This window comes from Parahaliea maris (assembly GCF_008064665.1).
Lineage (GTDB): Bacteria > Pseudomonadota > Gammaproteobacteria > Pseudomonadales > Halieaceae > Parahaliea > Parahaliea maris.
In genome coordinates, this window is the sequence record NZ_VRZA01000002.1 from 690,401 (window position 1) to 748,071 (window position 57,671).

The following is a 57,671-nucleotide window of genomic DNA, read 5'->3' on the forward strand; positions in this document are numbered from 1 at the left end:
GGCCGGCGCTGCTACGGAGCCATTGTACGCAACCTGATGACCGGCGAGTTACTGGCCCATACTGCACGTGCCACCTGCATTGCCACCGGCGGCTTCGGGCGCATCTACCGGGTCAGTACCAATGCCGTGATCAATGAGGGCATGGGCGCGGCGATTGCACTGGAAACCGGTGTGGCGACCCTGTCCAACATGGAGGCGGTGCAATTTCATCCGACTGGCATTTTTCCAGCCGGCATCCTGGTGACCGAGGGCTGTCGCGGAGATGGTGGCTTGCTGCTGGATGGCCGGGGCCATCGTTTCATGCCCGACTACGAGCCTGAAAAAGCCGAGCTGGCTTCCCGCGATGTAGTGTCCCGCCACATGGAATACCATATCCGCAAGGGACATGGTGCCGAGACCCGTTTCGGCCAGCACCTGTGGCTGGATATCCGCCTGCTTGGTGAAGACCACATCAATCACAAGCTGCGGGAAGTGAAGGAAATCTGCCAGTACTTCCTCGGGATCGATCCGGTCCACGAGCTGATCCCGGTGCGGCCGGCGCAGCATTACTCCATGGGCGGCGTGCGTACTGACGCCCTGGGCCAGAGTCCGCAGCTCGCGGGTCTGTTTGCCTGCGGCGAGGCGGCGTGCTGGGATATCCACGGCTTCAACCGCCTGGGGGGTAATTCGGTGGCGGAAACCGTGGTGGCGGGCATGATTGTCGGCGAGGCGATCGCCGACTACTGCCAGAGTGAGGCGGGCCAGTGCGCCATTGACAGCGCCTTGGTGAATGACTGTTACCGGCGCCAGCGCGAGGAGATCGCAGGCCTGCTGGCCAGCAGTGGACCCGAGCGAGCCGGAGACCTCGTCCGGGCCATGCAGGACACCATGACCACGCACGTGGGCATCTACCGCGACGGGCCCGGACTCACCGAGGCGGTGCGCACCCTGGCCGAGCTGCTGGCGCGCAGCCGGGACCTGGGCCTGCATTGCCGGGCCCCCGGGGCCAACCCGGAACTTGTCCTGGCCTGGCGCTTGCCGAGAATGCTCAAACTCGCGTTGTGTGTGGCCCAGGGCGCACTGAACCGGGAGGAGAGCCGGGGTGCTCACAGCCGGGTGGATTTTCCCCGCCGCGACGACAGCCGCTGGCTCAAGCGTACCCTGGCCCGCTGGCCGACTGGCGCCCGTCAGCCGGAATTGAGCTATGAAGCGCTTGATGTCATGGCCATGGAACTGCCGCCAGGCTGGCGCGGATACGGTGAGCGCGACCATGTTCACCATCCCGACACGGCCCGGCGCGAGGCAGAGGTCGCCGCAGTGCGCCAGCGCTGCACCGACGCATCGGCGCGACAGGAAGCGCTGATGCCCTATGCACACCTGTTGCCCGAGCGCTATCGCAGGGAAAACGAGCGGTTCGAGCCACCGGGGGAGGGAGAGCAATGAGTGAAGACGGCGCCGGGGTGCCTTCTGCTGTGGCTGCGGGTTCACAGGACCAGGGCGGCACAGGACGTACGCTGTACCTGGAAATCTTTCGCTACAATCCCGCCGACCCCGACAGCGAGCCACAATTCAGGACTTACCCGCTCGAGGAAACGCCGGGCATGACCCTGTTCATTGCCCTCAACCTGATCCGCGAAGAGCAGGAGCCGGGGCTGCAGTTCGATTTCGTGTGCCGGGCGGGCATCTGCGGCAGCTGCGGTATGCTGATCAACGGCCGTCCGGGCCTGGCTTGCCGCACGCTTACCGCATCCATGGAGCCCCGCATCCGGCTGGCGCCGCTGCCGGTGTTCGAATTGATTGGCGACCTCTCGGTCAATACCGGCAAATGGATGCGGGGTATGAGCGAGCGCCTGCAGACCTGGGTGCCGGCGACCGTGGATGCCGATATCGACAGCATCGAGGCGCCGATGGAGCCGGAACTCGCCGAGCAGATCTACGAGTTGGAGCGCTGTATCGAATGCGGCTGCTGTATAGCGGGCTGCGGGACCGCCATCATGCACGAGCGCTTTGCCGGCGCGGTGGGCCTGAACAAGGTAGCCCGCTTCCGGCTGGACCCGCGCGATACGCGCAGCGATGGCAACTATTACGAACTGATCGGCGATGACGATGGCATCTTTGGCTGCATGTCACTGATGGGCTGCCAGGATGTCTGCCCCAAGTCACTGCCGCTGCAGACCCAGCTGGCATACCTGCGGCGCAAGATGCTGAGGGCGGGCCTGATCGCAACGGGCTAGGAGTTTCGACTTAGTCGAGTTCGGGAGGGCGGTCGGCGGCCACCACAACCACGGCCCGCAGTCGCTTGCTGCCAAACCGGCTCATGGCGGCAAAGTCCTCACGGGCTATGGGCAGGTGCTGGCAGTCCAGCGGGTTGCGGGCGGTATCAGGACCCTGGTGCGGGCTGGTGTTGCCCATATCGGGGTCGTGGACATAGAGGCAGTCATCGTCAAAGCCGCTCAGGGTGACCCAGTGCGGCGCTTTCATGCTGTCCATGCGGTAGGTGGAAATCAGGATCAGGATATTGGCGCCGGCGCTGAAGCGGTCGGTGAGTTGTTGCTGGTCGATATCGCTGTAATGTGTGGTGATGCCGCTGGCCGCGCACTCGTCGACGAAGCCCTGGTGAGCGATCCGCATCACCCGCTTCTTGTTTTCATCGCGCACCCCTTCCAGGAACAGCGGTCCCTCGTTATTGACCCACACTTCGGTGGCGAACCCCCGGCGGTGGGCCGCCAGGGCGAGCCCCAGCGGATGGCAGCCACCGTGTCCGGAGGTCATGAACACGGTGGTCGCTTCCCGCCACAGGGCAATCTCTTCCTCCGGGCTGGGCTGGTAGTGGCCGGGCAGGCCGGCCATGGCCATCATCAGGGACGCCGGGCCGCAGGTGAAGGCGGTTGTCTGGGGCAGCCAGGGCAGGCTGCGGCTGTCGCCGGACGGGGTGTAGGGGCGAATGCGCTTTTCCATCCGCAGGGCGCTGGCGTGATCCTCGTAGTAATCCTCGTACAGGCCGAAGCGCAGGTAGCCGAGCTTTTCGTACAGGGATATGGCGGCGACGTTGCCTTCGGCCACTTCCAGCCTGAGGTACAGGGCACCCGCTTCCCGGGCGCCCTGTTCCACCCTGCCCAGCAGGGCCTCGGCAATGCCGCGACCCCGGGCTGCCGCATCGACCGCCAGCGAATACAGGCGGGCCAGGCGGGTGCCGCGACGCAGGGTGACCAGGGCATAGCCGAGCAGTGTGTCACCGTCGACGGCCACCCGGAAAACGCAGTCGCGATGGCGCAGCCAGCGACGGAAACTGCGGCGGCTGATACGATCATTGCGAAAACTGGCCTGCTCCAGGGCCAGCAGGGCGGGCAGATCACTGTCGTGGGGTGAACGGATTTGCATTTCGCAGGTCGCAATGAAAACAAAGCGCAGACTATAGCGCGACGGGAGCGAAGCGCCAGTAGTGATGCTGTGCTAAAAATTTACAGGGTCGGGCCAATTTTCTGCTTGCGTTCCGGTGGTTCAGGCCTAGAATGCGGGCCGTCTTTTCCACCATCAGGATTTTATGTTTTTGGCCCTTCCGCACTGATGCCGGCTGGCAATCCCGCCGGTGCAGTGTGACAACTGAACAAGCGAGGAAACCTGCCAGTGCAGACAACTGCGGACCTTTTTATACTGGGCGCTTCACAGCCCGGTGAACTTTCCGACGCCATACCCGCCTCCTGCGGAAGCCGGAGCCTGTCGGCGTGACCGCCGGGACACCCGCGGGCTGGAGCCCGGCTGACAGCAGCGCCCTGTATGGAATCGACGCCTGGGGCGCCGGCTACTACTCCATCAACGAACGCGGTGAAGTCCAGGTCCAGGTGGACCAGGGCGAAAACGTCGTGCCGGTTTCCCTGCTGGATATCGTGCAGGGGATGCGGGCCCGCCATCTGGACATGCCGGCAGTGCTGCGCATTCGCAATGTCCTCGACCACCGTATCGCCGCACTCAATGAGTCCTTTGCCCGGGCAATCGCTGCCGGGGGCTACCGCAATGTGTATCGCGGTGTGTTCCCGATCAAGGTGAACCAGCAGTGTCACGTGATCGAGGAAATCGCCGACTACGGTCGTCGCTACCACCACGGCTTCGAGGCCGGTAGCAAGGCGGAGCTCATCATTGCCCTGAGCCAGCTGCGCGATACCGAATCCCTGGTGGTGTGCAACGGCTACAAGGACGCCGAGTTCATCGACCTGGGCCTGTACGCCCGGCGCATGGGTTACCCGGTATTTTTTGTGCTGGAGTCACTGCACGAGTTGCGGGTGATCATCGAGCGCAGCCAGGCGCTCGGTATCGCGCCGCTGATCGGCGTGCGCATGCGCAGCGCGGTGAAAGTGGATGGACACTGGAGCCAGGACAGTGGCGACCGCTCCATCTTCGGCCTGTCGACGACCGCACTGTTACAGGTGGCGGAGGAGTTGCGCGCGGCCGGCATGCTCGACTGCCTGCAAATGCTGCACTGCCACCTGGGTTCCCAGGTGCCCAATATCCGCAATGTGCGCAGCGGTGTGCTGGAAGCCTGCCAGTTTTACGCCGGCCTGGTGGAAGCGGGGGCCCCGATGGGCTACCTCGACCTCGGTGGCGGCCTGGCAGTGGACTACGAGGGCGCCAGTACCAACACCACCCACAGCATGAACTACCAGCTCGACGAGTACTGCGTGAACATCGTGGAGACGGTACAGGAAACGCTGGATCCACTGGCTATCGCCCACCCCGTGCTGGTGAGTGAGTCGGGTCGTGCGACCGTGGCCTATTCGTCAATGCTGCTGTTCAACGTGTTGGATGTGCGTGACTGCATGCCCGGCACCATTCCCGCCACCGCGCCGGAGGGCAGTACGGAATTTATCGCCCACTTGCTCGAAGTGCTTGAGCGGGTGGACGCCGATTCCTACCAGGAGTGTTACAACGACGCGCTGTTCTATCGCGATGAGACCCGGGAACTGTTCCATCGCGGCCAGGCCAGCCTGCGCGACCGCGCCCTGGCCGAGGATATCTGCCTGGCGGTGATGCAGCGTATCAACCGGCTGTTGCCGCAGCTGGAGCGGGTGCCGGCTGAACTGGAGAGCCTGTCCGAACAGCTGTCGGATATCTATTACGGTAACTTCAGCCTGTTCCAGTCACTGCCGGATATCTGGGCGATCGACCAGCTGTTCCCGATCATGCCGATCCACCGGCTGGGGGAGGAACCGCAGCGGGAGGGCATCCTCGCCGACCTGACCTGTGACTGCGACGGCCGTATCGACAAGTTCACCCTGCCGGCCGGATTGAGCAGCACACTGCCGATGCACGCTCTCAATGCGGGTGAGGACTACTACCTCGGCGTGTTCCTGGTGGGGGCCTACCAGGAGACACTCGGTGATCTGCACAACCTGTTTGGCGATACCAATGTGGTGAATGTGTCGATCAACCCCGATGGCAGTTACGATTTTGTCCGCGAGTTTCACGGCGACAGCATTGCCGATGTGCTCAGCTACGTGGAGTATGAGCCGAAGCACATGCAGGAACAGTTCCGGCGGGTGGCGGAGGGGGCCGTTCGCAGCGGCTGCATCAGCGTGGAAGAGCGGCAGCGCATTCTGCAGGCATTCCGTGACAGCCTGCAGGGCTACACCTATTTTGAACATCACTGATAACAGCGCAAGTAACCAGGGAGAGCACCTATGTCAAAAGTGATTATCATCGGCGCCGGTGGCGTCGGCGGGGTGGTGGCGCACAAGTGTGCCCAGTTGCCGGAGGTCTTCACCGACATCCTGCTGGCCAGCCGCACCGAGGCCAAGTGCAAGGCCATTGCCGCCCAGATCGATCGTCCCATCCGCACCGCCCAGGTGGATGCCGACAACGTGGCGGAGCTGACCGCCCTGCTGGAGGCGGAACGGCCGGAACTGGTGATCAACGTGGCCTTGCCCTACCAGGATCTGTCCATCATGGACGCCTGCCTCAATGCCGGTGTTAATTACCTCGACACCGCGAACTACGAGCCGCCGGATACCGCCAAGTTCGAGTACCACTGGCAGTGGGCTTACCAGGACCGCTTCGAACAGGCGGGCCTGACCGCGCTGCTGGGCAGCGGCTTCGATCCCGGTGCCACCAACATGTTCACCGCCTATCTCGCCAAACACTACTTCGACGAGATCGAGGAACTCGACATCATCGACGTCAACGGCGGCGATCACGGCTACCCCTTCGCCACCAACTTCAACCCGGAAATCAATATCCGCGAAGTGAGCGCCGAGTGCCGCCACTGGGAAGGCGGCGCCTTCGTCACCACGCCACCCATGTCAAAAATGGCGCGCTTCGAATGCCCCGACGGGGTGGGCAGCTACAACATCTATCGCATGTACCACGAGGAACTGGAGTCGCTGAGCAAGCACTTCCCGTCCCTCAGGCGGGCCCAGTTCTGGATGAGCTTTGGCGACAGTTACCTCAAGCACCTGGAGGTGTTGGGCAACGTCGGTATGACCGGTATCGAACCGGTGGAATACAACGGGGTGGAGATCGTGCCCATTCAGTTCCTCGCCAAACTGTTGCCGGATCCCTCCACCCTGGGGCCGCGCACCAAGGGCAAGACCTGTATCGGCTGCATCGTCCGCGGCAAGAAGGATGGGGCCGAGAAGCTGATGTACCTGTACAACATCTGCGATCACGAGGCCTGCTACGCCGAGGTGCAGTCCCAGGCGATTTCCTACACCACCGGGGTACCGGCCATGATTGGCGCCAAGATGATCCTGGACGGGCACTGGAAGCGTCCCGGTGTGTGGAACATGGAACAGTGTGACCCCGATCCGTTCATGAATGATATGAACCTCTACGGGCTGCCCTGGCAGGTGGTGGAACTCGACCCGTCCTTCCGCCTCGATGTACAGAAAGGTCAGGACCTGTAAGGCGTGGAGATCAACCAGTTCACGGACTTCTCCCGGCTCGACACCGCGCGCCTGCCGTCGCCCTGTTACGTGGTGGACGAAGTGGCAGTGGAGCGCAACCTGCGGATCCTCAGTGATGTGGCCGAGCGCAGCGGCGCGAAAGTGCTGTCGGCGCTCAAGGCCTTCAGCATGTGGCACTTTGCGCCGCTGGTGTCTCGTTATCTCAGTGGCACCTGTGCCTCGGGCTTGCACGAAGCGCAACTGGGGCGGCAGTACTACGACGGCGAGGTGCACGTATTCGGCGCGGCCTATCCCGCGGCGGACCTGGCCCCTATCCTCGAGCTTGCGGACCACGTGGTGTTCAACAGTTGCGGCCAGTGGCAGCGGGCGCAGCCCCAGGTACAGGCGGCGCTGGCACAGCGCCCGGGCCTGCGCTTTGGTCTGCGGATCAATCCCGAGCACTCCGAGGGCGAGGTGGCCATCTACGACCCCTGCGCCCCCGGCTCGCGGCTGGGGATACCGCTGTCGCAACTGGACGAGTCCACCCTGGAGGGCATCAGCGGCCTGCATTTTCACACCCTGTGCGAGCAGGATTTTCCGCCCTTACAGCGCACCCTCGCGGCGGTGGAGGCCCGTTTCGGGCACCTGCTGGCGCAGATGGACTGGGTCAATTTCGGCGGCGGCCACCACATTACCCGTCCCGGTTACCAGGTGGATGATCTGGTGGCCTGCATTCGCGAGTTCTCGGCACGCCACGGGGTGCAGGTCTACCTCGAACCCGGTGAGGCCGTGGCCATTGGCACCGGGGTGTTGGTGACCACCGTGCTGGATACGACCTGGAATGCCATGGACCAGGCGATCCTCGACACCTCGGCCACCTGCCACATGCCCGATGTGCTGGAGATGCCCTACCGCCCGGGCATCCTGGGGGCGGGGGAGCCCGGTGACAAGGGGCACGACTACCGCCTGGGCGGCCTGACCTGCCTGGCCGGGGACGTGATTGGCGACTACAGCTTTGACGCGCCATTGCAACCCGGTCAGCGGCTGGTGTTCCAGGACATGGCGCACTACACCATGGTCAAGACCACGACCTTCAACGGCTGCGGGCTGCCTGCCATTGCGGTGTGGAATTCCGCCACCGATGCCCTGGAGGTCCTGCACGAGTTTGGCTACGAGGACTTCCGTCAGCGCCTGAGCTGAGCGAGTGGGGCCGGGTACAGGCCGCCTGTTGCTCGGGTTCAGTGTTTGAAATACACCACCTGGTGGGTCGTTGCCAGCAGGTGGCCGTGTTCGCTCCACAGCTCGCCAGAATGATCGAAAAACCCACCGTGAAAACGGTTGCCCCGGGCTCGTGCCAGCAGGAAGTCGTGGCCGTGGCGAGCCAGTTCTTCGCCATCGGCGTGGAAGTAGGTGGTCAGACTGACTGTGCCGACTGGCACGAAGTCCGGGCGGCGCACAAACACCCGCGGGAAGAACACATCTGACAGCGCGGCAAGGCCGGGGAAGTCGAGGGGGCGAGGGGGCTTGTCCCTGACCCAGAGAATACTCTCCGAGTTGTCCTGCGGGCCGGGTTCCGGGCCGAGGAAACTCATGCCGCCGCTGACGATACGCATATCGTAATTCTTGACCCAGGTGGGTAGTCCCCCGGTATCCAGCGGGGTGCAATCCGCATACCCCCCGACCTCCGGCATCTGTAGTTCGGTATCGGCCCAGCTGTCCCGGCGCTCGGCGAACACCGCACTCGCCGTGAGCGGAATATCCTCCCCCTGGCGCAGTTCCATCACCCAGTGCTGGGACGAGCGGTTGGTTCGGGTAGGTTGGCAGTGGATGTCGAAGGGGCCGTCTGCCACCGGGCCGCCAAAGTTGACAGTGAGCGCAAGGGGGTCGCCCAGGCGCCGGTCATCGAGGCACACCGCCTGCAGCAGCTTGGCGGCCAGAATGCCGCCGAAGGGGCCGATGAAGTTGGCGTAGCTGGGCGCGACGTGGCCTCGATATTTCCCTTCCGCAATGGGCGCCAGGGCAATGGCGGCATCGAGGGGGTGCCCCGTAGCTGTGGCTGGGGTGTTGTCGAGAGCAGGCATCGCGGGTTCCTTGTCGTAAAAATCACTGTGTCCGGTTCGCCCGGTTTTATACCAGTCGCACTCGACCGCTAGCAACGCTGACCCCGCCCGAATTTCGACATGGACCTCACCGAATGTGGATAGGCCCTCGGTGATGGGAACGATAATTGCAGTGGAATTCAGGAGGGCGTTCGCGAAGACGCTCTGGCACAAATTCTGCGACATGGGTAGGAGGTTTAGCGAAAAGTGTCCAGCGAACGGCGGGGCAGTACGCGCTCGTCGCGGGAGCTGACGGCGGTGGGTTGGGAGCCCGCCGGCCCGACCGGCATTGCCAGTTAACCGGGCAAAGCACCTCAGCCCCGGTTTACCGGCAACAACCGGCGAGGCCGTCAGCAAGCGGGCACGAACACGAAAACAGCCTGCGCCAGGCGTTGTACAAAAAGTGCGCAGGCGATAACAAAGACAGACAGAGGAGTGAACGTATGGCGAGGTGTGCTTCACCGATCGGCCCTGGAAAGGCTCGCGCGGAATTCCCATTAAAAATCGTTTTATAGGGAAAATCACGCATTAAATTTTCAATCTTGATCTTCTTAGTGAGGGAATTTCCTGTATGCTGAAGTTAAGTCTCCAGTGGTTTTCTTTGTCCGTGGACAGGGGAGGAATAGAACGATGAGCCTATTCAATCACTACCAGGACCGCTACGAATCTACGCGCGAGGAAGAGTACAGTCTCCAGGAATACCTGGATCTCTGTAAGTCAGACCCCAGTGTCTACGCCTCCGCCGCAGAACGTATGCTTCTGGCTATCGGCGAGCCCGAGTTAGTGGATACTTCAAAGGATCCGCGGCTCAGCCGAATCTTTGCCAACAAGGTCATCAAGCGCTACAAGGCCTTCGATGAATTCTATGGCATGGAAGAGTGCGTACAGAAAATCGTCGCCTACTTCCGGCACGCTGCCCAGGGTCTGGAAGAACGCAAGCAGATCCTCTATCTGCTCGGCCCCGTCGGTGGCGGTAAATCCTCCCTGGCAGAACGCCTCAAGGAGTTGATGGAGAGACAGCCGATCTACTGCATCAAGGGGTCGCCGGTTTACGAATCGCCCCTGGGCCTGTTCAACGCCGATGAAGACGGTGCCATCCTCGAAGACGAATACAAGATTCCGCGCCGCTATCTCAAGTCCGTCATGTCACCCTGGGCGGTCAAGCGGCTGCACGAATTCAACGGCGACATCAGCCAGTTCAAGGTCGTCAAACTGTTCCCCTCCATCCTCGACCAGGTAGGTATCTCCAAGACCGAACCGGGCGACGAGAACAACCAGGATATTTCCTCCCTGGTGGGTAAGGTGGATATCCGCAAACTGGAGCACTTCGCCCAGTCAGATCCCGACGCCTATTCCTACTCCGGTGGCATGTGTCGCGCCAACCAGGGTTTGATGGAATTCGTCGAGATGTTCAAGGCGCCGATCAAGGTACTGCACCCCCTGCTGACCGCCACCCAGGAGGGCAACTACAACGGCACCGAGAGCATCGGCGGCATTCCCTTTGAAGGTATCGTGCTGGCTCACTCCAACGAGTCCGAGTGGTCATCCTTCAAGAACAACAAGAACAACGAGGCCTTTATCGACCGGGTCTCGATCGTCAAGGTACCGTACTGCCTGCGGGTGACCGAGGAAGTGAAAATCTACGAGAAACTGTTGCAGAACAGTTCTCTCTACGAGGCGCCCTGTGCCCCCGACACCCTGGATATTCTCGCCCAGTTCAGCGTCCTGTCGCGGCTGAAAGAACCGGAGAATTCCAGCATCTACTCCAAGATGCGAATTTACGACGGCGAATCCCTGAAAGATCGCGATCCGAAAGCCAAGTCCATTGCCGAGTATCGCGACAACGCCGGGGTCAACGAGGGCATGGATGGCCTGTCCACCCGCTTTGCCTTCAAGGTCCTGTCGCAGGTGTTCAACTTCGACCCGGTGGAGGTGGCCGCCAACCCCGTACACCTGCTGTACGTGCTGGAAATGGCCATCGAGCAGGAGCAGTTTCCCCAGGAAACCCACGACCGCTACCTGAACTTCATCAAGGAATGGCTGACCCCCAACTACGTCGACTTCATCGGCAAGGAAATCCAGACAGCCTACCTCGAAAGCTACGCCGAATACGGCCAGAACCTGTTCGACCGCTACGTTACCTACGCCGATTTCTGGGTGCAGGACCAGGAGTACCGGGACCCGGAAACCGGAGAGATCCTCAGCCGCTCGTCCCTCAACGACGAACTCGAGAAAATCGAGAAGCCCGCGGGCATCAGCAATCCCAAGGACTTCCGCAGCGAGATCGTCAACTTCACCCTGCGGGCACGGGCCAACAACGAGGGGCGCAACCCCAAGTGGACCAGCTACGAAAAACTGCGCACCGTCATCGAGAAGAAAATGTTCGCCAGCACCGAAGACCTGCTGCCGGTCATCTCCTTCAACGCCAAGGCCTCGGCCGAGGACCAGAAGAAGCACTCAGACTTCGTCGACCGAATGGTCGACCGCGGTTACACCGAGAAGCAGGTGCGCTTGCTCTCCGAGTGGTACCTGCGGGTGCGGAAGTCGCAGTAGGAGTACCGCCCTGGATAATGAGCGCCTGGCTGACAAGCGCTCAGCCTGGTAGACATGCCGAAGAGGCGTGTGCCGGGCCGACCGGGTGTAGCGACCCTATGAGGCAGGACGCCGATTAGGAGCGTACATGGACGTATTCACAGCGTGTCGCGGAACCCGGTCGGTCCGGGGCGCGCCGGGCGACAAGGTGCATCCGGTTGTTCAGGCGGGAATAGATCAATAAGCTCGGCTTGTTGTCCAAGCGAGTGTAGAAGGAAGATTTGCGACTGGAGGTACATCAGTGGGATTCCTGATAGATCGCCGCAACAACCCCAAGCAGAAAAGCGCGGTAAACCGCCAGCGCTTCCTGCGGCGTTACCGCGAGCAGATACAGCGCTCCGTCAGCGAGAACCTCAAGGGTCGGCATATCACCGACAACGACCGCGGCGAGCAGATCTCCATCCCCACCAAGGACATCGGCGAACCCCAGTTTCACCACGGTCGCGGCGGCCAGATCACCCACGTAGTCCCCGGCAACGAAGAGTACACCCGCGGTGATCGCATCGCCCGACCCCAGGGCGGTGGTGGAGGTGGCGGCGGCCGCGAGGGCAGCCCCGACGGGGAGGGCATGGATGACTTTGTCTTCCAGATCAACCAGCAGGAGTTCCTCGACGTCCTGTTCGATGACATGGAACTGCCCAACCTGACCAAACGGCAGCTTTCCGGTCTTGAAGAATTCAAGCGCAGGCGCGGTGGGTTTGCCTCCGACGGCGCTCCCTCAAACCTCAGTATTGTGCGCTCGATGCGTTCGGCAACTGCGAGGCGCATCGCCCTCGGCGCGGGTCGACGCAGGGAACTGCGGGAACTCGAGGCCGAGCTCGCGGCACTCCCGGACACCGCCGAATTCGAGGACCGTAAACAGGCACTCGCGCTGAAGATCGATGAGTTGCGCGAGGCGCTGGCGCGGATTCCCTTCCTCGATGATGTCGATATCCGCTATCACCGCCACTACAACGAACCCGTGCCGCACTCCAAGGCCGTCATGTTCTGCGTCATGGATGTGTCCGGTTCCATGGACCAGGCTACCAAGGACCTGGCGAAACGCTTCTATATCCTGCTGTACCTGTTTCTGTCGCGAAACTACGATCGCACGGAGCTGGTATTCATTCGCCACCACACCGTGGCCAAGGAAGTGGATGAGGATGAATTCTTCAATTCCAGGGAAACTGGCGGCACCGTCGTCTCCAGTGCCCTGGACCTGATGAAGAGCATCATCGAGGCCCGCTATTCGCCAACCGAGTGGAATATCTACGGGGCCCAGGCTTCCGACGGCGACAACTGGCCCGACGACGCCCCGCGCTGCACCACGCTGATCAAGCAGGTGCTGCCCCTGTGCCAGTACTACGCCTACGTTGAAATCACCGAGAGTGGTGACAAGCCCCTGTGGCAGACCTACGCCAGCCTGGAGAGCGAGTGGGGGGATGTGTTCGCCATGCAGCATATTACCGGGCCCGGCGATATCTATCCGGTGTTCCACGAACTGTTCCGCAAGCAGAGCGCATGAGATGGCAGAACGGATAAAACGCGAGCCCCTGTCCACGGAATCCGACTGGACCTTCGAACTGCTGGAGGACTACGAGCGGGAGATCTCGCGGATCGCCGGCGACTTCGGGCTGGATACCTACCCCAACCAGATCGAGATCATCAGTTCAGAGCAGATGATGGACGCCTACGCCTCCTCGGCGATGCCCATCAACTACCATCACTGGAGCTTCGGCAAGCACTTCCTGGGGGTTCAGAACAACTACAAGCGGGGCCGCATGGGGCTGGCCTACGAGATCGTGTTCAACTCCAACCCCTGCATCGCCTACCTGATGGAGGAGAATACCCTCACCATGCAGGCGCTGGTGATCGCCCACGCCAGCTATGGCCACAACTCCTTCTTCAAGAACAACTACCTGTTCCGCACCTGGACCGATGCCGAATCGATCATCGACTACATGCTGTTCGCCCGCAATTACATTGCCGAGTGCGAGCAGCGTCACGGTATCAGTGCGGTGGAAGACGTGCTGGACGCCTGTCACGCCCTCATGAACCACGGGGTCGACCGCTACAAGCGGCCCTATCCGATGTCGCTGGAAGAGGAGCGGCAACGTCGGGAGGAACGGGAGGCCATTCTGCAGCAGCAGGTAAACGAGCTGTGGAAAACCCTGCCGGTATCCGAGAGCGCCATCGAACAGCGGGAGCACCGCTTTCCCGAAGAACCCCAGGAAAACATCCTGTATTTCCTCGAGAAGAACGCGCCCTTGCTGGAGCCGTGGCAGCGCGAAGTGATCCGCATTGTGCGCAAGGTCTCCCAGTACCTCTATCCCCAGCGCCAGACCAAGGTCATGAACGAGGGCTGGGCCTGCTTCTGGCACTTCCATATTCTTCACGAGATGTACCGTGAAGGGCTGGTTACCGACGGCTTCATGATGGAGTTTTTGCAGTACCACACCGCGGTGGTCTACCAGCCGCCGTTTAACTCGCCGTACTACAACGGCATCAATCCCTACACCCTCGGCTACGGGATGATGCAGGAGTTGCGGCGGATCAGCGAGGCGCCGACCAAGGAAGATCGCGACTGGTTCCCGGATATCGCCGGTACGCCCTGGCTGGAGACCCTCAATTTCGCCATGCGCGACTTCAAGGACGAGAGCTTCATTCTCCAGTTCCTGTCCCCCAGGCTGATGCGCGAACTCAAACTGTTCTCGGTCGTGGATGACGAGAACCTGGACTACCTCGAAGTAAACGCCATACACGACGAGTGGGGCTACCAGAAAGTGCGGGAAGCTCTCTCCGCCAACTACGATCTCGGTAATCTCGAGCCCTATATCCAGGTCTATAACGTGAACGTGCGTGGCGACCGCACCCTGACCTTGCGCCACGAAATGCACCGCGGCCGCCCGTTGGAGCAGGGCAGTGCCGAGGAGGTCGTCAAGCACCTGCAACGCTTGTGGGGCTTCGACGTGGTACTGGAGTCGGTGTCAAACGGCGAGGTCAAATCCCGCATCGCCCACAGCGAACTCTCGGCGGCAGTCTGATTGGTTGGCGCAGCCGGCAGCGGTACAATCCCCGGAAAGTCTCGTCATCCATAACAACCGGGGTTTGTCCTTCGTGAAGCGTTCTGTTTGTCTGTATGGCCGCCGTGCCAGCGGTTTGATTTGCCTGCTGGGCATCGTATTCCTGAGCGCCTGTGCCAGTGTGCCTGAAGCCGGCAGCTACGACCGACCTGTCACCCATACGCTGACAGACACCGAAGACACGGCCCTCGCGCGAACCATCGGGCGCGCCTTTCCGGAGCAATTGGCCGCGGGGGAGGAGTCGGGTTTCTATCCCCTGGACGATGGCATGAAAGCCTTCGTTGCGCGTATGGCCCTGGTGGATGTGGCCGAGGTCAGTGTGGATGTGCAGTACTACATCTGGCATCCGGATACCAGCGGCACCCTGCTGGCCGGGAAGCTGCTGGACGCCGCAGACCGCGGCGTGCGGGTGAGGTTACTGCTGGATGACCTGGATACGGCGGGCAAGGATACCTTTCTGGTCCAGCTCGATGCCCATCCCAACATTGAAGTCCGGCTTTACAATCCTTTCGCCTATCGTGGCAGCCGGGGCGTGGGTTTTGCCGGCGATCTCAAACGCCTGAACCACCGCATGCATAACAAGTCGCTGACCGTGGACAACCAGGCCGCGATTGTTGGCGGTCGCAATATCGGCAACGAGTACTTTGACGCGGTTGCCCACACCGCTTTCGCCGACCTGGATGTGCTCGCGATCGGGCCCGTTGTTCCCAGGGTGTCCGGCATGTTCGACCAGTACTGGAACAGTGAAGTGGCGGTGCCGGTGGGTGTGGTTGTCACCGGGGTCGACATCAGTCCATCAAACCTTGCCGAGGCGCGCGGGAATTTCCAGGCGAGGATCGACAGCGCCTGGCAGTCGGACTACGTCAAGGCGGTGCAGGCATCCAAAGTCCTCGACGAACTGCGTTTTGCCAACCTGGGTATTGCCTGGGGCAGGGCGCAACTACTGTATGACGATCCCGAGAAGCTGCTGCATCCGGAGATTACCGGCGAGACTCACCTGGCGCCGCAGCTGCTGCCGGTGGTGGCGGGCGCGAGCCAGAGGGTAGCGGTAGTGTCACCGTACTTTGTACCGGGGGAGGCCACAGTCGAGCTGTTCCGGGAACTTGTGGCCCGCGGCGTGGAGGTCAGTATTCTCACCAACTCCCTGGCTGCCAATGATGTCGGGGTGGTACACGCGGGGTACATGCGTTATCGCAAAGCCCTGCTGGAGGGCGGGGTCCATCTCTATGAGTACAAGCCCGAGCCCACCCAGGTATCCCGCAACAAGAACTGGACGGGCTCATCATCCGCCAGCCTGCATGCCAAGACCCTGGGCGCCGACGGCCGCCATGTCTTCGTGGGGTCGTTTAACCTGGACCCGCGTTCGGTCGCCCTGAATACCGAAATGGGCGTGATGATCGAAAACCCGGTGCTGGCCTCAGGCCTCCACGAGGGGTTTCACCGACTGGCCCGAAACCAGGCCTACCGGGTGGAGCTGGTGGATGGCCAGTTGCGCTGGACGGAAATCCTGGCCGGTGGCGAACTCCGCACCTACGATGTGGAGCCCCAGACCACCCTGTGGCAGCGTTTCGTGGCCCGCACCCTCTCCATTATCGTCCCTGAAAGCATGCTCTGATCCATTTATTGCACCATGATGGTGCGCCTCCTGGGGTCGGGTAGCCCTGGAGCCATATCCCGCAAACCCCTGGACCTAACTGTGCCGAGGCCGCTCTCCCTAAGCTGTGGACTATTCCGCCAGCTACGCATCAGGACAGGCCACCGGTATGAACCAGCCCGCTTTCACCCAGGAACGCGAAGACATTATCCAGACCGACCGCGATACGGTCTGGCACCACCTGACCCAGCACCGCCAGTTCGACAAGGCCGACCCCATGGTCATCGTCAAGGGGGAGGGCATGCGGGTGACCGATGCCACCGGCCGCGAGTACCTGGACGCCACCTCCGGCGGGGTCTGGTCGGTCAATGTCGGTTACGGGCGTGCGGAGATCGCCGACGCGGTACGCGACCAGCTCGTCACCATGTGCTACTACGCCGGTACCGCGGGGAGTGAGCCCGGCGCGAGATTTGCCGCGCGACTGCTGGAGAAACTGCCGGGGCTCGGGCGTGTGTACTACTCGAATTCCGGGTCCGAAGCCAACGAGAAAGCCTACAAGATGGTGCGCCAGCTGGCGCACCTGGAAGGTGATGGCAGCAAACACAAGATCATCTTTCGCGACCGGGACTACCACGGCACCACTTTCGGTGCCCTGAGTTCTACCGGTCAGTTCGAGCGCAAGGCGCAATATGGCCCCTTCCTCGACGGGTTCGTGGAGATGGAGAATTGCTGTTGCTACCGCTGCCCCTTCGGCAAGACCTACGGCAGCTGCGACATCGAGTGCGCCACCCATCTGGAAACGATCATCCAGCGGGAGGGGCCGGAGACCGTCGGTGCCGTAGTGCTGGAACCCATTACCGCCGGGGGCGGTGTGATTCCCCCGGTGCCGGAGTACTTCCCGATCATCCAGGCCATCTGTCGCAAGTACGACGTACTGCTGCACATCGATGAAGTGGTCTGTGGTCTCGGTCGAACAGGTGAGTGGTTTGGCTACCAGCACTACGATGTGCAACCCGATATGGTCACCATGGCCAAAGGGGTGGCCAGCGGTTACGCCGCGATTTCCTGTACGGTCACCAGTGACGCCGTGTTCGAGCGCTTCAAGAACGCACCTGAGGGTCGGTTGGCATACTTCCGCGATATCAGCACCTTCGGCGGCTGTACCGCGGGGCCGGCAGCCGGGCTGGTCAATATCGACATCATCGAGCGGGAAGGCCTGCTGGAAAATGTTCGCCTGCGCGGCGAGCAGTTGATGGACGGGCTGCTGGAACTCAAGGACAAGCATGCCGTGGTTGGCGATGTTCGCGGTGTCGGTCTGTTTGCGGGACTTGAGCTGGTGGCCGATCGCGAGACCAAAGCGCCGGCCCCGGAGCAGACGGCGATGGCGGTGGCGAAGGACTGTGCCGACCAGGGGGTCCTGATTGGCAGGACCAATCGCAGCTTCCGCGAGTTCAACAATACGCTTTGCCTGAGCCCGGCGTTGATCGCCTCGCGCGGGGATATCGACGACATCCTCGAAGCACTTGACGGCGCCCTGCTGCGCAGTGCGTGAGGGGGTGAACCGGGTAGCTGGATGGATGGCTACCCAATCCCTGCCAAGGTTATTTCACAAGGGCGCCTGCATGCCGTGCCGTGCTGCGTTATAGTCAACCCGGACACAGGAACTCTTCATGAAACATCGCAATCTTCTCTCCGCCATAACCCTGGCGCTCCTGGCCCCGGTAACTGCCCAGGCGTCCACGATCGACGCGTGGATTGACGGTTTGATGGCCCCGGTTACCGAGGCCCTGGCGTCGGTAGTGTTCTTCAGCGTGCCGGTGTTTGGTGCCCAGCTGCCACTGGTGGTGTTGTGGCTGGTAGCGGCTGCGGTGTTCTTTACCCTTTACTTTGGATTTCTGAACCTGCGGGGCATCCGTCATGCCTGCCGAATCGTGCGCGGCGCCTATCACGACCCCAATCACCACGGTGAGGTCACCCACTTCCAGGCACTGGCCACCGCAGTATCGGGAACGGTAGGCATCGGTAACATCGGCGGCGTGGCGGTGGCTATCTCCGTCGGCGGTCCCGGCGCTGCCTTCTGGATGATCGTCGCCGGGATACTGGGCATGTCCACCAAGTTCGTGGAGTGTACCCTGGGGGTCCTGTATCGGCGCAAAAACCCAGACGGCTCGGTCTCGGGTGGCCCGATGTACTACCTCGAACGCGGTTTCGCCGAGAAGGGCAAGACCGGCCTGGGCAAGTTCCTGGGCCGTTTCTATGCCCTGGGTATCGTGATTGGCTGCATGGGCATCGGCAACATGTTCCAGGCCAACCAGGCCTACGTCCAGGTGGTTAACGTCACCGGCGGCTTCGGCGGCAGCTGGTTCGGCGACAAGGGCTGGCTGTTCGGACTGATTCTGGCGGCTCTCGTGGCACTGGTCATTCTCGGGGGTATCAAGAGTATCGCCCGGGTCACCGGGAAGGTTGTACCTTTCATGGCCCTGTTCTACTGCACCGGCGCCCTGCTTATCCTGTACATGAACCGCGAGGCATTGCCCTTTGCATTCGAGGCCATCCTCAGCGGCGCCTTCAGTGCATCCGGTGTGGCAGGCGGTGCGCTGGGCGTGATGGTCATCGGCTTTCAGCGGGCGGTGTTCTCCAACGAGGCGGGTATTGGTTCTGCGGCCATCGCCCACTCGGCGGTGCAAACCAACGATCCGGTCACCGAGGGCTTCGTGTCACTGCTCGAGCCCTTCATTGACACCGTGATCATCAGCACCATGACCGCGCTGGTCATCATCACCACCCTGTACTATGTGCCGAGCTTTACCGAAGGGCTGGGTGGCATCGAGATGACCTCACGCGCCTTCGAGCGCAACGTCGCCTGGTCGCCGTACTTTATCGCGGTCGCCGGTTTCCTGTTTGCTTTCTCGACCATGATCGCCTGGTCGTACTACGGCCTGAAAGGCTGGACCTATCTTGTCGGCGAAGGGCGTATGGCGGAAACCGGTTTCAAGTTTGTGTTCTGCCTGTTCGTAGTGATTGGTTCCAGCATCCAGCTGGGTTCCATCCTCGACTTCTCCGACGCCATGGTGTTCCTGATCTGTGTGCCCAATATTATCGGCCTTTACCTGCTGGCCCCGGTAGTGAAGCGGGAGCTTGCACGGCATAACGAGTGGGTTCGCAGTGGCGGCACCGAGCCCGAAACTTCCAACGCCCAGGTGTTGTCTGAATCCTGAGCGTTAACCCCTGTTGTCCCGTTTTCATCAGCTGCTCACGGCTGCATTGAGCTAATCAGGCTTGTCCGGCAGTGCAGCCGGTTGTTCTACCTGAAGCAGGAGTCCCTGAAGCAGCGCAGCATTATTTTATCAACCCGGCTATACGCAAACGGGCGAGCTTGACGGCTCGCCCGTTTGCGTTGCGCATCACCGGATGGCTCGCCCTTGCACTACATTGGTACGGATAGTGTGCTGGCCCGCCTTCAATGGTTCCGGTGCCCCCTCTTGCTCACCTTCTATCAAAGAGACATGGTTTTTCCGCCGCCTTTAGCGGTTTTTCCTTGTGCTGGAGAACGCTGTTGGCAAAGCCATTTATCAGGGCAGTGCGCGAAACTGGGGCGGCGCTTTTCGAAAAGGCCCTAATAATGGATCGTTAGGGTGCGCTTTGCCGTATCTGGTCCCATGTGGCCCTACGCTTCCAAAACCCTGGTTCTATAGCGATTGGAGAGCTTGCTCTAGGGTGGACTCATGGACGCCGTAGTGCATAAAAACGGTCCTTCGCGGACACACGTCGATCCCGAAACTCAAACCAAATGAAACAGGTGTCGCCACAGGTTTCCTGGCCTGCTGACGACAGTTCGTTATCTGATTTGTGAGGTCCACAAAGGACCGCAAACGGGGGGTAGCATGAGCAAGCAGTTTACATTCGAGAAACGCCCACTGGCCTATGTTTTGGGCAGTTGTATGGCCATCACCGCGGGACAGGCCAGTGCCCAGGGTGCTGGAGAAGAAAATGCCGGCATGGTGGAGGAGGTGATTGTCACCGGTTCGCGCCTGAGTCGCAGTGGTTACGACACGCCGACCCCGCTGACTTCACTGGGTTCCGAGGAACTGGCCACCCAGGCGCCGGAAAATATTGCCGACCTGGTCAATACCCTGCCATCCATTGCAGGTAGCCAGACAGGCACCACCAACTCCGGTTCTCTCGCCACCGGCAACGCCGGGATCAGCGCTCTTAACCTGCGCGCACTCGGAGCGGGGAGAACGCTGGTGTTGATGGACGGTCGCCGTTCTACCGTATCTTCGTCGTCGGGCCTGGTGGATACCAATACCATGCCCCAGGGATTGATTGAACGCGTTGAAGTCGTGACCGGTGGCGCATCGGCCGCCTACGGCTCAGGCGCGGTTGGCGGGGTAGTGAACTTCATCCTCGACACCGACTACGAGGGCGTGAAGTCCTACGCCGATTATGGCCAGACGACCTACGGCGACAATGAATCAAAGCGTGTCGGTTTTACCGCCGGTACGTCCTTTGCCGGCGGTCGCGGACACTTCCTGTTTGATTCACAGGCAGCTGATGTCGATGGCATTCATGAAACCCAGCGGGACTGGAACAGGGACGGTTTTCAGTCGATGTTGAACCCCGCGCTGTTCCGCGGCGAGCAGGGCGTTCCCACCTTCATCGTCGGCAAAAACATTGGCCTCGCGTCCCATACGCTGGGTGGCCTTGTGGTCAGCGGCCCGCTGATGGGTACGTATTTTGGCGAGGGTGGCTCCGTCAACCAGCTCAACTACGGTGCTGTTGGCGGCCAGTGGATGCAGGGCGGCGACTGGGAGTACACCAACCACCAGGCCGGCACCCAGTCACTGGCTGCAGCCGAAGAGCGCCAGAGTTTCTTCAGCCGCGTCAGCTATGACCTGACCGATTCGTTGAATGTTTATGCGGAGGGTTCCTACGCGGCCTTCGAAGGCTATGCAAACTACATCCGCGTACCCACGCTGCGCAATGTGATCCAGCGGGACAATGCATTCCTGCCACAGGAGGTGGCTGCCGCCATGGATGCACAGGGCCTGGATTCGATCCAGGTCTCCACCGCCAATGCCGATGCGGGCCTGGCGGGCCATAACAACGAGCGTGAGAGCATGCGCTTTGTGCTCGGCTACGATGGCTTCTTCAATTTTGCCGACCTGGACTGGGCCTACGACGGCTACTACGCCAAGTCCCGTACCATTGCCGACCAGCAGTACCTGCCTACGATCTACCACCTGGAACGCTACGCCAATGCGATCGATGCGGTGGTGGACCCAGCGTCCGGTGAAACCGTGTGTCGCTCCACACTCAGTGACCCGGATAACGGCTGTGTGCCTTTGAACATCATGGGTATCAACGTCTCCAGCCCCGAAGCCTGGGCCTACGCTGCGGGTGGACCCCAGCGGGAAGAAACCTATGATCTCGACGTGGCCGCCGCCAACTTCCGGGTGAATGGTATCGAGGGATGGGCCGGCCCCATTTCATTCGCCTTCGGCGGTGAATGGCGCGAGGAATCCATCAGTGGTGATGTCGAAGAGCAATACCAGAGCGGCTGGCGATTTGGTAACTACCAGGAAGACAAAGGTTCCTATGATGTTCTGGAAGGTTATGTTGAAACCCTGATCCCCATGGGCTTCGGTGTCGACTTCAACGGCGGCTATCGCTTTGCAGATTACAGCCTGAGCGGCGATGTAGAGGCCTGGAAGCTGGGATTCACCTGGCAGCCAATCGAGGACATCACCTTCCGCGCCACGCGCTCCCGTGATATTCGTGCGCCTAACCTGGGCGAGCTGTTTGCGTCCGGTACCGGCCGCGGTAACACCCTGGATATCGGCGGTGTGGTTGTTCCCTATCAGCAGGTCCTGCAGGGCAGCACAGAGCTCGATCCGGAGGTGGCCATGGGCTGGAGTGGCGGCGTGGTACTGCAGCCCCGCTTCCTGCCCGGGCTCGGTCTATCCATCGACTACTACGACATCGAGGTGAACGGCGTTATTTCCAGCGTCTCGGCGGAACAGGTAGCGAGCTTCTGTTTTGAACGCGGCATCCAGGCTTACTGTGACGACATGGTGTTCGGCGATCCTTCCGATCCCACCACCCTGAGCACGATCAACATCTACTACGAGAACCTCAACAGCCTGAAGTCCCGGGGGCTTGATGTAGAGCTCTCTTACAGCTTCGAGATGGCAGATCTCGTCTCCGATGTCCCGGGTTTTGTCAGCCTGCGCTTCATGGCAACCAATTTCCTGGAGAATGTGACCGATAACGGCACCACTGCGATCGACTATGCCGGATCCAATGCGCCCCTGACCGGCACCACACCGGACTGGAAATACCGGGCCACTGCCCTGTACAGCCTGGATCAGTGGACCTTCAACCTGACCATGCGCGGTGTCAGTGACGGCGTACTCAGCGACGCGTACATCGAGTGCTCGAGCAATTGCCCGGCCAGTGTCTATCCGGCGCTCACGGTCAACGACAACAGCGTCGACGGCCAGGTGGTGTTTGACGCCTATATTGCGCGCAGCTTCAACTTTGGTGACAGCAGTAACGGGGAAGTATTCCTGACCTGGAGCAATATCTTCGACGAGGACCCACCCCTCGCGAGCAACCCGCTCCTGCAGGGTACCGACATCAACGCGGCCTACCCGCAGACCAACCGCGATCTCTATGATTACCTGGGCAGCCGGTTCCGCGTGGGCCTGCGGTTGGAGTTCTGAGCATGGCGGGACCCTCGGTGGAATCGGCCGTCGGCATGAGCAGGCGGCTGACGTTGACGGGGCGGCTGCTGGCCGGCCTCGCCATCGCCGGGTGGCTCTGGGCCTGTGGTGAACATCGCGATGCGATAGCGGCCGTATCGCACCTGGAACTGCCTCTTGAAATGAACAGTCAGAAACCCTGAACAGCCGTTGCGGGCTGCAGTTTTACCCGGTGTCCTCGGACACCGGGTTTTTTTGCGTTTCAATCGCGGTAGATGGAGAGGGGGGAGAAGGACTGACGCACCGGCATCAGCTCCAGCAGGTTGACGTTGAGGTGGGCGGGCATGCTGGCCAGCCACCAGCAGGTCTCGGCAATGTCCTCGGGCTGGATCGGGTGGGCGCCGGCGTAGAGCGCATCGTGGGCCACCTGATTGCCGTCGGTGCGCACCAGGGTGAATTCACTTTCCGACAGGCCCGGGGCGAGGTTGGTCACCCGCACGCCGGTGCCCTGCAGGTCGGCCCGCAGGGCGAGGGAAAACTGTTCGACAAAGGCCTTGGTGGCGCAGTAGACATTGCCGCCGGGGTAGGGCCAGTGTCCCGCCACCGAACCGATATTGATAATGCTCGTGCCCGCGCCTTCCTCGACCATGCGTGGCAGGAGGGCATGGGTCACGGTGGTCAGGCCCTTGACGTTGGTGTCGATCATCCGGTGCCACTTTTCCAGGTCGCAGGCCTGGGCGGGTTCGGTGCCGAGGGCCAGTCCGGCGTTGTTGATCAGCAGCTGGACGCGGTCAAAGGGCGTTTTCAGCGCAGCTACCGCGCTCTGTACCGACGCCGTGTCCCGCACGTCGAGCGTCAGGGCCAGCACCTCGCACCGTTCCTGCAATTCCTGCTTGATCGACTCGAGGCGTTCCTCGCGTCTGCCGGTCAGCACCAGGTTCCAGCCCTCCCGGGCGAAACGACGGGCGCAGGCCAGTCCGAAGCCGGAGGTGGCGCCGGTAATGAAGGCGGTGTTAGGCATGTGATACTCCCTGGATGCTGTCATGCGAAAAGCACCGGGCCGGCGATGATCCGCTCCGGTGAGGGCGTCATGATACCGGCCTTTGGGTGGGAGTGCGCCCCCGGCTCCGGGGGCGCGGGTGATTAATCGGGAAAGCTCGCTGCGAGCGCCTGGATGCCGGGGGTAATCTTGTGGGCCGCAATGGCCGAGAAGCCCATGCGGAAATAGTTGGCAGGGGGATTGTCACTGGCAAAGTGAATGCCGCCGGGTTCGATCAGGACACTGTTCTTGGCCGCGCGCCAGGCCAGGGCCTGGGTGTCGATACCATCGGGTGCCCGCAACCACAGGGAGGTGGCACCCGAGCTGACGCTGCCTCCGAGCATTCCCGGCAGGTGTTGCTCGACGCCCTGCACCATGCGATCCAGCTTGGAGCGATACAGCTCGCGAATCTTGCGCAGGTAGGCGTCGTAGTAGCCCTGGGACAGGAACAGGGCCAGCTGGCGCTGGTTGTTGGCCGGTGGGTGGCGGTACATCAGCCGGCGCAGGGAGCGGGCCTCGTTGATCAGCTCCTCGTCGGCGACCATGAAACCGATGCGCAGGCCCGGGGATATCGACTTGGACATGCTGCCGATATAGACCACCCGGTTGTTGCGGTCCATGGCCTTCAGGGCCGGGGTAGGGTTGTCCTGCATGTTGATTTCGGCGTCGTAGTCATCCTCGATCAACACGGTATTTTTTTCGTCGGCCATCGCCAGCAGGGCCTTGCGGCGGGCGGAGGAGAGTACCGCGCCAGTCGGTACCTGGTGGCTCGGCGTCAGGTACAGGTAGTCGCAATCCTCCAGGGCTGGATTGACGACAATGCCCTCGTCATCCACGGGCTGGAGGTGCAGGTCCGCACCGAAGGTGGCAAAAATATTCCGGGCATCGCGGAAGCCGGGGTCCTCCAGGCCCACCTTGACCCCGGGTCCGCACAGCAGGTTGGCCAGCAAGTACAGGGAATTCTGGGTGCCGATGGTAATCAGGATCTCTCCCGCCTCGGCATAAATGCCACGCCGGGGCAGCAGGCGGGTGCGCAACTGCTCGATGAGCATGGGGTCATCGGTGTCGATACGGTCATCGATCCAGTGCCGGCTCCAGCGCTCGTGCAGGGTTTTGCGGGCACAGTCGCGCCACTGCTCGATGGGAAAGTATTCGTGTTGTACCTGGCCGTAGATAAAGGGGTACTCAAAGCTGGCCCAGTTGTTGGGTTTGACAATGTTGCGGTCGTTTCCAGGATGAATACGGAAGCGCTGGCGCCAGTTGACGCTTTCGCCTTCGGGATTGTCCTGTTCGCTGTAGAGCACCTCGGGGTTGGCAAAGGCGGGGGCGACAAAGTAGCCCCGCCGCGGTTTACTCACCAGGTAGCCGGTGTCCACCATCTGTTCGTAGATCAACACAATCGTGTTGCGGGACACTCCGAGCATGGTCGCCATCCGGCGGGAGGAGGGCAGGGGCTCTTCAGTGGGCAGGCGACCGTTCAGGATCAGTGCGACCAGGTGCTCCTTCACCTGGTCCTGCAGGGTGCGATCCGAGTCGAATTCGATGTGAATGTACGATTCCAGCATGGTTGCAGATTTTAAGCTGAGAGTTCAATTAGTTACAGGCAATATCCATACCACATCAGACTTGCGAAACAGCCGCATCCTTGCGCTTGCCGACCTGCCCGTGGCGTGTTTTTCGTGCAGGAGCTGCCTCATTATGGTGCATAATCGGTGGTTGCGCACCCCGATCCCCGGACCGGGCCCCATGCTGCGCTCAGGGCACCAGTACCGCGGCGCCATTGACCTGGCCGCTGCGCAGGGCGTCCAGTGCTTCATTCGCCAGCTGCAGGGGGAATGTCCGGGTATGGGTTTTCACCCCGGCCCTGGCGGCGGCGGGGAAGAATTCGCAGGCGTCTTCCCGGGTGAGGTTGGCCACCGACACCAGTTGTCGCTCCTCCCACAGCAGCGCGTAGGGCAGCGGGGGAATCTCACTCATGTGAATGCCTCCGCAGACGACAGTACCGCCCTTGCGGACGGCCCGCAGGGCCAGGGGGACCAGCTCGCCCACTGGGGCGAACAGGATGGCCGCATCCAGCGGTACGGGCGGTGTCTCATCCGAACTGCCCGCCCAGACAGCGCCAAGCTGGCGGGCAAAGTCCTGTGCCTCGCCATCGCCCTGGCGGGTGAAGGCAAAGACCTCCCGGCCCTGAAAACAGCAGATCTGGGTGAGAATGTGGGCCGCCGCGCCAAAGCCGTAGAGCCCGATGCGCCGGGCCTTGCCCGCCTTGCGCAGGCAGCGCCAACCGATGAGGCCGGCACACAGCAGGGGTGAGTTGGCGACCGGGTCTGCGGTCGGGTCGAGGGGAAAGGCGTAGCGGGCATCGGCGACGACCTCGGTGGCGAAGCCGCCATCGCGGGTGTAGCCAGTGAACAGGGGCTGGTCGCACAGGTTCTCCATCCCGTTGAGGCAGAATTCACAGTGCCCGCAGGTGTGGCCAAGCCAGGGAATTCCGACTCGCTGGCCAACCGTCAGTGCCTCGACTCCGGGGCCGGTCTCGATAATGCGGCCGACAATCTCGTGCCCGGGAATGACCGGGTGCCCTGGAAAGGGCAGGTCGCCGTCCACCACGTGCAGGTCGGTGCGACAGACCGCGCAGGCTTCAACGGCCACGCGCACCTCGCCCGGACCCGGTACCGGTGTCGGGCGCTCCCGGTACTGTAGTGGCGCACCCGGGTGCTCCAGCACCATGGCGTACATGTTCAGCGGGGTTCGCGGTAGTTCGGATCCGTCCAGCAGCGGGGCAGGGCCTCGCCCGACAGGAACACAAGGTCGCCCTTGGCGATGGCTTCCGGGTCCTGTTCTTCCTCGCCGACCTGATCGCGGGCCATGACGTCCTGGTGAAGGGCGTGGCACAGACGTTGCAAGTCTGAAACAGAGACGGAGACGATATGCCCGGTTGAACGATGGCGCAACAGCATTACTTCCTCCGTGAACACGGTTGTATTTCTCCTGCTGAGTATAGCTGTGACTGCGTCAAATGACGTAGGTGCCTGCGCCAAAACCCCGCTGCCGCCTCCGGGCTGTAGCCTGCATGCTGTGTGAAGGCTGGCCAAGGGGCCAGATTTCACCAAGAGGGGGATCTCATGGAAACAACAATAGCAGGAGGAGGGCAGTTGTCTGCCCGGCAAGGCTTGCCAGCACTGATTTTGCGTTCACTCGCCGTGGTCGCCGGCTGCGGCGTGGCAGGGAGCACGCTGGCGGCGGGCAAAATCGAAATTGGCGATGAATCCTGGGTGAGTGTGGGCGCGGGTATTCGCACGGCTTTCATCGCAGTTGAGGACGGCGCGCCCAATGGGGATGACAACAGCACCGATTTCGACGTCCAGAACATTCGCCTGTATTTCAACGGTCAGGTCAATGAGTGGCTCGGCGTGACCGTCAATACCGACGAAATTTTTGGCGATGGACCGGTGGATGTGCTGGACGCCATGGTGCGTTTCGAGATGTCGCCCTACTTCAACGTCTGGGTGGGCCGCATGCTGACCCCGGCGGACCGCATCGAAATGAACGGGCCGTTCTATTCCCTGACCTGGAATCAGTACACCCAGCCGCTGTACCCCTCTGACCAGGGAGGCGACGCCGGTACCTACGGACGCGATGACGGTGTGACGGTCTGGGGCAAGGCGGGTAAATTCCAGTATGCAGTGGGTGCGTTCGATGGCCTTGAAGGTCTCGGTAATACCAGTGATTCGCTGCTCTACGCCGCTCGCTTCGCCTACAACTTCCTCAACATGGAAGACAACCCGGGCTATTACACTTCCAGTACCTATTATGGCGGCCTCGGCAACATCCTGACCCTGGGCCTCAGCCTGCAGAGCCAGAGTGATGGCACTGGCAGTGCAACCCAGTCGGGTGATTTCAGCGGCTACACCGTAGACCTGCTGTCCGAGACCGTGTTTGGTGACAAGGGCAGCGCCGGTGTGCTGACGATCGAGGCCGAATACAAGGACTTCGATGCCGACTACACCATTGCCTCTCCGGCACAGGGCGACTGTTTCTGCCTGTTTGACGGTGACTCCTGGTTTGCCTCCGCGGCCTTCCTGTTCCCGGCGGAGGTCGGGCCCGGCAAGTTCCAGCCCTATGTGCGCTTCGTGGAGAACAGTCCCTCGGATTCGGATTCCAGTGACCTGACCGAGCTCGGCGTGAACTACGTGATCAGCGGGCACAACGCCCGGCTGAACTTCAACTACGCAACGGGCGACGCCAATATCAGTGGCTATGCCGGCAGTGATGTCGACAGCCTGTCTTTTGGCGTGCAGGTTCAAATCTAGGGCCGGCATGGAAATTGCCTATCCAACAAGTACATTCAAGGAACTGACGATGAAACTACGGAAACTGATGCAACAGGCCCTGCTGGGCGCCGGCGCCTGCACTCTGGCGATTACCGTTCACGCCGCCGACACCATCAAGGTGGGTGTCCTGCACTCCCTGTCCGGCACCATGGCCATCAGCGAAACGACCCTCAAGGACACCGTGCTGATGATGGTCGAGGAGCAGAACAAGAAAGGCGGGCTGCTAGGCAAGAAGCTCGAGCCCGTCGTGGTGGACCCCGCCTCCAACTGGCCGCTGTTTGCCGAGAAGACCCGGGAACTACTGACCCAGGAAAAGGTGGACGTGATCTTCGGCTGCTGGACCTCCGTGTCCCGCAAGTCCGTCCTGCCGGTGATCGAGGAACTGAATGGCCTGATGTTCTACCCGGTGCAGTACGAAGGTGAGGAATCGTCGAAAAACATCTTCTATACCGGTGCCGCTCCCAACCAGCAGGCCATTCCCGCGGTGGATTACCTGATGGACGAACTGGGTGTCGAGCGCTGGGTGCTGGCGGGTACCGACTACGTCTATCCGCGTACCACCAACAAGATCCTCGAGGCCTACCTCAAGGCCAAGGGCGTGGCGGCCCAGGACATCATGATCAACTACACGCCCTTTGGTCACTCCGACTGGCAGAGCATCGTGTCCGACATCAAGAAGTTCGGCAGCGCGGGCAAGGCGACGGCAGTGGTATCGACCATCAACGGCGACGCCAACGTGCCCTTCTACAAGGAACTGGGTAACCAGGGCATTTCCTCCGAGGATATTCCCGTGGTCGCCTTCTCGGTGGGAGAAGAGGAACTCTCCGGCATCGATACCGCACCGCTGGTGGGGCACATGGCGGCCTGGAACTATTTCGAGAGTGTGGATACCGACGCCAACGCGGCTTTCATCGATCAGTGGCGCGCCTTTACCGGCGACGATTCCCGGGTGACCAATGACCCGATGGAAGCGACCTACATTGGCTTCAATATGTGGGCCAAGGCGGTGGAGAAGGCCGGTACCACCGACGTCGATACCGTGGCCAGCACCCTGATCGGCATGACCACACCGAACCTGACCGGTGGCACGGCCACCATGCTCAAGAACCATCACCTGAGCAAGCCGGTGCTGATCGGTGAAATTCAGTCTGACGGCCAGTTCGAGGTGGTCTGGGAAACAGAAGACCTCGTTCCGGGTGACGCCTGGTCCGACTTCCTGCCGGCCTCCAAGCCCATCGTGGCGGACTGGACGGCACCGATCAACTGCGGCAACTACAACACCGAGACCAAGGCCTGCTCAGGTCAGAACTTCTGAGCGGTCTTTTTGCAAGTAGACCAAGGAGAAGACGTGTGAGAGCGATCTTGGCAAGCTGGACCCTGGTGGCGCTGATGTGCTGTCTGGGCTCTACCGCCAACGCGGAATCCGGGCAGACGGCAGCGACGGAGTCGCTGCTTGCCCGGTTGCCCTCCGCCAACCTGCGGGAAACCGCAACGTTGGTGGGGGAACTGGAGCAGAGCGGCGGTGACAGGATGTTGCCGCTGTTCCAGATTATGCTGGACGGTCGGCTGTATTCGCGCAAGAGTGACGACGCGCTCGTCGCTGTGACCCAGCCACCTACCGGTGACTGGGTGCTGACAGATGTCTTTACCGGCGCCAGTCTCGGCACTGCGACCCGGCGAGAGGTCAGCAAGGTTCGGGTCAATAATCGCCTGCGGGTGCAACTGCGCGAGGCGATTGCCCGTATCCAGCTCAACGCGGAAGACGCCGGCGCCCGGCTGGCGGCGGTTGACACGCTGTTTGGCGACCTCAACGACAGTTCCGCGGCGCTGCTGTCAGAGCGCAGGGACCTGGAAACCGATGACAAGGTCAAGGGCGCCATCGAAGAGGCGCTGGCACTCTATCGCCTGCGTAGCAGTAGTGAACCGGCGGTCCAGGTGGCGGCGCTGAATGTCCTGGCCGAGTCACTCAATACCGAGGTGCGCTACGCCGTGGAACAACTGGCCGCGGCGGATTCGGCAGCCGCACTACCGGTGCGCAATGCGGCCCGCAAGGCCCTGACACGGATCGATTCCAACCTCGAGTTTTACGGCTTTCTCGAACAGCTCTTTTTTGGCCTGAGTCTCGGTTCGGTGCTGCTGCTGGCAGCCATCGGACTCGCCATTACCTTCGGTGTGATGGGCGTTATCAACATGGCCCACGGCGAGATGATCATGCTCGGTGCCTACACCACCTACGTGATCCAGTTGCTGATGCCGGACCACATCGGCCTGTCCCTGTGGATTGCCATCCCGGCGGCCTTCCTGGTGTCGGGGCTGGTGGGAGTGATCATCGAACGGGGAGTTATCCGCTTTCTCAAGGGGCGCCCGCTGGAAACGCTGCTGGCGACCTTTGGTATCAGCCTGATTCTGCAACAGGCAGTGCGCACGATCTTTTCTCCCCTGAACCGGCAGGTGGCGAGCCCGGAGTGGATGAGCGGTTCGCTGGAAATCAATGCGGCCCTGTCCATCACCTATAACCGCCTGTATATCCTGCTGTTTGCGCTGCTGGTGTTTGCGCTGTTGCAGTTGATCCTGAAAAAGACGTCGCTGGGGCTGAATGTGCGCGCGGTATCCCAGAACCGGGACATGGCCAAGGCGATGGGCATTCGCACCGAGTGGGTCGACGCCATGACCTTCGGTCTTGGGTCCGGTGTCGCCGGCGTCGCCGGTGTGGCCCTGAGCCAGTTGACCAATGTCGGGCCCAACCTCGGCCAGTCCTACATCATTGACTCCTTCATGGTGGTGGTGTTCGGCGGCGTCGGCAATCTGCTGGGTACGCTGGTGGGAGGCTTTACCCTGGGTGTGGCCAACAAGTTCCTGGAACCGATGACCGGTGCGGTGCTGGCCAATATCCTGATCCTGGTATTCATCATCCTGTTTATCCAGAAGCGGCCCAAAGGCCTGTTCCCGCAAAAGGGGAGGGCAGCCAATGACTGAGTCACGCAGTATGCTCCGCCTGTCCGGCCGCGAGGGAACCCTGTTTATTGGCGTGCTGTTCGCCGTCACCGTGCTGGCTTCACTGGCCAACCTGGTGATCCCGGAAGATTCCTTCCTGCACGTGAGCACCTACACCATCACGCTGTTGGGCAAGTACCTGTGCTATGCACTGCTGGCCCTGTCAGTGGATGTGATCTGGGGTTACTGCGGTATTCTCAGCCTGGGTCACGGGGCATTTTTTGCCCTTGGTGGTTACGGTATGGGCATGTACCTGATGCGCCAGATTGGCGATCGCGGTGTCTACGGCAACCCCGAGCTGCCGGATTTCATGGTGTTCCTCAACTGGCAGGAGCTGCCCTGGTACTGGTACGGCTTCGACAACTTCGGTTTCGCCATGCTGATGGCGCTGTTGGTGCCGGGCGTGCTGGCCTTCGTGTTTGGCTGGCTGGCGTTTCGCTCCCGGGTCACCGGTGTCTACCTGTCCATCATGACCCAGGCGCTCACCTACGCCCTGATGCTGGCATTCTTCCGCAACGAGATGGGTTTTGGCGGCAACAACGGGCTCACTGACTTCAAGGATCTCCTCGGTTTCGACCTGCAGGCCGACGGCACCCGGGTCGCCCTGTTCATGGCGACAGCCCTGTGTCTGGGTGGCGCCTTCCTCGCCAGCCGCTACATCATGGGTTCGCGGCTTGGCCGGGTGATTCTCAGTATTCGTGACGGCGAATCCCGGGCGCGCTTCCTGGGTTATCGCACCGAACTGTTCAAGGTGTGGCTGTTTGTCTATTCCGCCCTGCTGGCGGCGGTTGCCGGGATTCTCTACGTACCGCAGGTGGGTATCATCAACCCGGGCGAGTTCTCCCCGCTGAATTCCATTGAAGTCGTGGTCTGGGTGGCCGTGGGCGGCCGCGGCACCCTGTACGGCGCGGTGATTGGCGCGCTGCTGGTGAATTACGCCAAAACCCGCTTCACCGCCATTCTCCCGGAGGGCTGGCTGTTCGCCCTGGGTGCCCTGTTTGTCTATGTCACGCTGCTGTTGCCCCACGGCATCGCCGGCTGGTTCACCCGTCGTTTTGCAAGCAAGTCTGTCAAGGAGGCCGCAGCATGAGCTGGCCCGCACCGCTGGAGGAGATGCGTCACCGGGACCGGGTATTTCCCCACCTGCGTCCGAAAGCCAAAGTGGATGTGTCGAAGAATGTCCTGCTCTATGTGGAGGGTGTGAGCGTCAGCTTTGACGGCTTCAAGGCCCTCAACAACCTGAACCTCTACATCAACGAAGGTGAACTGCGTTGCCTGATTGGCGCCAATGGCGCCGGCAAGACCACCATGATGGACGTGATTACCGGCAAGACCCCCTGTGACGAGGGCACGGTGTACTTTGGCCAGAGCATTGACCTGCTCAAGCGCAGCGAGCCGGAGATCGCCCAACTCGGTATCGGTCGCAAGTTCCAGAAGCCGACGGTGTTCGAAGCCCAGTCGGTGTTTGCCAACCTCGAACTCGCACTGAAAGCCAGCAAGGGCATCTGGTACAGCCTGCGGGCCTCGCTGAGCGGGCCCCAGCGCGATCGTATCGATGAAATCCTCGCCCTGATCAACCTGTCGGAGGCCCGCGAGCAACTGGCGGGTTCGCTGTCGCACGGACAGAAGCAGTGGCTCGAGATCGGCATGTTGCTGGTGTCCGATCCGCGTTTGCTGTTCCTGGATGAACCGGTCGCGGGAATGACTGCCCAGGAGACCGAGCGCACGGCGGAACTGCTCAATACCCTGGCCGGGGATCACACCGTGGTGGTGGTGGAGCACGACATGGAGTTTGTGCGCAGTATCGCCCGCACGGTGACCGTGTTGCATCAGGGCTCAGTGCTGGCGGAGGGAACCATGGACGAGGTCCAGAATCACCCGGAGGTGATCGAGGTATACCTGGGGAGTGACGAATGATCGAGATCAGCCAACTCAACCAGCGCTACGGCGGCACCCAGATCCTCTGGGACCTGGACCTGAAAGTAGAGGAGGGTTCCTGCACCTGTATCATGGGACGCAACGGCGTGGGTAAAACAACGCTGCTCAAGTGCATCATGGGTTTGCTGCCGGCGGACAGCGGGGAGATTCGCATAGCGGGTGACAACCTGGTTGGCCGCAGCGCGGAGTTTCGGCCCCACCACGGTATCGGCTACGTACCCCAGGGGCGCGACATCTTCCCCTTGCTGACGGTCGAAGAAAACCTGCGGGTGGGGTTGCCCTGCCGCAAGGACAAACTTAAAAAGATTCCCGACAGGGTCTATGATCTGTTCCCGGTGCTGAAGGACATGCTGCATCGCCGCGGCGGTGACCTGTCCGGTGGTCAACAGCAGCAACTGGCCATCGGCCGGGCGCTGGTGATCGAGCCCCGGGTATTGATCCTTGACGAACCCAACGAAGGCATTCAGCCTAATATCGTCAAGCAGATCGGTGATGTCATCACCCAGCTCAACCGGGAAGAGAATATGACGGTTATTCTGGTAGAACAGAAACTCGGCTTTGCCCGCCGGGTCGGACAGCAGTTCCGGCTGATGGAAAAGGGCAGGGTAGTGGCCAGCGACGCAATGGAGCATTTGTCAGAGTCCCTGATCATGCAGCACCTGGCCGTTTGATGAACCTGCCCCTGCGTCCTTCCGGGGCCGCCGTGGCCAGCGCCGACGATACCCGCGACCAGGCGAACCGCGAAAGCGTGTCCCGCTGGCCCGCTGCGCTGGCGCTGGAATTGCAGCGCACTGCGCGCGGTACCCGTTTACTCAGCCGTCGTCACAGCGGCCCTCTCTATGTACAGCGGCCCTTTTATCCCGAGGGGCCGGACCTCGCCCATGTCTATCTGTTACACCCTCCCGGAGGCCTGGTCTCCGGTGATGAGCTGTCATTCGATATTGCCCTGGGGGCGGACGCCGGCGCGCTCCTGACCACGCCCGGCGCTGCGCGCATTTACCGGGCCCGGGAAGACGCCACCTGGCAGCGCCAGCGGGTGCACCTGGACCTCGAGGCCGGGAGCAGCGCCGAGTGGTTGCCGATGGAAAACATCGTGTTCCCCGGTGCCGAGGCGCGCCTGGATACCCGGGTCGATCTGGCGGCCAGCAGCCGCTTCATTGGCTGGGAGATCAGCTGCACCGGCCTCCCGGCCAGCGGCGAACAATTTGCCCGTGGCCGGCTGCGCCAGACCTTCCGCCTGTACCGGGAAGGCAGACCGCTACTTATGGAAACGCTTAATCTCGATATGGAGGACGAGCGCCTGTACTATCATCGAGCGGGTCTGGCCGGCTGCAATGTCAGCGGGCTGATGGTTGCCACGCTGGCGGGGGAGGCTGATGAGGATCTCCTGGACAGCCTGCGCACACCGGGGCAGGAACAGCCACTGCACCCGGTGCTCTCGGTAACCGCCATTGATACCCTGCTGGTCTTGCGTTATCTGGGTCCCTGTACCCACCAGGCCCGCCGCCTGTTCGAGGCGGCCTGGCGCTGTTTAAGGCCGCGCATTCTCGGCCGACCCGCATCCGACCCGCGCATCTGGCGCACCTGAGAACTGGTACTGATCCTGCAGGGAACAACACTATGGAATTGCTGCCACGCGAAAAAGACAAACTGCTGCTGTTTACCGCTGCCCTGCTGGCCGAGCGCCGCCTGGCCCGCGGGCTGAAGCTGAATTACCCGGAGGCAGTGGCACTGATATCGCTGCACATCGTCGAGGGCGCCCGCGATGGCATGACCGTGGCGGAGCTGATGGCGGCGGGCAAGCAAGTCCTGCGCGCCGACCAGGTCATGGACGGGGTGGCGGAACTGGTGCACGAAGTACAGGTCGAGGCCACCTTTCCGGATGGCACCAAGCTCGTCACTGTCCACGATCCCATCAACTAGCTGCGCACAGGAGGGGCCCATGATTCCCGGAGAACTACAGCCCGCCGCGGGCGACATCGAACTCAACGCCGGTCGCGAAACCCGCAGCCTGTGGGTTGAAAATAGCGGTGACCGGCCGGTGCAGGTCGGTTCCCACTACCACTTTTACGAAGTCAACCCGGCCCTGCGCTTCGACCGCGACCAGGCCCGCGGCTTCCACCTGGACATCGCTCCCGGTACCGCGGTGCGCTTCGAACCCGGCCAGGGGCGCCAGGTCGAACTGGTGGCCTACGCCGGCGCACGGAAGGTATTCGGTTTCCGCGCCGAAGTGATGGGTGACCTGGACGGAGGGAATACACCATGAGCCGCATATCCCGCGATGCCTACGCCCAGATGTTCGGCCCCACCACGGGCGATCGCCTGCGCCTGGCGGATACCGAGCTGTGGATCGAGGTGGAGAAGGATTACACCGTGTACGGTGACGAGGTGAAATTCGGCGGCGGCAAGGTGATTCGCGACGGCATGGGCCAGAGCCAGCAGTTTGGCGAGGAGGTCATGGACCTGGTGATCACCAACGCACTCGTGCTGGATCACTGGGGCATCGTCAAGGCGGATATCGGTATTCGCGCTGGCCGTATCGCCGCCATTGGCAAGGCGGGTAATCCGGATGTGCAGGAAGGGGTGGATATCGTGATCGGGCCCGGCACCGAGGTTATCGCCGGTGAGGGCAATATCCTCACTGCCGGTGCGATCGACGCCCACATCCACTTCATCTGTCCACAGCAGGTCGAGGAGGCTCTGATGTCCGGGGTCACCACCATGATCGGTGGCGGCACCGGACCCGCCACCGGCACCAATGCGACGACCTGTACGCCGGGGCCGTGGAATATTTCGCAGATGCTGCTGGCCTGCGACAGCCTGCCGATGAACTTCGGTTTCCTGGGCAAGGGTAATGGCAGCCTGCCCGGCGCGCTGGAGGAGCAGCTGGAAGCCGGTGCCTGTGGCCTCAAGCTGCACGAAGACTGGGGTACCACTCCCGCCAGTATCGATTGCTGCCTGGAGGTGGCCGAGCGCTACGACGTACAGGTGGCCATCCATACCGACACCCTCAACGAGTCCGGGTTCGTCGACGACACCATTGGCGCCTTCAAGGGGCGGGCCATTCACACTTACCACACCGAGGGCGCTGGCGGCGGTCATGCGCCGGATATCATCAAGGCCTGCGCCGAGGCCAACGTGCTGCCATCCTCCACCAACCCCACCCGGCCCTACACGGTCAATACCGTGGATGAGCACCTGGATATGCTGATGGTCTGCCACCACCTCGATGCCTCGATTCCCGAGGACGTGGCCTTCGCCGATTCCCGTATCCGCAAGGAGACCATCGCGGCCGAGGACATCCTTCACGACCTGGGCGCGTTCAGCATGATCGCCTCGGATTCCCAGGCCATGGGACGGGTAGGGGAGGTCATCACCCGCACCTGGCAGACCGCCCACAAAATGAAAACCCAGCGCGGCGCCCTGGAGCAGGACAGCGAGACCGCCGACAACTACCGCGCACGCCGCTACGTGGCAAAGTACACGATCAACCCGGCTATCACCCACGGTATTGCCCACGAAGTGGGTTCCATCGAAGTGGGTAAGCTGGCTGACCTCGTGCTGTGGAAGCCGGCGTTTTTCGGCATCAAGCCCGCTCTCATTCTCAAAGGGGGGATGATCGCCGCGGCGCCCATGGGGGATGCCAACGCCTCTATTCCCACCCCGCAACCGGTGCATTATCGGCCGATGTTCGGCGCCCTGGGCCAGGCGGCGGCCAGCACCTCGGTCACCTTTACCTGCCAGGCGGCACTGGATGCCGGTGTGGCGGAAACCCTGGGCCTGAAACGCAAGCTGGTGGCCTGTTGCAACACCCGTTCCATCACCAAGGCGGACATGATCCTCAACGACTGGATGCCGACCATCGAGGTAGATCCGCAAACCTATGAAGTCCGGGCGGATGGTGAACTGCTGACCTGTGAGCCGGCGACGGTACTGCCACTGGCGCAGCTTTACAGTCTGTTCTAGAGGAAACTTACAGTGATCGAAGTCTATGAACGCCTCGGGCTGGGCTTTGCCGGCCGGGTGAACCAGCAACTGGTGCTGACCCACGACCAGCGCGAACGCGGCCGCCTGCGCGCCTTCGCCGAAGACGGCGAGGAGGTCAGGCTGTTCCTGGAGCGCGGCAAGACCCTTGCCATTGGTGAGTTCCTGCGCGGGCGCTGCGGCAAGGTCCTGCAGGTGGCCGGCGCAACGGAACCGGTTATGACCGCCTTGTGCGACGACTGGCACACCTTCAGCCGCGCCTGTTATCACCTCGGCAACCGGCACGTGAAACTGCAGGTCGGGCAGTGCTGGTTGCGGATCACCCCGGATCACGTGCTGGCGGAAATGCTGCAGGGCCTGGGGTTGTCGGTGCGGGAGGAGGAGGCCGTGTTTGTACCGGAGTCCGGGGCCTACAGCCACGGCGCGGGCCACCACCATCATCACGATCACGATCACGAGGACAAGGCGTCCGACAAGGTGACCCACCTGCATGAGCACACTCACTGATCCCGCCCTGTTGCGCCTGCTGCAGCTGGCCAGCGTCAGCCTGCCGGTGGGTGGCTTTGCCTACTCCCAGGGTCTGGAGTACGCCATCGACAGCGCCTGGGTGAGCGACGGGGACGCGGTAGCCGACTGGTTGTTGCTGCAGCTGGACCACGGGCTGGCGCGCACCGAACTGGCTGTGATTCCCCGCCTGCATCGCGCCTGTGAACAGGCTGATACCGGTACCACCGCCTACTGGAACGACTGGCTGCTGGCCTGCCGTGAGACCAGGGAGTTGCATCTCACCGACATCGCCATGGGCGAAGCGCTCTGCCGCTTGCTGCCCTCGGTGGGTTTGCAGCCACCGGAACTGGCTGGCCCCAGTGCCTTCGCCACGGCGTTCAGTGCCGCGGCCTGGCAGTGGCAGATTCCCGCCCGGTCCTGCGCGCTGGCCCTGGCCTGGTCGTGGCTCGAGAACCAGGTGGCAGCGGCCACCAAACTGGTACCGCTGGGTCAAACCCGGGCCCAGCAGTTACTGGGGGAGGTACAACAGCACATTCCCGCCGCCATCGAGGCGGCCTTTGGGCTGGACGACGACGAACTGGGCGGAAGCCTGCCGGGGCTGGCCATGGCCAGCGCTCTGCACGAGACCCAGTACAGTCGCCTGTTCCGATCCTGAACCCCGTATACGAGGAGAAAACCATCATGTCCCAACAACCAGAGAAACAGACCCTGCGGGTCGGTGTGGGTGGTCCGGTGGGCTCCGGCAAGACCGCGCTGTTGCGGGCGCTCTGCCTGGCCCTGCGCGATGAATACAACATCGCGGTGGTGACCAACGACATCTATACCCGGGAGGATGCCAAGTTCCTCACCGAGCATGAGGCGCTGGCCGCAGACCGCATCATCGGCGTGGAAACCGGCGGTTGTCCGCACACGGCGATTCGCGAAGACGCGTCCATGAACCTGGCGGCGGTCGATGAATTGCGCCAGCGTCACCCGGGACTGGATGTGGTCTTTGTCGAAAGTGGTGGCGACAACCTGTCCGCCACCTTCAGCCCGGAATTGTCCGACCTGACCATCTACGTTATCGATGTATCCGCCGGTGACAAGATTCCCCGCAAGGGAGGGCCTGGCATTACCCGCTCCGATCTGCTGGTCATCAACAAGACCGATCTCGCCCCCCTGGTGGGCGCGTCGCTGGAGGTGATGGATCGGGACGCGCGGAAGATGCGTGGTGAGCGGCCGTTTGTATTCGCCAACCTGAAAGCCGGGGAGGGCCTGCACACGATTATCGAACACATCATCGAACAGGGCATGCTGCCGCCGCGGGCCGCGACAGCCGCCGCGTCCTGATTCAGCAGATTTTTATTCGACACCGTACAAGCAGTACTGGAGATCCGTATGTTCAATCGCAGTTTCATCAAACCCGCTACCCTGGCCATCGGCAGCCTGCCGGCCGTGGTAGTGGCGCACCCGGGCCACGGCGGCGGTAGTGCGTTACAGCATGACTGGCAGCACGCCCTGTGGCTTGGGGCCGCAATGGCCGCCGTGGGTTGGGCGGTGTGGTCTTATCGCAGTTACCGCAGCCGCAGCCGCTAGGCGACCTTCCTCACCAGTGCCCGGATCGCGATCCCGGCAGCCGCGGTCCGGTTCTCGACCCCCAGCTTGGTGAACACCTGTTCGAGATGCTTGTTGACGGTGCGGGCGCTGATTTCCAGGATGGCCCCAATCTCCTTGTTGGACTTGCCATTGGCCAACCAGTAGAGCACCTCGGATTCCCGGGCGGTCAGGTTGAGGGCTCTCTGCAGGCGCGCCGCTTCCGGCGCGTCGTCCACTTCCTCGATTGTCAGTAGATATTCTTCGCCGGGGCGTACCTGTAGCAGCGTAATACAGAGCTGGTCGCCCGGAGACTGTTCGTCTCCGGCCGGCACCGCCAGGCTGGCGTCGGTTGCCGGGTTGCCGGCAAGCCAGCTGGCGATCAGTGGTTGCAGAATCTGGCGCTGCCATTCACCGTCGGCCTTCAGGCGCGCGAACAGGGCCAGCGTATCCGGAGTGGCCCAGCGCAGGGCGCCGTCCTGTCCCACGGTGAATGACTGGTGTCCGGTGCTGTCCAGTGCCTGCTGGGCGCTGCGGGTGATACGCGCAGACTTCAGGTGCACCCGGATACGGGCGAGCAGTTCGTTGGGGTTAACCGGCTTGGTCAGGTAGTCGATGCCGCCTGCGTCGAGTCCTTTCAGGACACTGTCCGTATCCGTGAGGCCGGTCATGAATATGACCGGTGTGGCCGCCATTTGCGGGTCGCGTTTCAGTTGCCGGCAGGTCTCGAAACCGTCCATGCCCGGCATGATCGCATCCAGGAGGATGATATCGGGTCGAATGCGTTTGACGATGGTGAGTGCCTGTTTGCCTTCCAGCGCCACCAGGGTGTCCATGCCGGCCTGTTCCAGGGTGTCGTTGATGAGGCTGAGGGAGTCCGGTGCGTCATCCACGACCAGTACGGTACAAGGTGTGTGCTCATTCATTGACGGGTTCCATCCTCAACAGGTCGGCCAGGTCCTGGTAGCGAAATCCGGCGGCCAGGTCGCGCAGGTGCTGCAACTGGTCGTCCCGCAGCAGGGCGGAGCTGGCCACCGCTTCCAGGCTGCGAGTGACGCCCCGGGCAAAGCCGCTCTCGGCGTAACTGCGCAGCTCACGCAGCAGCGGGTGGTCACACACCGCGCCGAAGGTTACGTTGCCGGGCGCCGGGCGTGCAAGCACTTCAGGCGTAGTGCTTGTACTGGGTAGTTCGCTGTGCAGCCACTCGAGCTGCAGCAGCTGGCCGATACTCTCCAGCAGCAGGCGGTTGCTGATGGGTTTGGCAAAGTAGGCGTCGAAGGGCTGGTCCTCGTCCACGGTGGTTTCCGGGCCCCGGGCATCGGCAGAAATCATGATAATCGGGGCTTTGTGTCCCCGCCGGCGCAGTTCCCGCGCAAGTTCGAGCCCGCTCATGCCCGGCATGCTCATGTCCAGCAGCCAGAGGTCGGGGTGGAAATCCGCCAGCCGGGCCAGGCAGGTATCGCCATCGGGCGCCTCCCGTGTGCTGAAACCGAGTGGGGATAGCAGGTCCGCAAGCAGGCCGCGGTGCACGGGTTCATCGTCGACGATCATCACGCAGCGTCGCGCGCCGGCGTAGCCGGTGATGGCCCTGCCCGGGTCGACAGACTGGTCGGCCGTGTCATCACGCGACAGGTGTAGTACCACCCTGAACTGGCTGCCGCTACCGGGAGTGCTGTCGATGCTCAGTTCACCGCCCATGACTTCGGTCAGCAGGCGCACAATGGTCAACCCCAGTCCGGTGCCACTGACCTGGGGAACCTGGCTGCTGCGCACTCGCTCAAAGGGGTCGAGGATGCGCTCGAGGTCGCCGGCTTCAATACCGACACCGGTGTCGCTGACCACAAACTCCGCCACCTCGTTGCGGTAGCGAACCGTAAAGTCCACCTGGCCTTTTTCCGTGTATTTCACCGCATTCGACAGCAGGTTGATCAGGATCTGGCGCAGGCGCTTTTCGTCGCTGTACACGCACCTCGGCAGCCGCTCCGGGCGGTGGTAGTTGAAAGCGATTCCTTTCGCCCTGGCCTGGTGGCCAAACATGGAAGCCAGTTGTTCCAGCAGCTCCGGCAGCTTAATGCGGTTGCGGTAGATGTCGAGACGGCCGGCCTCGATAGTGGAAATGTCCAGCAGGCCCTCAATCAGGTCGGTGAGGTATTCGCCGTTGCGGCGGATGATGCGCAGGCCCTTGTCGAAGCTGTCGGGGCCCTCGGGCTGATCGGAAAGAATCTGGGCGTAGCCCAGAATCGCCTGCAGCGGAGTTCGTAGTTCATGGCTGATGCCGGTGAGGTAGCGACTCTTGGCGTTGTTGGCGCGTTCTGCCAGCTCCTTGGCTTCCTGTAGCGAGCGGTCGGTGATCTTGTGGGCCTCGATTTCCTGGTACAGCCGCTGGGTCTGGCGGTTGGATTCCGACTGGGCGACTTCGCGGCTCTCCCTGGCCAGCAGGAACAGCCAGGCCACCACACCGCAGATAATCATCAGGATGAAAAACACGGTCCAGATGGTCTGCGCCAGCAATGCCTGCTGGGCCAGGTCTTCCGGCGTCATGTGATAGTAAATGACCGCCAGCAGCCCGCCGGTAAGCAGGGTGGTGGTGCTGAACATGGCGAGGAAGCGGGCGATGCGCGAGTCGATCGCGGCAACCCAGCGCCGGGGCAGGAACAGGGCGGCGAAGCGCTCCGCCTGCCGTTCCAGGCGACCCTCAGGCTTGCAGTGATCCTTGCAGCGCGCGTCGAGGGTACAGCACAGTGAGCAGATAGGCCCCTGGTAGGCTGGGCAGTGACTCATGTCAGGGGTTTCGAAAGCCGTCTCACAGATACAGCAGGTATGGTGTACGACGCCGCCAGCGGGTTCCACTTCCTGGACGGCGGGGACCAGGGAGGTGGCCCCCCGCGCGAGGTAGTAACGGCTGCGGGTGAGCCAGGCGATAAGGGGTACCAGCAGGAAGCACAGGCCAAGGCTGATGAAGTGCGCCAGGCTGGCCGCCGTCGCGCCGAACAGGCCGAGGTAGGCGAGAATGCCCACGGTGGATGCCACGAGCATGGCGCCAACGCCCACCGGGTTCACGTCGTAGAGCCGGGCGCGCTTGAACTCGCCGTGGGCAACGGACAGGCCCAGCGGTTTGTTGATCATCAGGTCCGCCGACAGCGAGGCCAGCCAGCTCAGGGCGACGATGGCGAAGATGCCGAGGATGGATTCCAGCACCCGGTAGATGCCCAGTTCCATCAGCAGCAGTGCGATCAGTACGTTGAAGACCAGCCACACCACTCGCCCGGGGTGGCTGTGGGTCAGCCGGGAAAAGAAGTTGGACCAGGCGATAGAGCCGGCGTAGGCGTTGGTCACGTTGATCTTCATCTGGGACAGGATCACCATCACCCCGGCGAGCATCAGCGCCACCGACGGCGAATCGATCAGGTAATTGAAGGCCATCTGGTACATGAGAGTGGGGTCGCTGGCCTGCTCGGTGCCCATTCCGCGGGACACCGCCAGGTAGGCGAGAAAAGAACCCAGCAACATCTTGACCAGCCCCACCAGTACCCAGCCGGGTCCGGCGAGGGTCAGCCAGAACCACCAGCTGCGACGGTTTTCTTCAGTGCGCTCCGGCATGAACCTGAGGTAATCGACCTGCTCGCCGATCTGGGCGATCAGGGCGAACAGCATGGCCGAGGCCGCGCCGAACAGGGCCAGGTCGAACCCGGTTCCTCTGGGCTGCCCGGGCGGTGTGTAGAGAGTCCAGTCGGGAACGCGCTGCAACTCGAATACCACGACCAGGCCCAGGGCCAGGATCTGCAAGGTGAGCCACAGACTCTGGGAGCCCACCTGGAATTTACTGATGGCCGAAATGCCGTGGGTAACAATGGGGATAACGGCCACCGCGCTGACCACGTAACCCAGGGCCAGGGGCAGGCCGGTCAGCGCGTTCAGTGCCGAGGCCAGGATAGCGGCCTCGATGGCAAAAAAAATGAAGGTAAAGGTGGCGTAAATCAGCGACGTGACCGTCGAGCCAAGGTAGCCAAAGCCGGCGCCCCGGGTGAGCAGGTCGATATCCAGGCCGTGCCGGGCCGCGTAGTACACAATTGGAAAGCCGGTGATGAATATCACCAACGAGACGGTGGCCATGGCCCAGGCGGCGTTGACGAAACCGTACTGCAGGGTGACAGTGGCGGCGATGGCTTCGAGCGCCATGAATGCAGCGGCGCCAAGCGCAGTGCTGCCCACCTGGGCAATGGAAAATCGCCGTGCGTGATGGGCGGTGAAACGCAGGGCGTAATCTTCCAGGGTCTGGTTGCCGACCCATTTGTTGTACTGCCGGCGAACCCGGAAGATGCTTTGTGTTGCGCGCACGCGCTACCCCTGTTTTGGTGTGGTGGCGGCACCAATATGGTGCGTAGCCGTCTTGTCGTGTCTCAATATGGTGCTCGCCTTTGCGGTGGTGGCGTCAATCCCTTGCCCTAAGCATAGTTTGGCGGATCGGCGTGATGATATGACCCTAGGGGCTGCAAGTGTTGTGCCGAAAGGTCAACTGCTCTATAGGGCAATAGCGCCGCTCGTGCCCTAACATGGTGCCTTGTGTCCCGCCGCAGCGGGCGCTGGCGATAAAAACTGGTATGCTTTACGCCACGCTTGCCTTTCTTTGCACCGCCTTCACTGAATAGGGAAATCAGACACTATGATCAGGACACTACTATTGGCCATTTCGCTACTCTCGGTGGCGTCGGTGCGCGCCGACTGGATCGAGGAAAGCGATCGTTATGCACTGGAGGTGTTGAGCGCCCAGGGCCGTATGATGCCGGAGGAGATGTCCCGGCAGGGCCTGGAGAAGTTCGACGACGCCGTGCTCGACCTGGGGCCCGACCTCGTCGAACGGCGGGTGGCCCTGTATCGCGCCGAGATCGCGAGGCTGGACGCGGCGCTGGCCAGGGAGGACAACGCCAGGGTGCGTCAGGACCTGCGAATCATGCGGGGCGAACTGGAAGGCAACGTGACCACCCTGGAACTGGAACACCGGTTTTTGCTGCCCTACGTGGACCTGCATGCCTTCCTGTTCAGCAGCTTCCGCGGCCTGCTCGACCCCCGGGTGGATCGCGGCCGCTACCCGGCAGCGCTCGAGCGCCTGCACAAGTACACCGGTGAGGCCGAAGGCTACCTTCCCATTACCGAACAGGCCCGGGCTCGGACCAGCGAGAGACTGGACGTCGAGGGCCTCCTGGGTCCCTACAGCGGCGAGGTAGAAAGCGCACTCCAGAGCGCACCGCACCTGGTGTCGGGCCTGCGCAGCGTGTTTGCCGAGTCCGGCCTGGAGGGCTGGCAGGACAGTCTCGCTTTGCTGGAGCAGCAACTGCAAGAGTACGCCGAGTGGACCCGCAAGGTCGTCCTGCCGCGGGCCCGGGAAGACAATCGCCTGCCCGAGGCGCTCTACGTCAACAACCTGCGCAACTTCGGGGTGACCGACTCACCCGAAGCCCTGATCATGGAAGCCCAGTACAGCTACCAGCTGATTCGCAGCCAGATGCAGGCGCTGGCCATCCGCATCGCCGGGGAACGCAACTGGAAACAGCGTGATCTGGTATCCGTATTGCGTCAGTTAAAAGCCGAGCAGATCCCCGAGGACGAGCTGCTGGCGCTTTACCAGGAGCGGCTGGGAGTGGTCGAGGAGATTATCCGGCGCGAGCAACTGGTGACCCTGCCGGAGCGCGGCGCCGTGATCCGGGTGGCAACGGAGGCGGAAGCCGCCGCCAGCCCCGCTTCATTCATGAGCCCGCCGCAGCTGATTGATAACACCGGACAGTATGGCGAGTTCGTGCTGGTGCAGAGCAATCCGACCCTGGGTGCTGAAGCCCGGATGGATGACTGGAGCCACGACGCCATGACCTGGGCGCTGCTGGTGCACGAGGCCCGGCCGGGACACGAATTGCAGTTCAGCCGGCTGGTGGAGGACGGCACCTCGCTGGCGCGGGCGATCTTTGCCTTCAACAGCGCCAACGTCGAGGGCTGGGGGCTGTATGCCGAATCGATCATGCAGCCCTACCTGCCTTTGGAGGGGCAGTTATTCGACCTCTATACCCGTCTGCTGCGCGCGGCGCGGATGTTCCTCGACCCGATGGTCAACACCGGCCAGATGAGCCGCGACGAGGCAGAAGACTTCCTGGTCGAGCAGGCCGGCTTGTCCCGCGCGATGGCAAGCTCCGAGGCCGACCGCTATGCCTTCCGCATGCCGGGGCAGGCAACCTCCTACTACTTCGGCTACATCCGCCTGATGCGTCTGCGCACCGAGCTGGAAATTGCCCTTGGTGACCAGTTCGACGCCAAGGCCTTTCACGACTTCGTGCTGCGCCAGGGGCTGTTGCCGCCTGCCATGCTGCGCGAGGCGGTGCTGGCGCACTTTAACGGCGCCTAGGTTTCCGGCGACTCGTGTCAGGGGCGGGGGGCGCTGCTACACTCTCTCCTCGCCTGCTTTTCCCCCGCTTACACTCGTTGTTGGAGTCTCTCATGAAGCCCCTCTGGATCATCCTTTTTACGCTGTGCCTGACGGCCTGTGGCGGCGGCAGTGAGCAGCAGGGTGCTGCTGCCCCCCCTGCCATTGGCGCCTTCACCAAGGGCATGAAGCACCTCGACGGCTTCGTCGATCTGTACTGGAGCGGGGCCCAGGGCAAGCTCTATCTTGAGGTGGGCGAGTTCGATGAACCGTTTATCTACGTCAGCAGCCTTGCCCGGGGAGTAGGTTCCAACGACCTCGGGCTCGATCGCGGGCAACTGGGCCAGACCTACCTGGCGCGTTTCCTGCGCGCCGGCAACAAGGTGTTGCTGCTGGCCGACAACCCGGACTACGTCGCCGTCTCCGACAATCCCGACGAGCAACGGGCGATGGTCGAGGCCTTCGCCCGTTCTGCGCTGGGGGGCTTTACCGTTGTTGCCGCCAGTAAGCAGCGCGTGCTGGTCGACGCCACGGAATTTTTCCTCGCCGATGCGCACGGTGTGGCCGAGCGGCTCAAGGCAACGGAGCAGGGCAGCTATCAGGCAGACGCGCAGCGCTCCGCCATCTTCATGCCGCGGACCAAGGCCTTCCCCGACAACACCGAGGTCGAAGCGATGATTACCCTGGCGGGTCAGGCCAGTGGCAGCATCATCGGCACGGTCACCCCGGATGCGAGTGCCGTGACTGTCCACCAGCACCACTCCTTCGTCCGCCTGCCAGAACCGGGCTACGAGCCGCTGCCCTATGACCCGCGGGCGGGCTTTATTGACCCGAGCTACGGCAGCCTGCGCTACGACTATGCGACACCTATCGGCGAACCGGTCCGCCAGACCTACGCCTGGCGCCATCGCCTGCAGAAAAAGGATCCGGCCGCTGCGGTCAGCGAGGCGGTGGAACCGATTGTCTACTACCTCGACCGGGGCGCGCCGGAGCCGGTGCGCAGTGCTTTGCTCGAGGGGGCCTCATGGTGGAACGAGGCCTTCGAGGCGGCGGGTTACAAGGATGCCTTCCAGGTGAAAATGCTGCCTGAGGACGCCGACCCCATGGATGTGCGCTACAACCTCATCCAGTGGGTGCACCGTTCCACCCGGGGCTGGTCCTACGGCTCCAGCGTGCGCGACCCGCGCACCCAGGAAATCATCAAGGGCCACGTCACCCTCGGTTCCCTGCGGGTGCGCCAGGATTACCTGCTGGCGGAGGGGCTCAGCGCGCCCTATGACGAGGACGGTGAGACTCCGGCAGAGCTGCTGGAGTTTGCACTCGCCCGGATTCGCCAGTTGTCGGCCCACGAGGTCGGCCACACCCTGGGCTTTGAACACAACTTTGCCGCCAGCACCGACAACCGCTCCTCGGTGATGGATTACCCCCACCCTTATGTGACTCTGGACCCGCAGGGTGAGGTCGACCTGTCCGACGCCTACGACACCGGTATCGGCGAGTGGGACAAGCGGGTGGTGCTTTACGGCTACCAGGACTTTCCCGACGGTACCGATGTACAGGCGGCCCGGGAACAGATTATCCGTGACACCTATGCCTCCGGCCTGCACTTTGTGGCCGACGCCCACTCCCGGGGAGATGCCTTTGCCGTGAGCGCTGGCCCGGCCCATCCCCGTGGCAGCCTGTGGGATAACGGCGCCGACCCCGTGGCGGAACTGAACCGCCTGATGGCGCTGCGCAGCAAGGTGCTGGCGCAGTTTTCCGAACGCAATATCCGCATGGGCCGGCCCATGGCCAGCATCGAGGATGTACTGGTGCCCATGTACCTGATGCATCGGTACCAGGTGCAGGCCGCCGCAACCCTGATCGGTGGCCAGGAGTTCACTTATGCCCTGCGGGGTGACGGGCAGGTGCCCACCGCCATGGTGACCGCGGCGCGACAGCGAGAGGCAATACAGGCCCTGCTGGCGACGCTGGCACCCGGGGCACTGGCCCTGCGTCCGGAGCTGCTGGCGTTGATTCCGCCGCGACCGCTGGGGTCAGGGGATGATCGCGAATTGTTCCCGCGCCAGACGGGCTACGTCATCGACCCGCTCGCCGCCGCGCAAACAGCCGCCGCGCTCAGTGTCGACCTGTTGCTGAACCCCACCCGCGCAGCGCGGATGAACAACAACAACGCCCGTTCTGCCGCCCAGCCGGCCTTCGCCGACCTGCTGGACAGCGTGCTTGCAGCAACGCTGTACGCGCCACCGGAAAAAGGCAACGCGGGGGCCCTGAGGCGGGTGGTCAATACCGTTGTGCTCGACCGGCTGATGCGACTGGCGGGGAACGGCGAGGCCCAGCCCCAGGCACGGGCCGAGGCGCTCGATGCCCTGCTGGCATTGCAGGAGTGGATGGCGGACGTCGCACCCGCCGCCGAGCCGGCCTGGCGAGCTCACTTCCGCTTTGGCGCGGTCCAGGTGCAGCGTTTCCTGGATGACCCGGCAGCCATGGCGGGCCTGAAGATCGTGAAGGCGCCGCCGGGTTCCCCGATCTAGGGTCTGTTTAGCGGGGACCGGCGTTCCGCAGCCAGGCCTCGATGCCGCCACTGAGGACTCTCACCCGGGCCAGCCCGTGCTCCAGCATCTGCCGGGCAGCCCGTTCACTGCGCGGTCCACGCTGGCAAACCACGACCCATTCGCATTCCGGGTCCAGGCTGTCGAGGTGCAGGGCAAGCTGGCCCAGGGGGATGTGTCTGGCCCCCGGTAGCCGGGCCAGTTCCAGTTCCGCAGTTTCCCGGACATCGATCAGGTGCACGGGCAGGCCGCTGGCCAGTTGGTCGGCAAGTTCCGCCACATTGAGCGTCGCCAACGCTGGCTCCAGTACTTCTGGCTCACGGCCTGCGGCGGCCGCAGCGGCGGGATGGTCGATAACCGGGTGTTCACCACAGACCGGACAGGCAGCGTCCCTTGCCACCGGCAGTTCCCGCCATCGCATGGCCAGGCCGTCGAAAGTCAACAGGCGACCGTAAAGGGCATCATTGCGTCCCAGCAGGATTTTCACTACTTCCAGCGCCTGCAGGCTGCCGAACAGCCCGGGCAGCATGCCGAGCACGCCGCCCTCGGCGCAGGAGGGTACCAGCTCGGCTGGCGGCGGTTGTGGAAACAGGCAGCGATAGCACGGCCCGCGGGTCGCATCGAACACACTGATCTGCCCCTCGAACCGGAACACGCTGGCATGCACCAGCGGTCGCCCGCAGAGTACGGCGGCGTCGTTGGCCAGATAGCGGGCGGGGAAGTTGTCGCTGCCGTCCACGACAATGTCGTAGGCGCCCACCAGGTCCAGGGCATTGTCGGCGCTGAGGCGGCAGGGGTGCTCGTCGACCTGGATGAGCGGATTGAGGTCTCGCAGGCGGCGGCCGGCGGCGGCGGTTTTCAGTTGCCCGACGTCGGCGCTGGTAAACAGTACCTGGCGTTGCAGGTTACTGGTGTCGACCCGGTCGTCATCCACGATACCGAGGGTGCCGATGCCCGCCGCCGCCAGGTAGAGGCTGACCGGGGCACCGAGACCACCGGCGCCGATGCAGAGCACCCGGGCCGCAGCAAGCCGCCGTTGGCCGCTTGCCCCCACCTCCGGCAGCAGCAGCTGTCTGGCGTAACGTTCGCGCGCTTCGGGTCCCAACTCCTGCATGCGTTTACCTGTTCTCTGCCGGTCCCTGATTCGTGGTCTATGCTGCAACAACCAACGGTGGTCCAGCTCATACTAGACCACATTCAAGAGTGTGTTTTCCCCAGGCAGGAGGAGGTCACGATGCAGGGTGTCAGGGTACTGGTCGGCACGCGCAAGGGCGCCTTTATCATCCACTCCGATAGCAGCCGCAACCAGTGGCAGATCGATGGCCCCCTGTTCGGTGGCTGGGAGATCTATCACCTGGCGGGCTCCCCGGCCAATCCGCAGCGTCTTTACGCCTCCCAGGCCAGCGACTGGTTTGGCCAGGTCATTCAGCGCTCCGACGACGGCGGCAAGAGCTGGGAGGCCGTGGGCAACGACTTCAGCTACCAGGGCGAGGTCGGCCAACACCAGTGGTATGACGGTTCTCTCCGGCCCTGGGAGTTCAAGCGCGTGTGGCACCTGGAGCCCAGCTTGGAGGATCCGGATACGGTGTATGCCGGGGTGGAAGACGCCGCGCTGTTCGTGACCCGGGATGGTGGCCAGCAGTGGACGGAACTCCCGGGTCTGCGCCAGCACGGGACCGGTCGCGACTGGATGCCCGGGGCGGGGGGCATGTGCCTGCACACCATTCTTCTCAACCCGGCCCGGCCCGGGCGCATCACCGTCGCCATCTCCGCCGCCGGCAGCTTCCGCTCCGATGATGAGGGCGTCACCTGGAAACCGATCAATCGCGGCCTGCACTCCGAGCAGATTCCCGACCCGGAGGCCGAAGTGGGACACTGCGTCCATCGGCTTGCTGCCCACCCGGCCAACCCGGACACGCTGTTCATGCAAAAACACTGGGATGTCATGCGCAGTGATGACGGTGGTGATCACTGGCACGAGGTGAGTGGCAATCTGCCCTCCGATTTCGGTTTTCCGATTGCGGTGCATCCCCACGAACCGGAGACGATCTACGTCGTGCCCATCAAAAGCGACTCCGAACACTATCCCCCGGAGGGCAAATTACGTGTCTATCGCAGCCGCACGGGTGGCCGCGACTGGGAGGCCCTGGGCAGGGGGTTGCCGCAGGAGCACTGCTACGTCAATGTGTTGCGCGACGCCATGGCCGTGGACCGCGCCAGCCCGGGGGGAATCTATTTCGGTACCACCGGAGGTCAGGTCTACGCGTCCAACGACAGTGGCGACAGCTGGCAGACCATTGCCGCGCACCTGCCGGCGGTGCTGTCAGTCGAAGTGCAAACGCTGTAGTGCCGTCACTCCACGGAGTACCCCAATGCCACCGACAGCACCGAGGCTGAAATGAACCCCGACCCGGCCCTGATCGAGGTCATACTCCCGGCGCCCTTGTTGCGGCTGGCTGGCACCGGGAACCCGGTATCGCTGGAGGTCAGAGGCGCTGTCACGCTGCGCTCCGTTCTCGGTGCGCTGGAAGCGCGACTACCGCCGCTGCTGGGTACGCTTCGCGACCGCCACAGCGGGCAGCGCAGGGCCTATGTCCGCTTTTACGCCTGCGAGACGGATATCTCCGATGTGTCTCCCGACGAGCCCCTGCCGCTGGACGTGATCGAGGGACGCGCACCCCTGCTCGTGCTGGGAGCGCTGTCCGGGGGTTAGCGGGTTCGGCCGACAGACAGATTGACGCGGCAAACTAATAGCTATTAGTCTATAGCCTGCGCTGATGGCAGTGGCATCGACCAGCGTAGAGCGCCCCCCCCCGGGCGGGGCGAACAGAGGCCCTCGAGGAGTAACGACCATGACCGGCTGTCCCCATATCGACCTGATCAATCCCGACACGTTCAAAGGTGGCCACCCGCGGGAGATGTATCGCCATCTCCGGGCCGAGGCGCCGGTGTACTGGCACGAGGGTACGCCGGAGCACCCGGGGTACTGGGTGATCACCCGACAGCAGGAACTGGATTTCGTGTCCAAGAATCCGGCCATGTTTTCCTCACATGAGCGCAGTTGCATGCTGCACGAGCCAGCGACCGAGGACGACCTGGCCATGCTGCGCCTGTTGATGATCAACATGGACCCACCCCAGCACCTGAAGTACCGGCGCCTGATACGCAACGCGTTCACGCCCGCCAAGGTGGAGAGCTACCGCTCCCGCTTTGAGGAAATCGCCCGGGATATTGTGGCTCGGGCCGTGGTGGGCGGGCGCTGTGAATTCGTTGAGGACGTGGCGATGGAGCTGCCACTCCTCGCGATCTGCGAGTTGATGGGAGTACCTATTGAGCGCCGCCAGCGCCTGTTTGAGTTGACCAATATCATGCTTGGGATGGACGACCCGGACCTCACCACCTCTCCGGAGGACGGCACCAATGCCATGGTGGAGATGTTCATGATGGCCATGGATATCGCCCAGGCCCACAAGGAAACGCCCCAGGAGGATATCGTCAATACCCTGCTCACCGGCACGGTAGAGGATGAGCCACTCACCGATGACGAGTTCTGCAATTTCTTTATGCTGCTGATTGTGGCGGGCAACGAGACCACTCGTACCGTGACCAGCCAGGGTATGCGCCTGCTGATAGAGCATCCACAGCAGTACCAGCAACTGATCGACGACCCCAGCCTGATCCCCGATGCCATCGAGGAGTTCCTGCGCTTCAATCCCGCGGTTATTGCCTTCAAGCGCACCGCCATGGAGGATGTGGAGTTGGCCGGGCAGACTATTCGCAAGGGCGACCGGGTGCAGGTTTACTACGGCGCGGCCAGTGCCGACGAGTCGAAGTTCGCCGACCCGGATACCTTTGATATCACGCGCAACCGGAGAGAGGATGTTCGCAACGATCATCGGGCCTTCGGCATCGGCCAGCATTTTTGCCTGGGCTCGCACCTCGCGCGGCTGGAGCTCGAGGTCATTTTTACCGAGTTGCTCAAGCATGTACGTAACCCGCGCTTTGATGGCGAAATCAACTGGTTGCGCTCCAACTTCATCAACGGCATCAAAAAAATGCCGATAGTATTTGACGTGGCCTGAGCCTCTCGTTACCGGTTCACGCATTTAGCCCCGGCGCTGGATTATCCGGCGTCGGGGCGGTCACCACTTGTGGGGCGCGGCGGAATGGCCACAATGTTGGCTAACCATTTTTACCGCTTTGGAGACTTCTCATGCCCATGCCCAAGGATATCGGCGTTATCGATCTGATGCTGGCCGTACCCGGCGATGACAACAGCCATTTCTACGAGTGGATCAAGCCGATGCTCATGGACAAACAGAGCCATGAGATGTTCAAGATGCCCGCCCAGTACATGTTCAAGGACATCCCGAAGATCGACGGCCAGGACGACTATGTGGCCTACACCATTGCGCAGATGGACAAGCATGGTATCGAGCGCGCCATGATCGGTGTGGGACCTTATGCCGAGCAGCACAAGGAGGCCTTGCGCCGGTTCCCGGACCGATTTTTTGCCTGTTATGAAGCAAACCCCAACAACGGGATGGATGAGGTGCGCACTATTGTCGCCCTGAAAGAGGAGTTCGACATCAAGGCGGTTACGGCGTCGCCGGCCATGATCTGCCCGCCGGTGCCGGTGAACGACAAGAAGTGGTACCCGATCTACGCCAAGCTGGTGGAACTGGATATTCCATTCTGCCCCTGTATGGGTATCCCCGGGCCGCGGCTGCCGTTTGGCCCGCAGAAGGTAGAATTGCTGGATGAAGTGTTGTGGTTCTTCCCCGAACTGAATGTGGTGACCCGCCACGGCTGTGAGCCCTGGACCGATGTGGCCTGGAAGATGATGCTCAAGTATCCCAACCTGCATTACATGACCAGCGCCTTTGCCCCCAAGCATTACCCCAAGGATATTGTGAACTTTGCCAATACCCGTGGTTCTGACCAGGTCATGTACGCCGGCTACTTCCCCATGGGCCTCTCGCTGGACCGCATCTTCTCGGAAATGCCCGATGTACCGTTCCGGGACGAGGTATGGCCCAAGTTCCTGCGCGAAAACGCCATGCGCGTGTTCAAACTGGACCAGTAACTACTGGTGGAGTACCTCAGCGTCGAGGAAGCGCGCCTGCGGGAGGGTACCCGGTTGGTGCTCACTGCCGGTGTGCCCGGCCCCTGGGGCGAGGCGGCCAAAGGTATTCTGGCTTGCAAGGGCATGGCCTTTATTCCTGTACGCCAGGACGCGGGGCAGGCCAATGAGTCTCTCCGGGCCTGGACCGGGCAGGATTCCGCACCGGTACTGGTGATTGACGATCTGCCGCCCATCATTCACTGGCAGGACATATTACTGCATGCGGAACGCCTGGTGCCGCAAAACCCGCTACTCCCGGCAGAGCTGCACCAGCGGGTGGCAGCCCTCGGCCTGTGTGGGTTGATTGCCGGTGTAAACGGGCTTGGCTGGCAGCGTCGCCTGATGCTGTTGAGTCCGGGTATGCAGACCGGCGAACCGCCGGAAATGATAGTGTGCATGGCACGCAAATACGGTTGGTCGCCGGCAGCCGCGGCGTCTGCTCCGCGTGTGCTGGAGGAGATTTGCGGCCACCTGGATGCGGTGCTGGCACGCTCGGAAGCGCAGGGTGGGGGGTACTTCCTGGGAGAGGACTTCTCGGCAGTGGATATCTACTGGGCCACCTTCGCGGGTATGTTTGCGCCACTACCCGCGGAAGTTAACCCGATGCCGGACTACGTCCGCGCCGGCTATGCCTCGGGAGGGGAGTGGTTGCAGGCCCTGCTGACTCCGCGCTTGCTGGACCACCGGGACCGCATCTACCAGCGCCATCTGGCGTTGCCGCTGAATTTCTAGCGGCTAACGTTCGCGGCGATGGTTCCCGACTGGATTCCCGATCCCGGTTCGCGGCCCGGCGATAACAGCTGTTGGACCACAGAGACGGGGCTGCATTTCAGTTGGCGTGGCACAATTCCTTGATCACCGGCCCCAGGCGCACCCAGTCGATGGGTTTTTTCAGGTGGGCCATGCCGCCCGCTTTATCCACGACATCTGCGCCCACGTCGGTTGTATCATCGGAAATGGTAATGACAGGCACCTTGCGGCGACGCCCCTGGTAGCCCTCGAAGGCGGCGATCTTCCTGAGCAGTTCCAGGCCATCCTGCCCGGGTAACTCAATGTCCGTGATCACCAGATTGACCCTGTTTTCACGATAGGCCTGCCAGGCCTCCTCGGTCGAGTGGGTGTCGATCACGTTCACGCCCAATCGATTGACTGCCTCGCGGGCCTGCAGTCCCTGCATGCGGTCGTCGTCACAGATCAGCAGCGTACGCGGTGACTCGTGCCAACTGCCCTCGTCATCGAAGGCCTCCAGAACAGGGGGGCAGGGGTGCTCGGGAATGCGCGGGCCAAACCGGACCAGTACGCCTCGCGGTGAATTCTCGACACCGAGGGTTTCGATATCGAGCTTGCTTGCGACCCCTACCGCCAACTCGTTGAGCGTTGCGAGAAGCGTTTGCGTAAGTGTCTCGTGGTTTTCCACCCCCACATTGCTGCAGAGTTCCAGTAGCTGAGAAACATCCAGTTTTTTCATCGCCTTTACGTACACCTCTACTCATGGAAACTTCTGATAACTAGCGTATCGCCATACTTCACGTTCCGGTGTGAAGTGAGATACAGCCAAATGAGTGTAGTTACGATGATGATAATGACAACCCGGATTGGTGGTTCCCGACTGCAGCTGTTTATTCATTACGTTCGGAATAAATACAGGCAACCATATGCGTCAATAGATTCCAACTGTTGGCGGGCACGTGGTGCGATTTTCTTCAGGGCGTTTGAGTAAGTACGTTCGGGCATTCGACGCAAATGTTGTAGCGGTATTGGTGGCGTGCCAGCCCTTACGTGGTATAGAAAATTCCACCTGTCAGGGGAAATCGCGGTACAGGGCTGGGTTCCTTCTTTGCGACGCATATACTCAAGTCCTGCGCTTCGAAAGTGATACGGCAGGTTGGGAACGGGCGATATCCATCCGTTTCCGGCCCGCAAACAAAAACCAGATAACAAAACGCGGGAGAACAGCATGCTAAGCCAACAGGAAATGTCCGACCGGTGGGAGATCCAGGATCTCGTCTTCCACTATGCGCACCTGATCGACAGCAAGGCCTTCGATAGTCTGCGGGATGTGTTTACTGCGGATGCCCATATAGACTACAGCGCCTTTGGCGGCAATGTCGGTGATCTCGAGAGCACCATCGCCTATCTCAAGGACGCCGTGTCCAGTGGCATCTTCCCCAACACCCAGCACCTCAACGCCAATGTTCAGGTCAGTGTCGACGGCGACACGGGTACGGGCCGAGTGATGTGCTTCAACCCCATGGAGATGACCCAGCCGGATGGTGGCACCGACGTGTTCATGTTGGGCCTGTGGTACGTCGACGAGTACCGGCGCACCGAATCAGGTTGGCGTATCAGCCGGCGGGAAGAAGAGAAGAGCTGGATTTTCAATGTCCCCGAGTTCATGGGTCTCTAGGGGGAGGGTATAAACCCCGGCGTGCAAACGCCGGGGCAGGGTGGGTCATGGCAGGCTACTGCAGGCCCGCCAGGTAGTGGTCCCGCACAGCCTTCTTCAATACCTTGCCAGTCGCATTCTTGGGCAGTTCGGTACCGCTGATCAGGATATGCGCCGGCACTTTGAATGCCGCCAGGTGCTGCCCAAGGTATTCGCGCAGGTCCTCTTCGCTGGTCTGTTCCCGATCCAGCCAGACACTGGCGACAACCTCTTCACCCCAGTGATCGTGGGGAACGCCGAACACGGTGGCCTCATGCACGGCGGGGTGGGCCAGTAGCACACCTTCCACCTCGACGGGGTAGATGTTCTCACCGCCACGGATCACCATATCCTTGATGCGATCCACCACGTAGAGGAAATTCTGCTCGTCGACGTAGCCGACATCGCCGGTAGCAACCCAGCCATCCTTGAACGTGGCAGCGCTCGCCTCCGGCAGGTTCCAGTACTGCTGCACGTTGGTCGGGCTGCGCAGGTAGAGCTCGCCCTTTTCCCCGGGAGGCAGGGTTTGCCCCTGCTCGTCGACGGTACGTATCTCCACGATGGGCGAGGGATTGCCGGCGGCGTTCGGGCGTAAGCGGAAGGCTTTTCCGGTGCAGCTGGAGCCGGTGGCATTGGTCTCGGTCATGCCGTAGCCGGTACCCGGGTAAGCGTCCGGGAGCTTGTCGTAGATCAATTGCGAGAGGTGGGGAGGGCAGGCCGTGCCGCCTGCCCCAAGGGCGAACAGGCTGCTGGTATCGGCGCTTTCAAAGCCTGGATGTTCCAGCAGGGCGAGGGTCATGGCAGGAACGCCGGTAAATACCGTGATGCGCTCGCGCTCGATAATCTCCAGGGCCCTGGCCGGGTCCCACTTGTACATGATGCTGGTTTTACGGCCTCCGCGCAGATTGAGCAGAAACACGGAATAGCAGCCGGACACGTGGAACAGGGGTACCGCGAGCAGGGTTGCAGGCTCGAACCCGGAAGCCAGCATTTTTTCCACGGTGGGCATGTTGGCCATGGCAGACTGGGCCGCGTGGAACTCGAAGTTGTGCAGGGCCTGGGCGACAGCGAAGTGGGTGGAAGCGGCACCCTTTGGCTTGCCGGTGGTGCCCGAGGTGTACATGATGATGGCAAGATCACCCGGGGCGATCTCCACCTCAGGCATTTTGGCCGGCGCCTGCTGGCTGAGGGACCAGGGTTCCACCCATTCGCTTGCGTCCGGGCCTGCTTCGTCTTCGGTGCCGCGGACGAGGATGGCTTTGCAGCCGAGTTCCGGCAGGGCCTCCCGCAGGTAGCCCAGGCGCTGGCTATCGCAAATGGCCACGCGGGCGCCCGAATCCGCGACGCCGTAGGAGAGTTCCTCGGTGCGGCCCCAGCTGTTCAGCGGCACGACAATAGCGCCAATGGATACCGCGGCGACGAAACTCATCATCCACTCAGGGTAATTGCGCATGGCCAGGGCGATACGTTCGCCCCGTTTCACCTGGTGATGGTGCACCAGGTGATGGGCGAGGCGGTCGGCGCTCTGGAAGAAGTCGTCGAAGGTCAAGCGCTCGCCTTCGTAGGTGACGCAGATTTTGTCGCCGTGGCTGCGACCGGCATCGATCGCGTCCCGGAGGGTGGCCGGTGCCTGTTTGTAACTCCGCAATTCGATCCCGTTGATGGTGCGCTGTTCCAGTTCCCAGGGGGCGCCGGGGCTGGTGAGTTGCTCGCGCGCTGTGTTCATGGCGCTCACCAGTTCCGCTACTTCTGTGCTCATCTTTACTCCTGTTGCGGTAGGGCGCACTACCGTGGGTCTGTGCCGTCCGGCGGGGCAGGGCGTGCGCCTGTTATCAACCCGGCATCATACAAGTGCACCACGTCCCCTGCACCGGATAAAGGGCGGAT

The 57,671-nt window shown here is 62.2% G+C and carries 46 protein-coding genes (1 of these 46 cut by a window edge); 35 read left to right on the forward strand and 11 right to left on the reverse strand.

Features of this window, described 5'->3' with window-relative positions:
* Together FV139_RS07460 and FV139_RS07465 are read left to right on the forward strand one after the other, a co-directional pair.
* Window positions 1-1,422 carry the 3' portion of a fumarate reductase flavoprotein subunit gene (locus FV139_RS07460; protein WP_148067645.1) on the forward strand. 561 nt of this gene lie to the left of the window's left edge, so the window shows 1,422 of its 1,983 coding nt (coding positions 562-1,983); its start codon lies off the left edge, out of view; its stop codon occupies window positions 1,420-1,422.
* Complete coding sequence (locus tag FV139_RS07465; protein WP_148067647.1) at window positions 1,419-2,213, forward strand: fumarate reductase iron-sulfur subunit; 795 nt, start codon at window positions 1,419-1,421, stop codon at window positions 2,211-2,213. The genes FV139_RS07460 and FV139_RS07465 overlap by 4 nt, the downstream gene beginning before the upstream one ends.
* 10 nt (window positions 2,214-2,223) lie before the next feature.
* On the opposite strand, the gene FV139_RS07470 is transcribed toward FV139_RS07465, so the two are convergent.
* Window positions 2,224-3,360, reverse strand: coding sequence for a GNAT family N-acetyltransferase/peptidase C39 family protein (locus FV139_RS07470; RefSeq protein WP_148067649.1), 1,137 nt, complete (start codon window positions 3,358-3,360; stop codon window positions 2,224-2,226).
* Window positions 3,361-3,704: 344 nt separating this feature from the next.
* Here FV139_RS07470 and speA point away from each other — a divergent pair, with 344 nt between their 5' ends.
* From speA to nspC, 3 genes are read left to right on the forward strand one after another with little or no spacing between them, the layout of a single operon-like run.
* The gene (speA, locus tag FV139_RS07475) at window positions 3,705-5,624 is read left to right on the forward strand and encodes a biosynthetic arginine decarboxylase (RefSeq protein WP_213004047.1); all 1,920 of its coding nucleotides are present in this window, start codon (window positions 3,705-3,707) and stop codon (window positions 5,622-5,624) included.
* A 30-nt stretch (window positions 5,625-5,654) separates the two neighbouring features.
* On the forward strand, window positions 5,655-6,875 hold the full coding sequence (locus FV139_RS07480; protein ID WP_148067653.1) for a saccharopine dehydrogenase family protein: 1,221 nt from the start codon (window positions 5,655-5,657) through the stop codon (window positions 6,873-6,875).
* Window positions 6,876-6,878: 3 nt separating this feature from the next.
* On the forward strand, window positions 6,879-8,054 hold the full coding sequence (nspC, locus tag FV139_RS07485) for a carboxynorspermidine decarboxylase (RefSeq protein ID WP_148067655.1): 1,176 nt from the start codon (window positions 6,879-6,881) through the stop codon (window positions 8,052-8,054).
* Between the two features lie 38 nt (window positions 8,055-8,092).
* On the opposite strand, the gene FV139_RS07490 is transcribed toward nspC, so the two are convergent.
* Complete coding sequence (locus FV139_RS07490; protein WP_148067657.1) at window positions 8,093-8,935, reverse strand: acyl-CoA thioesterase; 843 nt, start codon at window positions 8,933-8,935, stop codon at window positions 8,093-8,095.
* 648 nt (window positions 8,936-9,583) lie between these two features.
* On the opposite strand from FV139_RS07490, the gene FV139_RS07495 reads away from it, so the two are divergent.
* The 8 genes from FV139_RS07495 to FV139_RS21040 all read left to right on the forward strand — a co-directional run bounded on the left by FV139_RS07495 (window position 9,584) and on the right by FV139_RS21040 (window position 23,108).
* Complete coding sequence (locus tag FV139_RS07495) at window positions 9,584-11,506, forward strand: PrkA family serine protein kinase (protein WP_148067659.1); 1,923 nt, start codon at window positions 9,584-9,586, stop codon at window positions 11,504-11,506.
* A gap of 280 nt (window positions 11,507-11,786) precedes the next feature.
* On the forward strand, window positions 11,787-13,049 hold the full coding sequence (locus tag FV139_RS07500) for a YeaH/YhbH family protein (RefSeq protein ID WP_148067661.1): 1,263 nt from the start codon (window positions 11,787-11,789) through the stop codon (window positions 13,047-13,049).
* A 1-nt stretch (window position 13,050) separates the two neighbouring features.
* Window positions 13,051-14,568, forward strand: a complete 1,518-nt coding sequence (locus tag FV139_RS07505; protein ID WP_148067663.1) for a SpoVR family protein — start codon at window positions 13,051-13,053, stop codon at window positions 14,566-14,568.
* A 73-nt stretch (window positions 14,569-14,641) separates the two neighbouring features.
* Window positions 14,642-16,222 (forward strand): phospholipase D family protein, encoded by a 1,581-nt coding sequence (locus tag FV139_RS07510; RefSeq protein WP_148067665.1) that lies wholly within the window; start codon window positions 14,642-14,644, stop codon window positions 16,220-16,222.
* 148 nt (window positions 16,223-16,370) lie between these two features.
* Window positions 16,371-17,753: an aminotransferase family protein gene (locus FV139_RS07515; protein WP_148067667.1), complete on the forward strand. Its 1,383-nt coding sequence runs from the start codon at window positions 16,371-16,373 to the stop codon at window positions 17,751-17,753.
* A gap of 118 nt (window positions 17,754-17,871) precedes the next feature.
* The gene (locus FV139_RS07520) at window positions 17,872-19,419 is read left to right on the forward strand and encodes an alanine/glycine:cation symporter family protein (RefSeq protein ID WP_148067669.1); all 1,548 of its coding nucleotides are present in this window, start codon (window positions 17,872-17,874) and stop codon (window positions 19,417-19,419) included.
* 666 nt (window positions 19,420-20,085) lie between these two features.
* Complete coding sequence (locus FV139_RS07525) at window positions 20,086-22,926, forward strand: TonB-dependent receptor plug domain-containing protein (protein ID WP_148067670.1); 2,841 nt, start codon at window positions 20,086-20,088, stop codon at window positions 22,924-22,926.
* 17 nt (window positions 22,927-22,943) lie between these two features.
* The gene (locus FV139_RS21040; protein WP_187276443.1) at window positions 22,944-23,108 is read left to right on the forward strand and encodes a hypothetical protein; all 165 of its coding nucleotides are present in this window, start codon (window positions 22,944-22,946) and stop codon (window positions 23,106-23,108) included.
* Window positions 23,109-23,167: 59 nt separating this feature from the next.
* Here FV139_RS21040 and FV139_RS07530 read toward each other — a convergent pair whose 3' ends face one another.
* The 4 genes from FV139_RS07530 to FV139_RS07545 all read right to left on the reverse strand — a co-directional run bounded on the left by FV139_RS07530 (window position 23,168) and on the right by FV139_RS07545 (window position 26,922).
* Entirely contained in the window at window positions 23,168-23,926 is a 759-nt protein-coding gene (locus tag FV139_RS07530; protein ID WP_148067672.1) for an SDR family NAD(P)-dependent oxidoreductase, read from the reverse strand.
* 122 nt (window positions 23,927-24,048) lie between these two features.
* Entirely contained in the window at window positions 24,049-25,509 is a 1,461-nt protein-coding gene (gene pdxR, locus FV139_RS07535; protein WP_148067674.1) for a MocR-like pyridoxine biosynthesis transcription factor PdxR, read from the reverse strand.
* A 190-nt stretch (window positions 25,510-25,699) separates the two neighbouring features.
* Window positions 25,700-26,683, reverse strand: coding sequence for a zinc-dependent alcohol dehydrogenase family protein (locus FV139_RS07540; RefSeq protein ID WP_148067676.1), 984 nt, complete (start codon window positions 26,681-26,683; stop codon window positions 25,700-25,702).
* A 2-nt stretch (window positions 26,684-26,685) separates the two neighbouring features.
* Window positions 26,686-26,922, reverse strand: coding sequence for an acetyltransferase (locus tag FV139_RS07545; RefSeq protein ID WP_213004048.1), 237 nt, complete (start codon window positions 26,920-26,922; stop codon window positions 26,686-26,688).
* A gap of 177 nt (window positions 26,923-27,099) precedes the next feature.
* On the opposite strand from FV139_RS07545, the gene FV139_RS07550 reads away from it, so the two are divergent.
* From FV139_RS07550 to FV139_RS07615, 14 genes are all read left to right on the forward strand, one after another.
* A complete protein-coding gene (locus tag FV139_RS07550; RefSeq protein WP_187276444.1) occupies window positions 27,100-28,257 on the forward strand; it encodes a porin family protein in 1,158 nt (385 codons plus the stop codon).
* A 49-nt stretch (window positions 28,258-28,306) separates the two neighbouring features.
* A complete protein-coding gene (gene urtA, locus FV139_RS07555; RefSeq protein WP_148067680.1) occupies window positions 28,307-29,593 on the forward strand; it encodes an urea ABC transporter substrate-binding protein in 1,287 nt (428 codons plus the stop codon).
* Window positions 29,594-29,667: 74 nt separating this feature from the next.
* Window positions 29,668-31,254, forward strand: a complete 1,587-nt coding sequence (gene urtB, locus FV139_RS07560) for an urea ABC transporter permease subunit UrtB (protein WP_148067982.1) — start codon at window positions 29,668-29,670, stop codon at window positions 31,252-31,254.
* Window positions 31,247-32,362, forward strand: coding sequence for an urea ABC transporter permease subunit UrtC (urtC, locus tag FV139_RS07565; RefSeq protein WP_148067682.1), 1,116 nt, complete (start codon window positions 31,247-31,249; stop codon window positions 32,360-32,362). The genes urtB and urtC overlap by 8 nt, the downstream gene beginning before the upstream one ends.
* A complete protein-coding gene (urtD, locus tag FV139_RS07570; protein WP_148067684.1) occupies window positions 32,359-33,189 on the forward strand; it encodes an urea ABC transporter ATP-binding protein UrtD in 831 nt (276 codons plus the stop codon). The genes urtC and urtD overlap by 4 nt, the downstream gene beginning before the upstream one ends.
* The gene (gene urtE, locus FV139_RS07575) at window positions 33,186-33,881 is read left to right on the forward strand and encodes an urea ABC transporter ATP-binding subunit UrtE (RefSeq protein WP_148067686.1); all 696 of its coding nucleotides are present in this window, start codon (window positions 33,186-33,188) and stop codon (window positions 33,879-33,881) included. Before urtD ends, urtE begins: the two co-directional genes overlap by 4 nt.
* Window positions 33,881-34,798 carry an urease accessory protein UreD gene (locus FV139_RS07580; protein WP_148067688.1) on the forward strand — a complete coding sequence of 306 codons (918 nt, stop codon included), beginning with the start codon at window positions 33,881-33,883 and terminating at the stop codon, window positions 34,796-34,798. Before urtE ends, FV139_RS07580 begins: the two co-directional genes overlap by 1 nt.
* 32 nt (window positions 34,799-34,830) lie before the next feature.
* Window positions 34,831-35,133, forward strand: coding sequence for an urease subunit gamma (locus FV139_RS07585; RefSeq protein WP_148067690.1), 303 nt, complete (start codon window positions 34,831-34,833; stop codon window positions 35,131-35,133).
* Between the two features lie 19 nt (window positions 35,134-35,152).
* Window positions 35,153-35,476 carry an urease subunit beta gene (locus FV139_RS07590; protein ID WP_148067692.1) on the forward strand — a complete coding sequence of 108 codons (324 nt, stop codon included), beginning with the start codon at window positions 35,153-35,155 and terminating at the stop codon, window positions 35,474-35,476.
* Complete coding sequence (gene ureC / locus FV139_RS07595) at window positions 35,473-37,176, forward strand: urease subunit alpha (protein ID WP_148067694.1); 1,704 nt, start codon at window positions 35,473-35,475, stop codon at window positions 37,174-37,176. The genes FV139_RS07590 and ureC overlap by 4 nt, the downstream gene beginning before the upstream one ends.
* Window positions 37,177-37,188: 12 nt before the next feature.
* Window positions 37,189-37,701, forward strand: coding sequence for an urease accessory protein UreE (gene ureE / locus FV139_RS07600; protein ID WP_148067696.1), 513 nt, complete (start codon window positions 37,189-37,191; stop codon window positions 37,699-37,701).
* The gene (locus tag FV139_RS07605) at window positions 37,685-38,356 is read left to right on the forward strand and encodes an urease accessory protein UreF (protein ID WP_148067698.1); all 672 of its coding nucleotides are present in this window, start codon (window positions 37,685-37,687) and stop codon (window positions 38,354-38,356) included. The genes ureE and FV139_RS07605 overlap by 17 nt, the downstream gene beginning before the upstream one ends.
* A 26-nt stretch (window positions 38,357-38,382) precedes the next feature.
* Entirely contained in the window at window positions 38,383-39,030 is a 648-nt protein-coding gene (ureG, locus tag FV139_RS07610) for an urease accessory protein UreG (RefSeq protein ID WP_148067700.1), read from the forward strand.
* A 48-nt stretch (window positions 39,031-39,078) separates the two neighbouring features.
* The gene (locus tag FV139_RS07615) at window positions 39,079-39,276 is read left to right on the forward strand and encodes a hypothetical protein (RefSeq protein WP_148067702.1); all 198 of its coding nucleotides are present in this window, start codon (window positions 39,079-39,081) and stop codon (window positions 39,274-39,276) included.
* On the opposite strand, the gene FV139_RS07620 is transcribed toward FV139_RS07615, so the two are convergent.
* Window positions 39,273-40,199 (reverse strand): response regulator transcription factor, encoded by a 927-nt coding sequence (locus FV139_RS07620; RefSeq protein ID WP_148067704.1) that lies wholly within the window; start codon window positions 40,197-40,199, stop codon window positions 39,273-39,275. The genes FV139_RS07615 and FV139_RS07620 overlap by 4 nt on opposite strands.
* Window positions 40,192-43,611 carry a hybrid sensor histidine kinase/response regulator gene (locus FV139_RS07625; protein WP_148067706.1) on the reverse strand — a complete coding sequence of 1,140 codons (3,420 nt, stop codon included), beginning with the start codon at window positions 43,609-43,611 and terminating at the stop codon, window positions 40,192-40,194. The genes FV139_RS07620 and FV139_RS07625 overlap by 8 nt, the downstream gene beginning before the upstream one ends.
* Window positions 43,612-43,936: 325 nt before the next feature.
* Here FV139_RS07625 and FV139_RS07630 point away from each other — a divergent pair, with 325 nt between their 5' ends.
* On the forward strand, window positions 43,937-45,664 hold the full coding sequence (locus FV139_RS07630) for a DUF885 domain-containing protein (protein ID WP_148067708.1): 1,728 nt from the start codon (window positions 43,937-43,939) through the stop codon (window positions 45,662-45,664).
* Between the two features lie 92 nt (window positions 45,665-45,756).
* The gene (locus FV139_RS07635; RefSeq protein WP_213004049.1) at window positions 45,757-48,216 is read left to right on the forward strand and encodes a zinc-dependent metalloprotease; all 2,460 of its coding nucleotides are present in this window, start codon (window positions 45,757-45,759) and stop codon (window positions 48,214-48,216) included.
* A gap of 7 nt (window positions 48,217-48,223) precedes the next feature.
* Here the strand turns inward: FV139_RS07635 and moeB are convergent, their stop codons facing one another.
* Window positions 48,224-49,348: a molybdopterin-synthase adenylyltransferase MoeB gene (moeB, locus tag FV139_RS07640; RefSeq protein ID WP_148067710.1), complete on the reverse strand. Its 1,125-nt coding sequence runs from the start codon at window positions 49,346-49,348 to the stop codon at window positions 48,224-48,226.
* 120 nt (window positions 49,349-49,468) lie between these two features.
* Here moeB and FV139_RS07645 point away from each other — a divergent pair, with 120 nt between their 5' ends.
* The 5 genes from FV139_RS07645 (at window position 49,469) to FV139_RS07665 (ending at window position 54,091) form a co-directional block, all read left to right on the forward strand.
* Complete coding sequence (locus tag FV139_RS07645; protein WP_148067712.1) at window positions 49,469-50,581, forward strand: WD40/YVTN/BNR-like repeat-containing protein; 1,113 nt, start codon at window positions 49,469-49,471, stop codon at window positions 50,579-50,581.
* A 51-nt stretch (window positions 50,582-50,632) separates the two neighbouring features.
* A complete protein-coding gene (locus FV139_RS07650) occupies window positions 50,633-50,947 on the forward strand; it encodes a MoaD/ThiS family protein (protein ID WP_213004050.1) in 315 nt (104 codons plus the stop codon).
* Between the two features lie 139 nt (window positions 50,948-51,086).
* Window positions 51,087-52,316: a cytochrome P450 gene (locus FV139_RS07655; protein ID WP_187276445.1), complete on the forward strand. Its 1,230-nt coding sequence runs from the start codon at window positions 51,087-51,089 to the stop codon at window positions 52,314-52,316.
* Window positions 52,317-52,447: 131 nt separating this feature from the next.
* Window positions 52,448-53,320 carry an amidohydrolase family protein gene (locus tag FV139_RS07660; RefSeq protein WP_148067714.1) on the forward strand — a complete coding sequence of 291 codons (873 nt, stop codon included), beginning with the start codon at window positions 52,448-52,450 and terminating at the stop codon, window positions 53,318-53,320.
* A 6-nt stretch (window positions 53,321-53,326) separates the two neighbouring features.
* On the forward strand, window positions 53,327-54,091 hold the full coding sequence (locus FV139_RS07665; protein WP_148067716.1) for a glutathione S-transferase family protein: 765 nt from the start codon (window positions 53,327-53,329) through the stop codon (window positions 54,089-54,091).
* 97 nt (window positions 54,092-54,188) lie between these two features.
* Here FV139_RS07665 and FV139_RS07670 read toward each other — a convergent pair whose 3' ends face one another.
* Window positions 54,189-54,827: a response regulator gene (locus FV139_RS07670; protein WP_148067718.1), complete on the reverse strand. Its 639-nt coding sequence runs from the start codon at window positions 54,825-54,827 to the stop codon at window positions 54,189-54,191.
* Between the two features lie 489 nt (window positions 54,828-55,316).
* Here FV139_RS07670 and FV139_RS07675 point away from each other — a divergent pair, with 489 nt between their 5' ends.
* Complete coding sequence (locus FV139_RS07675; RefSeq protein WP_148067720.1) at window positions 55,317-55,766, forward strand: nuclear transport factor 2 family protein; 450 nt, start codon at window positions 55,317-55,319, stop codon at window positions 55,764-55,766.
* 55 nt (window positions 55,767-55,821) lie between these two features.
* Here FV139_RS07675 and FV139_RS07680 read toward each other — a convergent pair whose 3' ends face one another.
* Window positions 55,822-57,543, reverse strand: a complete 1,722-nt coding sequence (locus FV139_RS07680) for a class I adenylate-forming enzyme family protein (protein ID WP_148067722.1) — start codon at window positions 57,541-57,543, stop codon at window positions 55,822-55,824.
* Between the last annotated feature and the right edge of the window lie 128 nt (window positions 57,544-57,671).

Coding starts and splice junctions, on each gene's coding strand:
- FV139_RS07465 (WP_148067647.1), top strand. CDS start 1,419: ATGAGTGAAGACGGCGCCGGGGTGCCTTCTGCTGTGGCTGCGGGTTCA.
- FV139_RS07470 (WP_148067649.1), bottom strand. CDS start 3,360: ATGCAAATCCGTTCACCCCACGACAGTGATCTGCCCGCCCTGCTGGCC.
- FV139_RS07480 (WP_148067653.1), top strand. CDS start 5,655: ATGTCAAAAGTGATTATCATCGGCGCCGGTGGCGTCGGCGGGGTGGTG.
- FV139_RS07490 (WP_148067657.1), bottom strand. CDS start 8,935: ATGCCTGCTCTCGACAACACCCCAGCCACAGCTACGGGGCACCCCCTC.
- FV139_RS07495 (WP_148067659.1), top strand. CDS start 9,584: ATGAGCCTATTCAATCACTACCAGGACCGCTACGAATCTACGCGCGAG.
- FV139_RS07505 (WP_148067663.1), top strand. CDS start 13,051: ATGGCAGAACGGATAAAACGCGAGCCCCTGTCCACGGAATCCGACTGG.
- FV139_RS07515 (WP_148067667.1), top strand. CDS start 16,371: ATGAACCAGCCCGCTTTCACCCAGGAACGCGAAGACATTATCCAGACC.
- FV139_RS07520 (WP_148067669.1), top strand. CDS start 17,872: ATGAAACATCGCAATCTTCTCTCCGCCATAACCCTGGCGCTCCTGGCC.
- FV139_RS07525 (WP_148067670.1), top strand. CDS start 20,086: ATGAGCAAGCAGTTTACATTCGAGAAACGCCCACTGGCCTATGTTTTG.
- FV139_RS07530 (WP_148067672.1), bottom strand. CDS start 23,926: ATGCCTAACACCGCCTTCATTACCGGCGCCACCTCCGGCTTCGGACTG.
- pdxR (WP_148067674.1), bottom strand. CDS start 25,509: ATGCTGGAATCGTACATTCACATCGAATTCGACTCGGATCGCACCCTG.
- FV139_RS07540 (WP_148067676.1), bottom strand. CDS start 26,683: ATGTACGCCATGGTGCTGGAGCACCCGGGTGCGCCACTACAGTACCGG.
- urtA (WP_148067680.1), top strand. CDS start 28,307: ATGAAACTACGGAAACTGATGCAACAGGCCCTGCTGGGCGCCGGCGCC.
- urtB (WP_148067982.1), top strand. CDS start 29,668: ATGTGCTGTCTGGGCTCTACCGCCAACGCGGAATCCGGGCAGACGGCA.
- urtC (WP_148067682.1), top strand. CDS start 31,247: ATGACTGAGTCACGCAGTATGCTCCGCCTGTCCGGCCGCGAGGGAACC.
- urtD (WP_148067684.1), top strand. CDS start 32,359: ATGAGCTGGCCCGCACCGCTGGAGGAGATGCGTCACCGGGACCGGGTA.
- urtE (WP_148067686.1), top strand. CDS start 33,186: ATGATCGAGATCAGCCAACTCAACCAGCGCTACGGCGGCACCCAGATC.
- FV139_RS07580 (WP_148067688.1), top strand. CDS start 33,881: ATGAACCTGCCCCTGCGTCCTTCCGGGGCCGCCGTGGCCAGCGCCGAC.
- FV139_RS07585 (WP_148067690.1), top strand. CDS start 34,831: ATGGAATTGCTGCCACGCGAAAAAGACAAACTGCTGCTGTTTACCGCT.
- FV139_RS07590 (WP_148067692.1), top strand. CDS start 35,153: ATGATTCCCGGAGAACTACAGCCCGCCGCGGGCGACATCGAACTCAAC.
- ureC (WP_148067694.1), top strand. CDS start 35,473: ATGAGCCGCATATCCCGCGATGCCTACGCCCAGATGTTCGGCCCCACC.
- FV139_RS07605 (WP_148067698.1), top strand. CDS start 37,685: ATGAGCACACTCACTGATCCCGCCCTGTTGCGCCTGCTGCAGCTGGCC.
- ureG (WP_148067700.1), top strand. CDS start 38,383: ATGTCCCAACAACCAGAGAAACAGACCCTGCGGGTCGGTGTGGGTGGT.
- FV139_RS07615 (WP_148067702.1), top strand. CDS start 39,079: ATGTTCAATCGCAGTTTCATCAAACCCGCTACCCTGGCCATCGGCAGC.
- FV139_RS07620 (WP_148067704.1), bottom strand. CDS start 40,199: ATGAATGAGCACACACCTTGTACCGTACTGGTCGTGGATGACGCACCG.
- FV139_RS07630 (WP_148067708.1), top strand. CDS start 43,937: ATGATCAGGACACTACTATTGGCCATTTCGCTACTCTCGGTGGCGTCG.
- FV139_RS07635 (WP_213004049.1), top strand. CDS start 45,757: ATGAAGCCCCTCTGGATCATCCTTTTTACGCTGTGCCTGACGGCCTGT.
- moeB (WP_148067710.1), bottom strand. CDS start 49,348: ATGCAGGAGTTGGGACCCGAAGCGCGCGAACGTTACGCCAGACAGCTG.
- FV139_RS07645 (WP_148067712.1), top strand. CDS start 49,469: ATGCAGGGTGTCAGGGTACTGGTCGGCACGCGCAAGGGCGCCTTTATC.
- FV139_RS07650 (WP_213004050.1), top strand. CDS start 50,633: ATGAACCCCGACCCGGCCCTGATCGAGGTCATACTCCCGGCGCCCTTG.
- FV139_RS07655 (WP_187276445.1), top strand. CDS start 51,087: ATGACCGGCTGTCCCCATATCGACCTGATCAATCCCGACACGTTCAAA.
- FV139_RS07660 (WP_148067714.1), top strand. CDS start 52,448: ATGCCCATGCCCAAGGATATCGGCGTTATCGATCTGATGCTGGCCGTA.
- FV139_RS07670 (WP_148067718.1), bottom strand. CDS start 54,827: ATGAAAAAACTGGATGTTTCTCAGCTACTGGAACTCTGCAGCAATGTG.
- FV139_RS07675 (WP_148067720.1), top strand. CDS start 55,317: ATGCTAAGCCAACAGGAAATGTCCGACCGGTGGGAGATCCAGGATCTC.
- FV139_RS07680 (WP_148067722.1), bottom strand. CDS start 57,543: ATGAGCACAGAAGTAGCGGAACTGGTGAGCGCCATGAACACAGCGCGC.